The 57,671-nt window shown below is 73.9% G+C and carries 40 protein-coding genes (2 of these 40 only partly in view); 11 read left to right on the forward strand and 29 right to left on the reverse strand.

Annotated features, from left to right (window positions below):
- The 5 genes in view from J421_RS25965 to J421_RS25985 are tightly spaced (at most 60 nt apart) and all read right to left on the reverse strand, a layout consistent with a single transcriptional unit that may run on beyond the window.
- On the reverse strand, window positions 1-819 hold the beginning of the coding sequence (locus J421_RS25965; protein WP_025414039.1) for a substrate-binding domain-containing protein. Its footprint begins 1,308 nt before the window's first position; 819 of the gene's 2,127 nt are visible here — the first part of the coding sequence; the start codon lies at window positions 817-819; its stop codon lies off the left edge, out of view.
- On the reverse strand, window positions 779-1,750 hold the full coding sequence (locus J421_RS25970; RefSeq protein WP_025414040.1) for an ABC transporter permease: 972 nt from the start codon (window positions 1,748-1,750) through the stop codon (window positions 779-781). Before J421_RS25970 ends, J421_RS25965 begins: the two co-directional genes overlap by 41 nt.
- Window positions 1,747-3,261 (reverse strand): sugar ABC transporter ATP-binding protein, encoded by a 1,515-nt coding sequence (locus J421_RS25975; RefSeq protein WP_025414041.1) that lies wholly within the window; start codon window positions 3,259-3,261, stop codon window positions 1,747-1,749. Before J421_RS25975 ends, J421_RS25970 begins: the two co-directional genes overlap by 4 nt.
- Window positions 3,262-3,321: 60 nt before the next feature.
- Window positions 3,322-5,619 (reverse strand): beta-glucosidase family protein, encoded by a 2,298-nt coding sequence (locus J421_RS25980; RefSeq protein ID WP_025414042.1) that lies wholly within the window; start codon window positions 5,617-5,619, stop codon window positions 3,322-3,324.
- The gene (locus J421_RS25985; RefSeq protein WP_025414043.1) at window positions 5,616-5,996 is read right to left on the reverse strand and encodes a hypothetical protein; all 381 of its coding nucleotides are present in this window, start codon (window positions 5,994-5,996) and stop codon (window positions 5,616-5,618) included. The genes J421_RS25980 and J421_RS25985 overlap by 4 nt, the downstream gene beginning before the upstream one ends.
- 84 nt (window positions 5,997-6,080) lie before the next feature.
- On the opposite strand from J421_RS25985, the gene J421_RS25990 reads away from it, so the two are divergent.
- The 4 genes from J421_RS25990 to J421_RS26005 all read left to right on the forward strand — a co-directional run bounded on the left by J421_RS25990 (window position 6,081) and on the right by J421_RS26005 (window position 9,408).
- Entirely contained in the window at window positions 6,081-6,707 is a 627-nt protein-coding gene (locus tag J421_RS25990; protein ID WP_025414044.1) for a TetR/AcrR family transcriptional regulator, read from the forward strand.
- 98 nt (window positions 6,708-6,805) lie between these two features.
- Window positions 6,806-7,633 (forward strand): GNAT family N-acetyltransferase, encoded by an 828-nt coding sequence (locus tag J421_RS25995; protein ID WP_025414045.1) that lies wholly within the window; start codon window positions 6,806-6,808, stop codon window positions 7,631-7,633.
- A 33-nt stretch (window positions 7,634-7,666) separates the two neighbouring features.
- Window positions 7,667-8,188: a DinB family protein gene (locus tag J421_RS26000; RefSeq protein ID WP_025414046.1), complete on the forward strand. Its 522-nt coding sequence runs from the start codon at window positions 7,667-7,669 to the stop codon at window positions 8,186-8,188.
- A 65-nt stretch (window positions 8,189-8,253) separates the two neighbouring features.
- The gene (locus J421_RS26005; RefSeq protein ID WP_025414047.1) at window positions 8,254-9,408 is read left to right on the forward strand and encodes an LIC_10091 family protein; all 1,155 of its coding nucleotides are present in this window, start codon (window positions 8,254-8,256) and stop codon (window positions 9,406-9,408) included.
- A 114-nt stretch (window positions 9,409-9,522) separates the two neighbouring features.
- Here the strand turns inward: J421_RS26005 and lepB are convergent, their stop codons facing one another.
- Genes lepB through J421_RS26020 form a run of 3 tightly spaced genes read right to left on the reverse strand, consistent with a single transcriptional unit; the run spans window position 9,523 to window position 12,368 of the window.
- On the reverse strand, window positions 9,523-10,233 hold the full coding sequence (lepB, locus tag J421_RS26010; RefSeq protein WP_104023305.1) for a signal peptidase I: 711 nt from the start codon (window positions 10,231-10,233) through the stop codon (window positions 9,523-9,525).
- A gap of 54 nt (window positions 10,234-10,287) precedes the next feature.
- Window positions 10,288-10,896, reverse strand: a complete 609-nt coding sequence (locus J421_RS26015) for an LbetaH domain-containing protein (protein WP_425485857.1) — start codon at window positions 10,894-10,896, stop codon at window positions 10,288-10,290.
- A gap of 5 nt (window positions 10,897-10,901) precedes the next feature.
- Entirely contained in the window at window positions 10,902-12,368 is a 1,467-nt protein-coding gene (locus J421_RS26020; protein WP_025414050.1) for an N-acyl-D-amino-acid deacylase family protein, read from the reverse strand.
- 27 nt (window positions 12,369-12,395) lie between these two features.
- On the opposite strand from J421_RS26020, the gene J421_RS26025 reads away from it, so the two are divergent.
- Window positions 12,396-13,733 (forward strand): GntT/GntP/DsdX family permease, encoded by a 1,338-nt coding sequence (locus J421_RS26025; protein WP_025414051.1) that lies wholly within the window; start codon window positions 12,396-12,398, stop codon window positions 13,731-13,733.
- A gap of 154 nt (window positions 13,734-13,887) precedes the next feature.
- Here the strand turns inward: J421_RS26025 and J421_RS26030 are convergent, their stop codons facing one another.
- From J421_RS26030 to J421_RS26075, 10 genes are all read right to left on the reverse strand, one after another.
- A complete protein-coding gene (locus J421_RS26030; protein ID WP_025414052.1) occupies window positions 13,888-14,163 on the reverse strand; it encodes a hypothetical protein in 276 nt (91 codons plus the stop codon).
- A gap of 80 nt (window positions 14,164-14,243) precedes the next feature.
- Window positions 14,244-16,010, reverse strand: coding sequence for a hypothetical protein (locus J421_RS26035; RefSeq protein ID WP_025414053.1), 1,767 nt, complete (start codon window positions 16,008-16,010; stop codon window positions 14,244-14,246).
- A 4-nt stretch (window positions 16,011-16,014) separates the two neighbouring features.
- The gene (locus J421_RS33110; protein WP_025414054.1) at window positions 16,015-20,796 is read right to left on the reverse strand and encodes a hypothetical protein; all 4,782 of its coding nucleotides are present in this window, start codon (window positions 20,794-20,796) and stop codon (window positions 16,015-16,017) included.
- Window positions 20,793-22,808, reverse strand: a complete 2,016-nt coding sequence (locus tag J421_RS26045; protein ID WP_148306544.1) for a hypothetical protein — start codon at window positions 22,806-22,808, stop codon at window positions 20,793-20,795. The genes J421_RS33110 and J421_RS26045 overlap by 4 nt, the downstream gene beginning before the upstream one ends.
- Window positions 22,787-24,085 (reverse strand): hypothetical protein, encoded by a 1,299-nt coding sequence (locus J421_RS26050; RefSeq protein WP_025414056.1) that lies wholly within the window; start codon window positions 24,083-24,085, stop codon window positions 22,787-22,789. Before J421_RS26050 ends, J421_RS26045 begins: the two co-directional genes overlap by 22 nt.
- Window positions 24,082-27,480, reverse strand: a complete 3,399-nt coding sequence (locus J421_RS26055; protein ID WP_025414057.1) for a DUF6603 domain-containing protein — start codon at window positions 27,478-27,480, stop codon at window positions 24,082-24,084. Before J421_RS26055 ends, J421_RS26050 begins: the two co-directional genes overlap by 4 nt.
- Window positions 27,477-29,240, reverse strand: coding sequence for a chymotrypsin family serine protease (locus J421_RS26060; RefSeq protein ID WP_025414058.1), 1,764 nt, complete (start codon window positions 29,238-29,240; stop codon window positions 27,477-27,479). Before J421_RS26060 ends, J421_RS26055 begins: the two co-directional genes overlap by 4 nt.
- A 7-nt stretch (window positions 29,241-29,247) precedes the next feature.
- The gene (locus J421_RS26065; protein WP_025414059.1) at window positions 29,248-30,762 is read right to left on the reverse strand and encodes a hypothetical protein; all 1,515 of its coding nucleotides are present in this window, start codon (window positions 30,760-30,762) and stop codon (window positions 29,248-29,250) included.
- A gap of 9 nt (window positions 30,763-30,771) precedes the next feature.
- Complete coding sequence (locus J421_RS26070; RefSeq protein ID WP_025414060.1) at window positions 30,772-31,443, reverse strand: hypothetical protein; 672 nt, start codon at window positions 31,441-31,443, stop codon at window positions 30,772-30,774.
- 88 nt (window positions 31,444-31,531) lie between these two features.
- Window positions 31,532-32,611: a DUF2911 domain-containing protein gene (locus tag J421_RS26075; RefSeq protein WP_025414061.1), complete on the reverse strand. Its 1,080-nt coding sequence runs from the start codon at window positions 32,609-32,611 to the stop codon at window positions 31,532-31,534.
- A 132-nt stretch (window positions 32,612-32,743) separates the two neighbouring features.
- Between J421_RS26075 and J421_RS26080 the strand changes: the two genes are divergently transcribed.
- Genes J421_RS26080 through J421_RS34400 form a run of 3 tightly spaced genes read left to right on the forward strand, consistent with a single transcriptional unit; the run spans window position 32,744 to window position 35,113 of the window.
- Window positions 32,744-33,928, forward strand: coding sequence for a sensor histidine kinase (locus J421_RS26080; RefSeq protein WP_158508908.1), 1,185 nt, complete (start codon window positions 32,744-32,746; stop codon window positions 33,926-33,928).
- Entirely contained in the window at window positions 33,925-34,728 is an 804-nt protein-coding gene (locus J421_RS26085) for a LytR/AlgR family response regulator transcription factor (RefSeq protein WP_025414063.1), read from the forward strand. The genes J421_RS26080 and J421_RS26085 overlap by 4 nt, the downstream gene beginning before the upstream one ends.
- Entirely contained in the window at window positions 34,697-35,113 is a 417-nt protein-coding gene (locus J421_RS34400) for a nuclear transport factor 2 family protein (protein WP_104023308.1), read from the forward strand. The genes J421_RS26085 and J421_RS34400 overlap by 32 nt, the downstream gene beginning before the upstream one ends.
- A 9-nt stretch (window positions 35,114-35,122) precedes the next feature.
- On the opposite strand, the gene J421_RS26095 is transcribed toward J421_RS34400, so the two are convergent.
- The gene (locus J421_RS26095) at window positions 35,123-35,608 is read right to left on the reverse strand and encodes a YybH family protein (RefSeq protein ID WP_025414065.1); all 486 of its coding nucleotides are present in this window, start codon (window positions 35,606-35,608) and stop codon (window positions 35,123-35,125) included.
- Window positions 35,609-35,839: 231 nt separating this feature from the next.
- Between J421_RS26095 and J421_RS26100 the strand changes: the two genes are divergently transcribed.
- From J421_RS26100 to J421_RS26110, 3 genes are all read left to right on the forward strand, one after another.
- A complete protein-coding gene (locus J421_RS26100) occupies window positions 35,840-37,627 on the forward strand; it encodes a Clp protease N-terminal domain-containing protein (RefSeq protein WP_025414066.1) in 1,788 nt (595 codons plus the stop codon).
- A 71-nt stretch (window positions 37,628-37,698) separates the two neighbouring features.
- The gene (locus J421_RS26105) at window positions 37,699-38,835 is read left to right on the forward strand and encodes a PQQ-dependent sugar dehydrogenase (protein WP_104023309.1); all 1,137 of its coding nucleotides are present in this window, start codon (window positions 37,699-37,701) and stop codon (window positions 38,833-38,835) included.
- Window positions 38,760-40,331, forward strand: coding sequence for a PKD domain-containing protein (locus J421_RS26110; RefSeq protein ID WP_104023310.1), 1,572 nt, complete (start codon window positions 38,760-38,762; stop codon window positions 40,329-40,331). The genes J421_RS26105 and J421_RS26110 overlap by 76 nt, the downstream gene beginning before the upstream one ends.
- 92 nt (window positions 40,332-40,423) lie before the next feature.
- On the opposite strand, the gene J421_RS26115 is transcribed toward J421_RS26110, so the two are convergent.
- The 10 genes from J421_RS26115 to J421_RS26160 form a co-directional block, all read right to left on the reverse strand.
- Window positions 40,424-43,108 (reverse strand): ABC transporter permease, encoded by a 2,685-nt coding sequence (locus J421_RS26115; protein WP_025414067.1) that lies wholly within the window; start codon window positions 43,106-43,108, stop codon window positions 40,424-40,426.
- 73 nt (window positions 43,109-43,181) lie between these two features.
- Window positions 43,182-43,523 carry a cupin domain-containing protein gene (locus tag J421_RS26120; protein ID WP_425485847.1) on the reverse strand — a complete coding sequence of 114 codons (342 nt, stop codon included), beginning with the start codon at window positions 43,521-43,523 and terminating at the stop codon, window positions 43,182-43,184.
- Between the two features lie 2 nt (window positions 43,524-43,525).
- Window positions 43,526-44,347 carry a hypothetical protein gene (locus J421_RS26125; protein ID WP_025414069.1) on the reverse strand — a complete coding sequence of 274 codons (822 nt, stop codon included), beginning with the start codon at window positions 44,345-44,347 and terminating at the stop codon, window positions 43,526-43,528.
- A gap of 52 nt (window positions 44,348-44,399) precedes the next feature.
- Window positions 44,400-46,799 carry an ABC transporter permease gene (locus tag J421_RS26130; protein WP_025414070.1) on the reverse strand — a complete coding sequence of 800 codons (2,400 nt, stop codon included), beginning with the start codon at window positions 46,797-46,799 and terminating at the stop codon, window positions 44,400-44,402.
- A gap of 86 nt (window positions 46,800-46,885) precedes the next feature.
- A complete protein-coding gene (locus J421_RS26135; protein WP_025414071.1) occupies window positions 46,886-47,245 on the reverse strand; it encodes a LytR/AlgR family response regulator transcription factor in 360 nt (119 codons plus the stop codon).
- 112 nt (window positions 47,246-47,357) lie between these two features.
- Window positions 47,358-50,039 (reverse strand): ABC transporter permease, encoded by a 2,682-nt coding sequence (locus J421_RS26140; RefSeq protein ID WP_104023311.1) that lies wholly within the window; start codon window positions 50,037-50,039, stop codon window positions 47,358-47,360.
- 74 nt (window positions 50,040-50,113) lie between these two features.
- Entirely contained in the window at window positions 50,114-53,920 is a 3,807-nt protein-coding gene (locus J421_RS26145) for a coiled-coil domain-containing protein (RefSeq protein WP_025414073.1), read from the reverse strand.
- Between the two features lie 22 nt (window positions 53,921-53,942).
- Complete coding sequence (locus tag J421_RS26150; protein ID WP_025414074.1) at window positions 53,943-55,994, reverse strand: BatA domain-containing protein; 2,052 nt, start codon at window positions 55,992-55,994, stop codon at window positions 53,943-53,945.
- 172 nt (window positions 55,995-56,166) lie between these two features.
- A complete protein-coding gene (locus J421_RS26155; protein ID WP_025414075.1) occupies window positions 56,167-57,096 on the reverse strand; it encodes a DUF58 domain-containing protein in 930 nt (309 codons plus the stop codon).
- 115 nt (window positions 57,097-57,211) lie between these two features.
- Window positions 57,212-57,671, reverse strand: partial view of an AAA family ATPase gene (locus tag J421_RS26160; protein ID WP_236646376.1) — the final stretch only. The gene runs 572 nt beyond the window's last position; only the last 460 of its 1,032 coding nucleotides appear in the window; its start codon lies off the right edge, out of view; the stop codon is at window positions 57,212-57,214.

Below are 57,671 nucleotides of genomic sequence, written 5' to 3' on the forward strand. Positions count from 1 at the left end.
GACGGCGGTGATCGCCGTCAGCTCGTAGCCGGTGCCGGCGTCCGACTTCGCCTGCCCGAGGTGCGCGACGTACACCACCGCGGCGAGGCTCGATGCCGCGCCGGAGAGCACGTACGCGAGCGCGAGGCGGCGGCGCACGGGTACGCCCGCGTAGCGCGCGCCGTCCGCCGAGTAGCCGATCGCGTAGAGCGTGCGCCCGTACGCGGTGCGCTGCAGCCACCACCAGCACGCGAGCGCCGCGACGACGAGGATCGCGAGCTGCGCCGGCACCACGCCGCCGAGGTAGCCCTGGCCGAGAAACAGGAACGACGACGGGAACCCCGAGTAGTTCGCGATCCCGCGGGTGAGCCCTTCCGCCGCGCCGCGGAACAGCGAGAACGTGCCGAGCGTCACGATGAGCGGCGGGAAGCCGAGCCGCGTGATCATCGCCGCGTTCAGCGCGCCGCCGAGGGTGCCTAACAGCAGCGTGAGCGCGGCGGCCAGCGGCAGCGGCACGCCCGCGTCGCGCCACAGCGCGCCGAGCGCCACGGCGGAGAGGCCCATCATGGAGCCGACCGAGAGGTCGATGCCGCCGGTGACGATGATCGGCGTGAGCGCGAGCGCGAGCAGCCCGATCTCCACCGCGAGCCGCGTGATCTCGAACGCGTTCGCCGTGCTCGTGAAGTTGTGCCCCGTGACGCCGAACACGACGCACTCCAGCGCGAGCACGGCGAGGAGCACCCACTCGCCGTTCGGGAAGAGCCGCTCGCGGAGCGGCGCCTCCGTCTCGAGCGGCGGCTCAGCCGACAGCGGGACGCGCGCGGCCGAAGTGGCGGACATGATGCTCCAGGCGTCCGATCGCGACGTCCGAGACGAGCGCGGCGAGGATGATGCCGCCCTGGATCGCCTTCTCCCAGAACGGATTGATGCCGAGGAACGTGAGCGCCGTGCCGATGGTGCCAAGCAGCACGACGCCGAGCAGCGTGCCGCCGAGGCGTCCGCGCCCGCCGGTGATCGCCGTGCCGCCGACGACGACGGCGGCGATCGCCTTCATCTCGAGCCCCACGCCGGCATTGCTCGGCACGGACGTGAAGCGCACCGCGTTCAGCGTCGCCGCGAGGCCGACGAGCGCGCCCATGACGACGAACACGCCGAGCACCGTCGCCGGCGGCTCGATGCCGGCGAGCCGCGCCGCCTCCGCGTCGGAGCCGACGGCGTAGAGCGAGCGACCGACGCCGAGGTTGCGGAGTCCCCACGCGAACACCGCGAGCACGCCCAACGCGACGAGCACGATGAGCCATTGCGCGGCGGCGGGGCTCAGGCCGAGCCACTGGAAGTCGGCCGGCAGGTCCTGCACCCACGCGCCCTCCGTCGCCCACCGCAGCGCGTCGCGCCACGCCACGAACATGGCGAGCGTGACGATGATCGACGGCAGCCCGAGCAGCCCGACGAGCGCCCCGTTCACGGCGCCCATCGCCGCGCCGACGACGATCACCGCCGGTGCGAGCAGCGGCACCGGCACGCCGGCCTTCGCGAGCACGCCGGCCGCCACGCTGCACACCGCGAACTGCGACGCGACGGAGATGTCGATCTCGCCGACGAGGATGACGAGCGTCATGCCGACGGCGACGAGCAGCGCGCCGGCGTTCGCGAGCGCGAGGTCGCGCAGGTTGCCCCCGTCGAAGAACGACGGCGCCGCGACCGCGACGACGAGCAGCAGCAGCGCGAGCGCGACGGCCGGCGGCAGCTCCCGCTTGTACGCGCCGATCATGCGGCGGCCGCCGCGTGATCGCCGAGCGCCGCGGCGAGCACGCGCTCCTGCGTCGCGTCGGCGCGGTCGAGAATCTCGACGACCGTGCCCTCGCGCATCACGGCGACGCGGTCGCTCATGCCGAGGATCTCGGGCAGCTCCGACGAGATCATGAGGATCGCGACGCCCTGCTCGGCCAGCGACACCATGAGCGAGTGGATCTCCGACTTCGCGCCGACGTCGATCCCCTGCGTCGGCTCGTCCAGGATGAGCACCGCGGGGCTCGTGAGCAGCCAGCGCGAGAGCGCCACCTTCTGCTGGTTGCCGCCCGACAACGCGCCGACGCTCGTGAAGATCGACGGGGTCTTCACGCCGAGGCGGCGCACGTAGTCGGCGGCGACCGAGCGCTCGCGCTCGAAGTCGAGCGCGCCGAGCGGGCGGCCGCGCGTGAGGTCGTCGAGCGCGGCGAGCGTCACGTTCGCGCTCACCGGCATCTCCAGCACCACGCCGTGCCGACGCCGGTCCTCCGGGCAGTACGCGATGCCTAACGCGATCGCCTCGGCCGGCGCGGCGATGCGCGCCGTGCGGCCGCGCACCCGGATCTCTCCGACGTCGGCGGGCGTGAGGCCGAACACGATGCGCGCGAGCTCCGTGCGCCCCGCGCCGACGAGCCCCGCGAGCCCCACGATCTCGCCCGCGCGCACCGCGAGCGTGACGTCGCGCACGCCGCACGCCGCGCACCCGACGCCGCGCAGCTCGAGCACCGTGTCGCCGATCGGCACCGCGCGCTTCGGGAACACCGCCGAGAGCTCGCGGCCGACCATCATGGCGATGAGCTGCTCGCGCGTGACGTCGCGCATGTCGCGCGTGCCGATCGTCTGGCCATCGCGCAGCACCGTCACGCGGTCGGCGATCGCCGGCAGCTCGTCGAGGCGGTGCGAGATGTAGATCATGCCGACGCCGCGCGCCTTCAGCTCGCCGATGACGCGGAACAGGTTGCGCGCGTCGTCCTCCGACAACGACGCCGTCGGCTCGTCGAACACGAGCACCTTCGCGTCGGCGCCGAGCGCGCGCGCGATCTCCACGAGCTGCTGCTCGGGCATGCTGAGATCGCCCGCGTCGGCGTCGGGGTCGATGCGCGCACCAACGCGGGCGAGCAGCTCCACCGCGCGTGCGCGGCGCGCCCTCCAGTCGACACGTCCCCAGGCGCCGCGCCGCTCCACGCCGATCGCGAGGTTCTCGGCCACGCTCAGCTCCGGGAACAGCGCGGGCTGCTGGTAGATCGCGGCGATGCCGAGCGCCTTCGCGGCGCGCGGCGAGTGGTGCGCCACCGGCCGCCCCTCGACGACGATCGCGCCGCCATCGTGGCGCACGGCGCCGGTGAGGATCTTGATGAGCGTCGACTTCCCCGCCCCGTTCTCGCCGACGAGCGCGTGCACCTCGCCGGCGCGCAGCTCGAACGACGCCCCGCGCAGCGCGCGCACGCCGGCGTACGTCTTCGTGAGGTCGGAGGCGGTGAGGAGAATCGTCATGGCTGCGTGCCGCGGGCAGATGATGCCAGTCGGAACACGCAACCGCCAGCCCTCGTGCCGTCAGCGACGCGCCGTCGTCACCGTCACCGTGTCGGCGAGCACGACCTCCGCGGCCGAGCGGGCGACCTGCACGCGGAAGGCGCCGCTCGGGATCCGCCACGTCTGGGTCGCGGCGTCCCACACGCCTAACGGATGGCTCGCCGCGGCGGGGTCGATCGTGATGCGCACGCGCCGCCGCTCGCCCGGGTCGAGCCACACCTTCTCGAAGCCGACGAGGCGCTTCGGCGGCTCGCCGGCCGACGCCGGGAGGCTCACGTACACCTGCGGCACCTCGGCGCCGCGACGCGTCCCGGTGTTGCGCACCGTCAGCTCCACGGTGATCGGGCGCGTGCCGTCGCTCGCGCGCGGGCGCACGGCGAGGTCGGACATCGCGAACGTCGTGTACGACAGGCCGTGGCCGAACGGGAAGAGCGGCGCGATGCCGCGCGCGTCGAACCAGCGGTAGCCGATCGCGAGGCCCTCGGAGTACTCCACCGTGTACGGCCCACCCGCCGCCATGCCGAAGCCCGCGGCGCCGACCTTCGCCGGCGTGCCCGCCGAGTCGACGCCGGGCCACTGGCGCGGCGTCGTGACCGGAAGGTCCGCCGCGCGGCGCGCGAACGTGACCGGCAGCCGCCCCGACGGCGTGGCGAGGCCGAACAGCAGTCGCGCGACGACGTCGCCGTCCGCCTGCCCGGGGAACCACGCCTCGAGCACCGCCGGCACCGCGTCGATCCACGGCAGCAGCGCGGACGCGTTGTCCTTCAGCACGACGACCGTGCGCGGGTTCGCGGCGGCGACGGCGGCGACGATCGCGTCCTGACCGTTAGGCAGCGCCACGCCCGGCAGGTCGCGGCCCTCTTCCGAGATGGTGCCGGCGAGGACGATCGCGACGTCGGCCGAGCGCGCGGCAGCGACCGCGTCGGCGAGGTTCGCGGCGTCGTTCGCGACGACGGTGAGCGTCGCGGTGGCGGAGCTGCCTAACGTGGCGAGGGCGCGGCGCACGCCGTCGAGCGGCATGACCGTGGCGAACGGGATGACGTCGGAGCTGCCGCCGCAGCAGCCGGCCACCGCCTTCGTCGCGTAGTCCGCCTGGCCGATGAGCGCCACCGAGCGGATGGCCCGCGAGTTCAGCGGCAGCAGGCTGCCCGCGTTCTTCAGCAGCACGGCGGACTGCTCACCGATCTCGCGGGCGAGCCGCGCGTGGCGCGCGGTGTCGATCGGCGCGAGCGCGACGGGTCGGTCGAAGACGCCGAGCCGGAACATCTGCCGATAGCGGCGGGCGAGCGCGGTGTCGACGTCGGCCATCGTCAGCTCGCCCCTGTCGATCGCGGCGGCGAGGTTCGCCGGCGTGAACCAGGTGCGGATCGGCGCGTTGGCCGGCGCGTTCGGGATCACGACGCCGGGCATCTCGTGGTCCATGCCCGCCTTCAGCGCGGAGGCCGCGCCGTGGGTGGCGAAGAAGTCCGACTGCACGTAGCCGGCGAACTTCCACTGACCACGCAGCACGTCGGTGAGGTGGTGCCGGTCCTCGCACGCGTGCGGGCCGTTCACCGCGTTGTACGAGCACATCACGCTCGCGACGTCGCCGTCGCGCACCGCCATCTCGAACGGCAGCAGATAGAGCTCGTGCAGCACGCGGTCGTCGATGATCTCGTTCACCGAGGTGCGCGCGGTCTCCTGCTCGTTCGCGACGAAGTGCTTCGCCATCGCGATGACGCCGTGCGCCTGGATCGCGCGGATCTCGGCCACGGCCATCGTGCCGGTGAGGAACGGGTCCTCGCCGAAGTACTCGAAGTTGCGGCCGCCCTGCGGCACGCGGGCGAGGTTGAGCCCCGGTCCCTCGAGCACGTGCAGCGCGAGGTCGCGCGTCTCCTGGCCGATCACGTCGCCGAAGCGGGTCGCGACGGCGCGGTCGAACGACGCGGCGACGGCCATCCCGGACGGGAGCGCGGTCGCCTTCGGCGCGTCGCGCGTCATGAGCGCGCCGGTCGGAGCGTTCGACCCGGTCGCCGGCACGCAGTCGCTCTGCCCGACGCCGACGGGGCCGTTCGTGATGCGGAACGTCGGGATCTTCAGGCGCGGGATCCCGGGGACGTGGCGCGCGCCGTAGCACTGCGGCAGCTCGGCCACGACGCCGGGCGCGCCGACGAGCTGGGCGAACTTCTCGTCGCGCGTCATGGCGGCGAGGAGCAGCTCGGCCCGGCGCGCGGGCGGGAGCGCGGCGTTCGTCCACGGCGGCGATGACGACTGCGCGTGCGCGGCCGCGGCGGCGCCGAGTGAGAGCGCCGCCGCGGCGACGTGCCGGGCCAGCGTCACGGCTTCGCGGGAGCGGCGGCCGTTGCGGGAGCCGGCGCGGCGGTGAACGTGCCGGTGGCGTCGAACGGCTTCACGTCGACGGTCCCCTTCAGCTCCTTCGAGGCGAGCGTGCCGGTGTAGATGATGGTGAGCGCGGTGCCCTGGTAGTCGCCGCCGTGCTGGAACGTGACCTTGCCGTCCCTCGACTCGCCGGTGAGGTCGTAGGGGCCGCCGTTCGGGTTCGTGCAGCTGCCGGTGAGGATGGTGCCGGTCTGCTTGATGGTGCACACCTCGTCGAGCGGGTTGCCCGCGACGTCGCCCTTGATCTGCCACTTGCCGGGGAGGGAGTCGGTGGGGTCGGCGTGGAGCGCGGCGATGAGGGAGAGGGCGAGCAGCATGGGGAGCCTCGTGGTTGCGCGACGGGTGGGGGGCAGCTAGGATGGGCGAGCCCCATGAATGAACGATCATTCAGTCCGCGCCCAGTGTACCCGTCCTCCGTCGCGCTGTCAAGCAGACCCGCCGCCGACAAGGCCGACAAGGCCGACAAGCGCAGCGCGATCCTCGCTGCCGCGCTCCGGCTCATCGCGCGCTCCGGGCTCCACAACACCCCGATGGCCGCCATTGCCCGCGAGGCCGGCGTCGCCGCGGGGACGCTCTACCTCTACTTCCCGAGCAAGGAGGCGATGGTCAACGCCCTCTACCTGGACCTCATCCAGGACCGGGACCGGGCCTACCTCGCCGAGCTCGATGCGATCGACGACCCGACCGCGGGCCCCGCGGAATCGACGTGGCGCATCTGGCACGCGCTCGCCCGCTGGCACTTGGACCGCCCGGACGCGTCGAACCTCATCCACCAGTGCCGCGCCTCGGGGATCCTGACCGACGAGACCCGCGCCGCCGAGGCCCGCGACCAGGCCGCGCGCCTGCCCCTCTTCCGCGACGCGATCGCGCACGGCCAGCTGCGGGAGCTGTCGCAGCAGGTGTTCTGGGCGCTGTTCGCGGGGCCGATCCTCGCCCTGGTGCAGATGCGCGACGCGGGCGAGATCGACGTGGACGACGATGTGCTGCGCGCCACGTTCGACGGCGTGTGCCGGAGCGTGCTGCCCTAGAAGGAACGTCAACGGCAAAGAACTGGGGATGAAAGGATCTCGAGATCCTTGGAATCCTTTCATCCCCAGTTCTTTGCTTTGAAAGAGCCAATCCACCCGTGCACCTCGAGCGCGCGACCGATCCCGCCACCTTCGTCGACGACGTCTCGCTGACGCTCGTCGCGAACGAGGCCGGGCACGGCCTGCTCCTCGGCCTGCTGGGCGCCGGTCGCGCCGATCCGCCGCCGACGTGGGCGTACGCGGCGCTCGTGCGCGACGGACGCGACGTCGTCGCCGTCGCGCTGCGCACGGACGACAAGCTCGTGCTCTCGCGTGCCGCGCCCGACGCGATCGCGCTCATCGCCGCCGATGCGCTCGCGGGGAACAGTGCCGCGGAGGTCCGCGCACTCGTCGGGCCGCCGGAGTCGGTGCGCGCGTTCGCGGTCGCCTCGGGACGCGCGTGGCGCACGTCGATGCGACAGGGCGTGTACACCGCGCACGCCGTCGTGCCGCCGACCGACGTGCCCGGGCGGCGCCGCGTCGCGACCGCCGCCGACCGCGACACGCTCATCGCGTGGTCGCAGGCGTTCCACGCGGAGGCGCTCGGCGAGAGGCCGGCGGCGGACGTCGTCGCGCCGGGGATCGACGCGCGGGTCGCGGCCGGCGCGATGCACCTGTGGGACGTGGACGGCACGCCCGTCGCCGCCGCCGCCGCCGCGGGGCCGACGCCGAACGCGATCCGCGTGAACTTCGTGTACACGCCGCCCGACCGGCGCGGCCGCGGCTACGCGAGCGCGCTCGTCGCGTCGCTCACGCAGCGGCTGCTCGACGAGGGCCGCGCGTTCGTGTTCCTGCACACGGATCTCGCGAACCCCGTGTCCAATCGCGTGTACGAGCGCATCGGCTACCGGCGCGCGGCCGAGTTCGAGATGCTCGTGCCCGACTGAGGGCGTGACGTCAAACCGTTAGGCACCTCGCGCATGATCCGACTCATCGACTGGACCGCCCGCACGTGGACGTTCGACCTCCCGGTGGGCGCCTTCCCTGCCGTGGTCGAGCGTGTGCGGGGCACGCCGGCACGGGCCGCGGCGCTCGTCGACGGCGTGCCCGAGCACGCGCTCGGCGCGCGCGTCGACGGCGCGTGGTCGGCGAAGGACCACATCGGCCACCTCGACGACCTGCACGACCTCGACGACCGGCGCCTAACGGAGTTCCTCGACGGCGCGCGCACGCTGACCGCGGCCGACATGACGAACCGCCGCACCCACGACGCGAACCACGCCGACATGCCGATCGCCGTGATCCTCGCGCGGCTCGTCGCGCACCGCGCCGAGCTGGTGGCGCGGCTGGACGCGCTGACGGAAGCGGACGTGGCCGCGACGGCGATGCATCCGCGGCTGCAGCGCCCCATGCGGCTCGTCGACTGGCTGCAGTTCGTGGCCGAGCACGACGACCACCATCTCGTGCGTGCGCGCGAGGCGCTGCGCGCGGCGCGGCTTTGACAACGCGAGCTCCGCGCACGAGCTTGCGGCTCGGCCCTCGACCTTCCCTCGTGCGGCACTCGCCGATGCGCTCTCGCTCCTCACTGCTCCTCGCGCTGCTCGCGCTCGCGGCGTGCCGCTCCGCGCCGGCGCCGGTGCCGGCCGCGCCGCCGACGGCAGCCGCCGCGCCGGCGTCGCCGGACTTCGCGCGGCTCGTCACCGAGCTGTCGGAGCCGGGCGGCTACTTCGACTCCGACAACCTCGTCACGAACGAGACGTCGTACCTGCACGTCGTCGGCGCGCTGAAGCGGCTCGGCGTGCAGGGCGGCGCGTACATCGGCGTCGGGCCGGACCAGAACTTCTCGTACGTCGCGGCGATCCGACCGAGCGTGGCGTTCATGCTCGACATCCGGCGCGACAACATGCTCGAGCACCTGCTGTTCAAGGCGCTCTTCGCGCGCGCGCGCAACCGCGCCGAGTATCTCGCGCTGCTCACCGGGCGCCCCGTGCCGACCGACGTCGAGCGGTGGGCCGACCGTCCGCTCGCCGATCTCGTGGCGCACTTCGACACGGCGACGTCGACGCCGGCGAGCGAGGCATCGGCGCGGGAGCTGGTGATGGACGGCGTGCGCCGCACCGGCGTGCCGCTCGACTCGTCGGACCTCGCGACGATCCGCCGCTTCCACGGCGCGTTCATCGCCGACGGCATGCAGATCCGCTACGAGAGCCGCGGCCGTCCGGGGCGCGGCTTCTTCCCATCGCTGCACGACCTGCTGCTCGCGCGCGACGTCGACGGCTCGGAGGCGGGCTATCTCGCGCGCGAGGCGGACTACCAGTTCGTGAAGGACCTCGAGGCGCGCGACCGGGTGATCCCCGTGACGGGCAACCTCGCCGGTCCCAAGGCGGTCGCCGCGGTCGGCGCGTGGGTGCGCGCGCAGGGCGAGCACGTCTCGGCGCTGTACACGTCGAACGCCGAGGACTACATCATGCGCGACGGCAGCTTCCCGGCGTTCGAGCGCAACGTCGCGGGTCTGCCGCGCGACGCGAAGAGCGTCATCATCCGCAGCTACTTCGGCGGCTTCCGCGGGCAGCACCCGTTCAACGTGCCCGGCTTCCGGTCGACGCAGCTCCTGCAGCCGATCGACGCGTTCGCGGCGACGGTCGCGAAGGGCGGCTACGGGGATTACTACCTGCTCGTGACCGACGGGGCGATCGATCCGCGGCCGCCGGTGAATCGTTAGGCACTTCGGAAGGCATTCGACCGCAGAGGACGCAGAGGGCCGCAGAGGAAACCAATAGCAACTGCTTCTCCTCTGCGGCCCTCTGCGTCCTCTGCGGTTCCAGAACTGAAAGGCTTATCGGATCCACGTCCCGAGCCGCCGCCAGCGGATCTCGGTCACGGCGCGGAACCAGTCGAGGCCCGCTTCGGTGTCGTAGGAGTAGTAGACGACCGTCGGCGTGCCGCGGAGGTTCGCGCGCGGGACGGGGCCGTAGAAGCGACTGTCGACCGAGTCGTCGCGGTTGTCGCCCATCATGAAGTACATGTCGCGCGGGACGACGAGCGGCCCCCAGTCGTGCAGCGTGGGGCGCGTCGACGCCGACGACGTCTCGAGCTGGTGCTGCCAGGCGAAGATGGGCAACGGCTCGCGTGTGAAGTCGCTCGCCGGCGTGGCGCCGCGTGACTCGGCGACTCCGTTCACGTAGAGCCGGCCGGCGCGCATCGCGAGCGTGTCGCCGCCCACGCCGACGATGCGCTTCACGAGCACCGGCGTGATCTCGTCGGGCGCCATGCGGATCGACGGGTCCTGCGGCGGCGAGACGAACACCGCGATGTCGCCGCGCCGCGGCTCGGCGTAGCCCGGAAGGCTCACGTGGGTGAGCGGGACGTGCGGGCCGTAGCGGAGCTTGTTCACGAACAGCCAGTCGCCGACGAGCAGCGTCGGCTCCATGGAGCCGCTCGGGATGTGATAGGGCTCGGCGAGCGCGACGCGCGTGCCGAGCGTGACGGCGACGACGGGGAGGACGTTGCGCGCGAGCTCGCGCACGGTGTGGCGGAAACGGGACATGACGGCTCAGGTCGAGGGAAGTGCACGCCCTACGCGCCGATCGCGTCGGCGGTGTCAACCGCCGCCCTGATCGACGAGGCCGAGCCGCGGCACCACGAGCCGCGGCCGCAGCAGCGCGCCGGGCGCGATCACCGCGTTCGCCCCGATGCGCGCGCCGTCACCGATCACCGCGCCGAACTTGCGCGCGCCGGTATCGAAGCGCCGCCCGTCCGCGTGGATCGCGATCGGCGCGTCGGGACGCTCGTTGCGGAAGTTCGCGACGATCGCGCCCGCCTCGAGGTTCACGTCCGACCCGACGACGCTGTCGCCGACGAAGTTGAAGTGCGCGAGTCGCGTGGACGCGAACAGGAACGCCGACTTCAGCTCCACGCCGGGTCCCAGCGTGCACCGCGCATCGAGCCAGCACCCGCCGCGCACGTACGCGCCCGCGGCGATCGTGCAGTGCGGCCCGACGATCGCCGGTCCCTTGAGCGTCGCGCCGCGCTCGACGCGCGCCGTCGCGTGCACCGCCACCTCGTCGGCGATCGCGTAACCGTCGCCGAGCGCGGCGAGCAGCCGGCGGACGACGTCTGCCGAGCGTGCCGTCAGGTCCCACGGCGCGAGTCCCGGGAACGTGGCGAGCGGCGAGGCGTCGAACGCCGCGACGTACTCGCCGATCGACATGCGCATCAGTAGCCGGCGCCGTCGATCGGGCCGCGCTCGACGAAGCGGCCACCGCGCGCGCCGGTCGGCTGCTGGTCGCGGCTCGAGAGCACGCCGTTCACCCACACGGCCGCGATCCCCTCGGCGGCGCGCTGCGGATCGTCGAACGTCGCGACGTCGCGCACCGTCGCGGGGTCGAACAGCACGAGGTCGGCCCAGTGGCCCTCGCGCACCACGCCGCGCTCGGCGAGGCCGAAGCGGCGCGCCGGCAGCGCGGTCATGCGGTGCACGGCATCCTCGAGCGAGAACAGCCGCTCGTCGCGGCAGTAGCGGCCGAGCACCCGCGGGAACGTGCCCCACAGGCGCGGGTGCGGGCGCGGATCGTTAGGCAGCCCGTCCGACCCGACGACCGTCGCGGGGTGGCGCAGGATGCGCCGCATGTCGTGCTCCGCGATGGAGTGGTAGATCGCGCCCGCGGGCTGCAGCCTGTGCGCCGCGTCGACGAGCGTCGTACCCCACCCCGCGGCGACGTGGGCGAGCGACCGACCGCTCGCCTCCGGGTGCGGCTCGGACCAGGTGATCGTGATCTCGACGCGCGGGTCCACCTGGCCGACGTCCAGCGTCGACGAGCCCGCGGCGTACGGGTAGCAGTCCCACCCCACGGGATGCGACGCGCGCGCGGCGTCGAGCGTCGCGAGCACCTCCTCGCTGCGCCCCCAGTTGTCGGGGCCCGCGCACTTCAGGTGCGACACGGCGACCGGCACGCGCGCGTGCCGTCCGATGCGCACGGCCTCGTCGAGCGCGTCGAGGATCTCGGCGAACTCGCTGCGCAGGTGCGTGGCGTAGAGCGCGCCCGCCGCGGCGAGCGGCTCGGCGAGCGCGACGACCTCCTCGGTCGGCGCGGCGCGCGCGTTCGCGTAGGCGAGCCCCGTGCTGAGGCCTAACGCGCCGCGGGCGAGCGCGTCGCGCAGCTCGTCGCGCATGGCCGAGATCTCGGCGGACGTCGCGGGGCGATCGAGCCGGTCGAGGTGGTTCGCGCGCAGCGCCGTGTGCCCGACGAGCGCGGCGACGTTCACCGCGGGCCGCGCGCGCGTCACGGCGTCGCGGTACGACGCGAACGTCGGGTAGCGGAAGTCCCCGGCACGGCCGAGGAGGTTCATCGGGTCGGGCGGGTCGCCGCGCAGGCGCACGGGGGCCGCGCTGATGCCGCAGTTGCCGACGACCACCGTGGTGACGCCCTGCGAGAGCTTCGGCCACATCTCCGGCGCGCGGATCACCGTCGTGTCGTCGTGCGTGTGCACGTCGACGAAGCCCGGGGCGAGCACGAGACCGGCCGCGTCGTGCACCGTCTCGGCGCGCCACGCGTCGAGGGCCCCGGGCGGGCGCACCGCGGCGATGCGGCCGGCGACGAGCGACACGTCGGCGGGGGTCGCGGGGGCGCCGGTGCCGTCGATCACGGTGGCGCCGCGTATGAGCGTGTCGCATCGTTCCACCCCTTCAACTTCCACCGAGACCCCAGCGTGGTCCAGGGCAACCTGCTGCTCGCGTACGCCGCCGCGTCGATCGTGGCGCTCGTGCTGCTCATCGCGCGGCTCAAGCTGAATCCGTTCGTCGCGCTCGTCGTCGTCTCGCTCGCCCTCGGCGTCGCGGTCGGCATGCCGATGGGGAACATCGTGAAGGCGTTCGAGACCGGCGCCGGCGGCGCGCTCGGTCACATCGCCATCGTCATCGCGCTCGGCACGATGCTCGGGAAGATGATGGCGGAGTCGGGGGGCGCGGAGCGGATCGCGCACACGGTCATCGACGCGTTCGGGGAGCGCAACGTCCACTGGGCGATGGGGTGCATCGCGTTCCTCGTCGGCATCCCGGTGTTCTTCGACGTCGGCTTCGTGCTGCTCGTGCCGATCGCGTTCAACGTCGCGCGCCGCACCGGCGCGTCGATGGTGCTGGTGGGGCTGCCGATGGTGGCGGGGCTCAGCGTGGTGCACGGCCTCGTGCCGCCGCACCCGGCGGCGCTCATCGCCGTGCAGGCGTATCACGCGGACATCGGCCGCACGATGCTCTACGCGCTCGTCGTCGGGCTGCCGACGATGGCGCTCGCGGGTCCGCTGTTCGCGCGGCTCATGGCGCCGCGCGTCGTGCCCGCCGGCAACCCGATGCTGCAGGCGGAGCTCACCGAGGAGGCGCCGGCGGCGCAGCGCGCGCTCCCCGGCTTCGGCGTGACGGTGGCGACGATCCTGCTGCCGGTCGCGCTCATGCTCGTCGGCAACTGGGCCGACGCGCTCGCGCCGGCCGGCTCGGTGCCTAACGATCTGCTGCGGCTCGCGGGCACACCGGTCGCCGCACTGCTCATCGCGCTGCTCGTGAGCTTCGTCACGCTCGGCCGCGCGTTCTCCCGCGAGGCGATCCTCCGCTTCACGAACGAGTGCCTCGGGCCGATCGCCGGCGTGACGCTCGTCATCGGCGCCGGCGCGGGGTTCGGGCGGATCCTCATGGACGGCGGCGTGTCGGCGGCGGTCGTCGATCTCGCGACGCGCGCGAGCGTGCCGCCGCTGCTGCTCGGCTGGCTGGTCGCGGCGCTGATCCGCGTCGCAACGGGCTCCGCGACGGTGGCGATGACGACGGCGTGCGGCATTGTCGCGCCGATCGCCGCGCAGCGCGTGTCGCCGGAGCTGATGGTGCTCGCGACGGGCGCCGGGTCGCTCATCCTCTCGCACGTGAACGACGGCGGGTTCTGGCTCGTGAAGGAGTACTTCGGCCTCACGGTGCCGCAGACGCTCGCGACGTGGACGGTGTGCGAGACGGTGATCTCCGTCGTGGCGCTCGGGCTGACGATGGCGCTCGCGGCTGTGGTGTAGCGGCCGGGCTCCACGTACGAGTTTGTATGGGACTGAAGAAGGACTGAAGGAGGACTGAAGAAGGAACCTTTCAAGTGTCCTTCTTCAGTCCTTTGAAGTCCTTCTTCAGTCCCACGAACACACGTACGTGGAGCCCTGCCGGGCGCACCACGCCTCACCCGTGCTCCGCGCCCACGCCGTGCATCGCGAGCCCGACCGCCGTCTGCTCCTCCACGGGGAAGAACTCGTTGCGGCTCACGTGCCCCACCGCCGCGTCCACGATCTCGCGCACCCGCTCCACCGACTCCGCCTGCCACAGACAGACGCCGTGTCGCCCGTCGATGCTCGGCAGCACCTGGAGGAGCCGCACGTCGTCGGGGAGCGGTGCCTGGGCCGCGGTGGGCCAGAAGACGGCGGGGTCGGTGACGGCGTGCTGCGCGACGATCAGCATGGAGGCCTCCGAGCGGAGGTTGGACTGCCTGGGGATAGCCAAAGTGCCGCGCGCGGCTCGCGACGGCAACACGCCGCGAATCACCGCGTGACCGGCTCGATCTGGTCGAACCGCAGGTCGCTGCTCCCGACCCCGCGCCCCGTCTCGCGCCGCCGCCCGATCCACACGAACGTGCGGCCGTCGTACCAGCGCGCGCGCTGGTAGCTTCGCGTCACGATCGTCCCCGAGAACGGGATCTCCTCCTCGTTCACGAACCACGGCAGCGCGGGCTCGGTCAACAGCACGCCCTTCGCGCGCACGACGTCGCGCGGCGGGGTGCCCATCTGCGGCATCGCTGCGCGCTGGAACGCGATGTCCTGGCCGCCGACGTCGCGGCGCGCGGGGAGGAACGGGATCCAGTTCTCGGGCACCGTGGTGCCTAACAGATAGCGGATCGCGGCCGGCGAGTCGTGCACCGGCGTGGGCTCGACGCCGGTGCGGTCGGCCGCCTGGTGGCCGTCGATGCCGCGCCCCGTCGCGTCGGGGATCACGTCCTCCACCGCCCACACCATGTTCGCCATCTCGTCGCGCAGGAACTGCACGCGCTCCAGCGGGTCACTCTCGAGCGTGGCGCCGAGCGTCGCGGGGAGGAAGAGCCGCCGGGGTCCCGTCGTCGCCGCGCTCAGGTCGAAGAGGCTCCACCGCTGCCACCCCTGGTCGGGACGCTCGTTCGCCGCGCGGACGAGCGTGCGCTGCCCGAAGACGTCGGTCACCACGAGGCCGAGCACCTCGCACACCGTGTTCACCGGGAGCCGGTAGGGGACGACGTACCAGTCGTTCCCGTACACGAGCCCGAGCTCCGCGAAGACCAGCATGAGCTGGTCGGTCGTCTGCGCGTCGAGCGCGCCGAGGTTCACGAGGCGCTCCTCCATCTCCCAGAAGCGCGCGTTAGGCATCCCCTTGAACGTCACCGTCGTCGGCAGGAACGACAGCACCTCCTCGGTCGGCGCGCGCGGCGCGGGCGTACCATCGGACGGCGGCACGGGCAGCCCACCGTCCGCGGTCTGGAACGCGTCCCAGTCCAGCCGCCCGTCGGCGTAGCGCGGCGCATCGAGCCTGAGCACGCCCTCGGGCGCCGGCGCGGCGATCGACAGCGAGTAGCACAGCCGCGCGACGTCCCACACGGGAGGCGCGTCGGGCGGCGGCTGCGTGTACTGCCGGTCGAGCCACGCGACGAACGCGTCGACGTAGCCCTGGATGTCGCCCGCGTCCGTGCCGTCGACCGGCACGTCGGCGGCGAACGTGCCCGCGCGGATGGCGTCGAGCGCGCGACCGCCGTCGAACGCGAGCCGCCGAGTCGCGAGATAGAGGTTCAATCCGTCCACCTGGCCGCGGAAGTCGGCCTCGGCGTCCTGCGCGAACGCGAACGCCGCCCGGTAGCGCGGCCGGTACTTCGCGCGCAGCGCCGGCGAGTGCAGCCGCAGGAAGTACTGCGCCGCCTGCACACGCAGCGCGTGCGTGAACGGCACGCGCTCCCGCTCCACGGTCGCCTCGAGCGGCGTGGCGTCGTCGTACGGCTGCGCGGGGCCGGCGCCTAACGACACGCGGTCGGGCGTGAGCTGGCGCGTGACGAGCCGCGCGTCGATGGGCGAGCCGGCGTCCTGCGCCTCCAGCTCGCCGAGCTGCCACTGCCGCGTGAGCAGCCACATCGCGTCGCGCACCTCGGCCCGGAGACTGCGCGTGAAGTCGTGCGCGCGCGGCCGCGCCTCCAGCCGGTTGTACGCGGTGACCGCCGGCTCGCGGAACACGTCGAGCAGGAGCGTGGGGTCCGCGCGCATCACGGCACCGAGCTGCGTCAGGGGCGGCATCGTCTCACCCTCCCGGCGTGGTCGACGCGCTGGTCATGAGCGCCAGCGCCCGCGCGCGAACGTCGGACAGCACGAACGAGTAGTCGAGCGACACGCTGCCGCGGCTCGTGCTGAACTCCGCCATGACCGCCGGCAGCAGCGTGCCGATCCCGCCCAGGTCCTGGAGGCGGTCGGGCTCCACGGCGCGCAGCCGCGCGCGGCGGAACGTGTCGAGCACCGTCTCCACGAGGTCGTCCCACGCCCATCGTCCCGTCTCGTCGGGCGAGACGGCGAGCAGCAGCGCCTGCGGCGGCGCGCTGTCCGGAGCGTCGAAGTTGAACGCGAGCCCGGTCACCTCCGCGCGCGTCGGCACCGATTCGGTCCACTCGTCGAGCAGGAGCCCGCACTGCGGCAGGGACGCGTCGACGACGAAGCCGGGCGGCAGATGCCTGACGATCGACACGGTGTCGTGCACGACCTCCATCGTCGGTGGGTACTCGGCGCCGAGCCACCGGTCGCCGGCGCGGAACGGGAGCTGGATCGCGGACAGCGCGAGCGGCTCGTCGCGTGCGGCGTCGGCCATCGCGCGCGCCATCTCGAAGTCGTGCGCGAGCGGGCGCACGCACGCCACGCCGTGCAGCCACTCCTCGAGCGGCAGCGGCACACCCACCGTGTCGCGCACGTGGGCGAGCAGCTCGTCGCGCGCGGCCTCGGCCTGCGCGAGCGCGACCGGATCGTGATACGCGAAGCGCGGCAGCAGCAGCACGTCGGCGCCCATCCACGCCTTCACCGCGTCGGCGAGCAGCGCCACGGCCTCCGCCGCCGGCGCGGCCACTGCCGCCGCGAGCTGGTCGTCGGTCGCGGGACCCAACGCGTCGGCGCGCGCGAGCACGGCGTCGGCCTGACGCGCGAGCAGGTCCAGCTCGGCCGCGGCGACGCCCGTCGCGGAGAGCGGCAGCGCGTACGAGAACCCCGTGTCGGCGACGGCGCGCAGCGCATCACGGATCGCCTCGACGTCGGTGCCGGAGGCGGCGGCGCGGAGCGTCGGGAACAGCGCGCGCACGGCGGCGATGCGCGTGCCCACGCGCGTGCGCAGCTCGGCGAGATCCACGCGTCCGGGATTGTCGGGCGGCGGCGGGGCGTCCTTCGACGCGCTCTGGAAGTGTCGAGCGTCGAGCGGGCGCGCGGTGCCCAACAGACGTCGCAGCCGGTCGGCGAGCGGCAGCACCTCGGCGAACGACCGCGCCGCGGGATCACCGCCGGCGTCGGCGAACGCGATGCGCACGACGACGTCGTCGCCTAACGAATTGTCGCGTGCGAAGCGGTCGCGCACCCGCGCCTCCAGCTCCGCCGCGCCGCTCGGCTCCGCCTGGCTGCGCACGAGATACACGACGTCGATCGGCTGCACGCCGAGGTCCGCGAGCGTGATCGTCGTCTCCAGCACCGGCTGCTCGTCCGCGTCGAGCGCGGCGACGCGGCAGCGGATCCCGTCGGGCGCGCCGAGCAGGTCGCCGAGCCACGCGTTCAGCGACGGCTCGAGGCGCGCGCGCTCGGTGAGCGGGATCGCGGGCCACGGGTTCGGCGCGGCGCCCGCCGCGAGCGAGACCGCGAGGCGCTGGGTGAACGCGATCCCCGTCCCGCGCGGCGTGGCGAGCACCTCGACGTCCGGCGGCACCGTGCCGCTGCCCGCGGATTGCAGCACCGCCGCCGCACGATCGAAGTTGCCTAACGCGAGCTGGTACGCCGCCTCCGACGTGAGCACGTCGCGGAGCGCGTCGAGCGTGTTCGCGACGCCGTCGCGCTCCGTGCGGAGCGCGGCCCGCTGCGCGGCGTCGAGCGCGGGGAGCCCGGGCACGCCATCGGGGAAGCTCGCCGCCGCCGCGGCGTCCATCGAGGCGAGCGTGAGCCCGTTCGTGACCTGGTGGTCCTCCTTCACCTCCGCCGCGCCCGCGCCGCCCGACGCGTCGTCGGCCTGCGGTACGCGCGTGCGCAGGATGGGGAACGCGGCGCGGAACGCGGGCTTCAGATGGTCGAGGATCACGGCACCGGGCGTACGCGTCGTCCAGTCGTGGAGCCCGCGCTCGAACTGGATGCCCAACAGCACCTCGAGCGACTGTCCGTTGCGCACGCCCTCGAGCAGGTAGCGCGCGCGCCGCACGCGCTCCGACGTGAGGTTCACGGCGAGCGCGTCGGGCTCGGACGGGGTGGCGTGCGTGAGGTAGCCGCTCCGGAGCAGCGCCGCCGCGGTCGCGTGGTTGAGCGACGGCGTGTGCACGTAGCCGCCGTTGCCCGGTGCCTCCGACACGTTCTCGACGCCGAGCCGCAGCTGCGCGGGGAGCGTGCGCTCGGGCACCGGCGTGCGTCGACCGGGCACGGGCCGCACGTGCTCGAGGTACCCGTACGCGCCGAGGTACACGCCCGTGCGCCGTTCCTTCACCGGCGCGTCGAGCCGCCGCTGGCGATGCAGCCGGCGCGCGACGAGCGACGTCTGCCACGCGTCGAGCCGGTAGCTCAGCGTGTCGACGTGCTCGACGAGCGCGCGCTCGAGCCGCGCCGTCGGCAGCGCGCGCAGCACGGCGATCGCGTCGCGCTGCTCCCGCACCCCCTGCCCCGCGTCGCCCGCGAGCTGCGGCGCGTGCAGCACCTCGAGCAGCGGCCGGTCCGATGCCTCGGTCTTCACGATGCGGTTCGCCGGCGCGCGCAGCACCTCCCACACCGACGGCGACGCTTCGGGCCCGATGTTGAGGAACTTCCGCGAGCGAACCAGCTCGTCGCCGATCACGCCGCGGTCGCCGAGCCAGCGATGCGCGCCGCGACCCGCCTCCATGACGAGCGAGAAGTGCAGCATGAGATACAGCAGCGCGCCGGGCCGCGGCACGCCCGTGCCGAAGTCCTGCGCCTCCAGCGCCGCCGCGTCGGCGGCGTGCTCGAACAGCCAGTCGAGGTACGTCGCGCCCGTCGCCGCGTCGTACGGCTTCACGAGCGCGCGCTCCGACAGCGGCTGTCCGTCGATGAGCTGCAGCGGGTCGAGCCGCGTCTGGTAGTGGCGCCAGATGAGATGGAGCAGCAGCGGCAATGGCTTCTCGGTGCCGTCCGCGCGCTGCACCGCGTAGCCGAGCTGCGTCAGCAGCGTGCGCGTGACCGAGCCCTCGATCATCAGTCGCAGCACGTCGCTGAAGCTGGCGCCGCCCCACGCGAGCCCCTCGAGGTTCTGCAGGTAGTCGTAGCTGTAGCCCACGCGCTGGTAGAACTCCGCGGACGTCGGATGCAGCGCGAGCACGTCGAGCAGCCCGGCCGCGCCCGGCGCGGAGTCGGAGACGAGCGTCGACCACGCGGCGTCGAAGCTCGCGAGCACGCGCACGAGCGTCGGCTCGAACGGGTCGCGTCCATCTGTCGCGGTCGGCCGCCATCGCGGGAGCGCGCTCGTGGGGAGCACGCCGTACGGCTGGGCGCCGACGCGGATCGCGGCGATCGGGCCGCGGCCGGTGACGAGATCCGTGAAGTGGCGACGCAGACTGCCTGACGAACCTTCGTCGATCACCTCGTTGAGCATCTGGTCGACGTAGTAGCCGAGCGTCCCCGCGTACAGCGCGCGGTTCATCCCCACCGCCTCGGCGTGGTCGGCGCGCTCAGCGCCGGCGGCGTGCAGCAGCGGCGCGTACCCGATGCCGAGGAAGTCGGCGAGGCGCTGGCCGTCGGTGGCCACGGCGCGGTCGTCGGTGGGCACGAAGCGCGGCGGGTCGGCGCCGGGGACCGTCGCGTCGCCATCGGCGCGGTCGCCGCCGGTGAAGCCGGAGTCGCCGTCGTCGGTGTTGTTCGTCGGCGTGCCCTGGCGCAGCACCTCGAACCCCTCGCGCGCGTATCGGTGGCCGTCGATGAGCTCCTCGACGAGCGCGCGCGCGTCCTCCTCGTCGGCCGAGTGCTTGAGACCGAGGACGAGCAGCCGGTCGAAGCCCTGCGCGACGTCGTCCGCGGCGACGGGCACGCGGAACGCCATCCCCCGCTCGATCGCCTGCGCGAAGTCGCGCACCCAGGCGTACGACGTGCCTAACGTCAGCGTGCCGTCGGCCGGGTCGCGCGCGATCGACGGGTCGTCGTCGTCCGTCTCCAGCGGCGCGGGGCCGACGACCACCACGTCGTCGAGCCGGCGCCCCACCTCGTTCACGCGCAGCGTCTCGCCGCGCCACGCGAGGAGCACGAAGCGGTCGGGGAGCACGCGGGAGTGCGGCGCCTCGGTCCACGCGTCGGGCTTCGTGAGCGGCACGTCGGGGAACTCGAGCGCGACCGACGCGTCGCTCGCCGCGAGGTCCCAGTTCGTGGGACGCGTCTCGAGCGCGACCCACGACGCGCGGTTCGCGCCGAAGCGGTCCGCGAGCGCGCGCCACGCGGCGGCCCGGCCGTCGTCGGTGCGCGCCGCGCGGTACGCGGTCCAGTACGCGCGGCCGTGCGTCACCTCGGCGTCGGTGAGCAGCCTCTCGTGCGTCGTGATCGCGACGTCGTCGGGGTAGACGCGCACCCACAGCTCCGACGCGTCCACGCTCCACCGCGTCTCCACGCGCAGCGGCAGCAGGAGGATCGGCAGACCGTCGTCCCACGCCTCGATGAGGCGTTGCGGCGGACGGTCCGCGAGCAGCCCATCGAGCGCGGCGCGCACGTCCGCCTCGCGGCCCGCGACGAGTCGACGCTGCTCCGCGAGATCGCCGTCGCTCGCGCGGCGAAGCCGCAGCGCGTGGAGCAGCGACCGCGCGTCGTCGCGTGCACGGCGTGCCGCGCGCACCGCGGCGAGCGCGTCGCGGAGTTCCGTCATGGCTCGCCGGCGAGCATCTCGCGCGCGTGCACGGCGATCATCACCGGCGACTGGAACAGGATGGTCGCCATGCGCGCGGAGTCGCTGCCCCACTGCGACAGGCTCTCGCCGGGCCCCGCCGGTACGAAGCCCTGCGGCAGCACCGTCGTGTCGACGAAGCGGTGCCCGTCGGGGAACAGCGTCCACGCGAGGTCGTTCCACGTGAGCGGCGTCGCCGGATCGTCGTCGGGCGTGAACGTGACGTCCATGCCGAAGCGCGGCTCGCCCGGCAGCTGCTGAATGATGAAGAAGTAGCCCCAGTCGTCCGCATCGGTCCGCGGATCGTCCGCGCCGCGCGCCTGCTCCACGGTGAGGTCGAAGCCGAAGAAGCGGATGTCGGGATCGACCGATGCCTTGAACACCGGGAAGCGGATCTCGCGCGCGACGTCGGCGTCGCTCGCCACCGGCACGATCACCGCGTCGAGCACCGGATCGCCTGTGAGCGTCGCCGGCGACGGCGCGGGGTGTGCCTTCTGCGCGTAGATGAGCGTGTTCGGGTACTTCTTCAGCAGATCGCCGCGCACCGTGAGCACGAGCTGCTCGCCCGGCGGCCGCCGCGGGTTGCGGTGGGAGCCGAGCGCGGAGTCGGGGAGCCACGTGTCGAGCGGCGCGATGTCCTTGCCGCGCTCCGACGCGCTCGCCGCGCTCTCGCCCGCCGGCTCGGCCAGGATCCCGCGCACGTCCCAGAACTGGCGGAAGTAGCTGCCGCGCCGATCGGTCGGGTACTCGCGCCAGAGCAGCTCCTTGCCGAACTCGTAGTTGAGCCCCGCGAGATACGCCTCGATGAACGGCGGGTTCGTCTCGAGCAGCGTGATGCTGTTCGGCGGGATGAGCTCGAGGTTCGGCAGCAGCAGCTCCGACGACAGATCGCGCAGCTTCTCGTACATCGGGTCGTCGAAGTCCGGATACGCCATCGCCGGCACGAGGTGCTCGGCCTGCAGCAGCCACGCGGGGTCGAACACCAGCCGAACGCCGGCGGCGACGCGCCGCGGGAACGCGCGCAGCGGCTCGACGGCCGCGCGCAGCTTGTCGCGCGCGACCGCGAGGTCGAACGTCGGCCGCGCGACCTCCGGGATCGTGGCGATCGCGAGCCGCCGCTCCAGCGCCGTCGCCGCGGTGCGGAACGCGCGCGCCTCGACCGTGTCGACGCCGGCGCGCGTCGCGGTCACCGTGGTCACGCGCGTGAAGCGGACCGCGTTAGGCGAGGTCGAAGTCGCGTCGACGTCGGTGACGACCTCCGTGCCCGGGCGTGCGTCGGGCGGCACGACGGGGTCGCGCTCGACGAAGCGGAACGCGTCGCGCGCAGGCGCCAGCCGTACGGCCTCGGCAACGTCGGCCGGGCGCACGATGGCGGCCGGCGCCGTCGCCGCCGTCGCGGCCTCCTCGGCCGTCGCGATCTCCGCGAGCCGGCGCCGCGCCAGCGCGCCTAACGCGAGCACGACGGCGGTGCCCGCCACCGCGAGCAGCAGCGCGAGCATCCACAGGCCGGTGAGGAGACCGAGCACCACGAGCGCGGCGAGAAGGAGCGCGATGACGAGCCAGGCGTGCGCGAGCAGCCACGCGAGGCCCGGCGGCATCGTCGGCACGGGCGGCGGTGGTGGGAGCTGCTGCACGGCGCCCGCGTCCGTCGGCAGGCCGGTGCCCGGCCGCTTCGGTGGCGCGGCGGTGAGCGTGCCCGCGGCGAGCCCGCGCACGAGCGTCGCGTGCGGGGCAGCGACGTCGGCGCGCCGCACCACGGGGCCGCGCGGCCGCAGCATCCGCCGCAGCGCGCCGCTCACCGCCGCGCGCGGCAGCGTGCTCGCGCCCAGCAGATGCTGCAACGTCGTCGGTGAGCCGCGCACCTTGCGCAGCACCGGCGCGAGGAACGCGATCGTGCGCGCCTCGTCGAGCCGGCCCGCGAAGTTGACGTACACCGCCTGGCTCGCGCGCATCGCGTACGCGGCGAGCCGGATCAACCGGTTCGCGGCGAGCACCTGCTGCACCTGCGTCCACGCGCGCGCGCGACGTAGCTCTCCTGGTGCTCGCGCACCACGCGCACGCCGAAGCCGGCCGACACGCGCGTCCGCGGGTCGCGGTTCAGCGCGTCGAGCCAGTCGCCGCGCGTCGTGTCCACCGTGTGGCGCAACGCGTGGTGCTCGCCGTAGATCGGCGGCGTGACGACCGGCAGCGTCTCGGTGGCCGGCGCGGTTCGGCGCTCCTCGGCGAAGTTGAGCGCGGCCTGCAATTGCGCGAAGAACGGACGCGTCACGTCCACCACCTCGGGGCTCGGCGTCGTGGTCGGCGCCTTCAGCGCACCCTCGAGCCCCACCACGGTCTGCTTCGCGTCGGCGGGGAGGATCTGCCCGATGTCGGTGCCTTCCGTGAGGCCCCACCCGGGCTGCTCGCCGTCCATGCCGCGCACGCCGACGCGCGGATCGGCGGCGCGCGGCACGAGGCGCTTCACCATCGACTCGAAGTCCTCGTTCTCGCCGGTGCGGAAGCGCCACTCGTAGAGCACCGGCAGCTCCACCGCGCCGGCCGCGGCGGTCCACGCCGGCTGCTGCGCGTCGACGGCCGACGGATCCTGGCCGAGCCCCGCGAGCCGCCCGGTCTCGAACACGGGGACGACGAACGCGCCGTACGCCGTGTTGGGCAGCAGCCGACGCGGCGACGTCAGTCGGCAGACGATGCGGTCCGCGTTCGGGTGATCGGGCACGCCGAGCGACTCGAGGAACCGCTCGAACTCCGTCGCGTCGGCGAACGTCTCGTTCGTGTGCACGTGCGCCCACGCCCACGTCTGGGTGTGCGGCGGCAGCGACGCGGTCGAGCGGACGGTGATCGACGGCAAGGGATCGCGCCGCGCCGTGCGCGCGAACTCGCCCTCGTGCTCCGCGGTGTCCTCCTCCAGCACGGCGAGCGCGAGCCACGGCCGCAGCCGGTCGCCCGCGGCGCGCGCCGGCGTGTACCGCCACAGGAAGTCCTCGTCGTAGAACTCGACGAACGCGAGGTAGTTCGGCTCGAAGTCGGTGACCCAGTGGCGCGGCTCGGTGCGCACGATCGTCGCCGGGTTGATGCCGAGCACGTCGCCGGGGCCGAGCAGCGCGAACTCCTTGTGCACCGGCAGCGTGTTCACGCGCAGATCGACCGGCACCACCGCGCGCTCCGTCGCCGCGCCGCCGCTCGCGCCTAACGTATCGGTCTCGACGATCGAGCCCGCGATCCCCTTCCGGAGCCACGACGAGAACGTGTACCGCCCGACCGTCAGGCTCATGCCGCACTCTCCGCGAGCTCGTGCGCCGCGACGACCTGCAGCGTGCCGGCGAGCGTGGGATCGGCGCGCACGAGCGCGTCGCGCAGCGCGTACGCCTCGGCCTGGGTGCGCGCGGTGGCCCCCGATGCGGCCGGCGAGAGATCGACGACGCTCACGACGTGGAACTCGTCGGCCGCCACGGCGACCCCGGCGGGCCCGTTGCCGCCGCCCCGGCGCGACGCGACCGAGAGCGGGCTCTCGGCGACCGCGCCGCCGCGGCTGAACGTGTCGAACAGCGACTTGAGGATGGACACGCGTCCGCCGCGCTCGGGATGCTGGTGGCGCAGATAGCTCATCTCGTACGTGACGTCGCGCGCCACGCTCGCGCCGCTCGCCGCGCCGTCGCCGGCGCTGAGCCGCAGCCCCGCCTTCATCTCCTCGAACGAGCGGCGCGCGAGCTTCTCGCTGTCGGTCAGGCGCACGAAGCTCGCGATCGCGAACTGCTCGCGCGCCGGCTCCGCCGCGCCGCCGTCGTCGCGCGTCACGGTGAACGTCGTCTCGCCGATCGGCCGCTTCTCGCCGAAGCGGTCGATCGCGATCTCGAGCGGCGCGATCTTCTGGGTCACCGCGAGCACGCCGAACGGGTGCAGCAGCACCACGCCGACGGGAAGCTGCGCGCGCCGCAGCGTCACGCTCTGCGACGTGTTCCTCGGCAGCTCCGCGCGCCAGTTGCGCGCATCGTCGATCGCGGCCGCGACGAGCGGCAGCACCTCCACGGTGTCGTCGGGAAGCGCCGGCGCGTCGTCGCCCCACGTGACGTCGAACCCGACGTGGACGCTGAAGAAGAAGAAGCTGATGCTCGCGTCGCCGTGCGCGCGCCACGGCGTGGGCCCCGTCAGCTCGGCCGACACGTGGATGCCGCAGATCACGTCGTCGCCGCGCCGCAGCGCGAGCCCGGCCTCGAGATCGGCCACGAAGTGCAGCGGCCGCACCTGCACGAGCAGGTCGTAGCCGAGGAACCCGTAGATGTTGAAGCCCCCGCCCGACGCGTACAGCTCCACGCGCGCGCCCGACTGCACGGTGTTCGACGTGACCGCGAAGTACGTCGTCGCGACGAGGCGCGGGTTGCTGCCGGAGAGGAGCGCGATCGTCAGTCGGCGGAGCCCCGTGAGGTCCGACGGCACCTCGTGGAACGCGGGATGGAACCCGCCCACGCTGACGACGAACACCGGCTCGTCGCCCCACCCCACGCGCACCGCCATGTCGCCGGTGAGCGTGAACGTCAGCAGGCTCGAGTCGAACAGCGACGCGTCGAACCAGATCGTGCCGCGCGCGAAGTCGATGCCGCCCGCGAAGTTCACCTGCAGCTTCAGGATCGGCGCGGCCGCCTCGGGGAGGATGCACCGCAGCACGCCCAACACGACGAGCTGCGGCGACGGGATGTCGAGCACGATCGCGAGCTCGAGCGAGATCAGCGTCGGCGTGCCCCAGCCGAGCTTCCCCATCGGCGCGACGACGAAGTGCCCGCGCGCGATGGGGAAGAACGCCTTCAGGTCGCTCACGATGCGGGTGATGTTCCCGATGACGTCGGGCGGGAACAGCACGCTCGTCACCGCGCCGGTGCGCACGCCGAGCTTGAGCGCCTCCGTGTCGAGCGAGCGCTCGAGCCCCAGCAGCCCGCCGACGCCGAGCAGCGTGAAGCCGAAGCCGAGCTGGATCGGGACGAACTCGGTGGTGACGAGGATGAGCAGCGCGAACCCGGGCCGCCCGTCGGGCATCTTCGTGGTGACGATGCCGACCGCCTTCAGCGAGAAGATCCCCTCGAACGACAGCTCGAGCGCGCCGACGTACTCGCCCTTCGCGTCGTCGAACGCGAGGAAGCCCCCGCCGGTGATCGGCCCCGCGTCGACGCGGAGGCCCACGCCGTCGGGCGGCTTGAAGCCGATGTCGACCTGCAGCGGTCCGAGGTTCCCCGCGTCGTGCGGCGGGAACGACAGCGTCGCCGTCACGCCGACGTTCTGCACGACGGCCTCGATGGGCCCGAGCTGCGCCTTCACGTCGGCGCCCAGGCTGAGCGGCACGCGCCCTTCGTCGAGCGCCGCGCCGATCGTCAGCCCCTCGATCGACACCGGTCCGAGCGCGATGTGCGCCGGCAGCCGCACCTCGAGTGCGCTGCTGCCGCTGAAGTAGAAGCCGCGCTCCGTCGACACGCCGGCGAGCAGCGAGAACGCGGCCTCGATGTGCGTCGTCGGAAGGATCTTGCCGAGGAAGCCGTCGCCGTCGCGCACGTCGATGACGACCTTGCCGTCGTCGAGCGCGGCGCTGACCTCGAGCGCGCCGTGCGACGTTCCGGCCCCCGCCTCGAGCTGCGCCGTCGCGCCGACGACGAGCTGGCGGAACTCGACGCGGCTGCCGCCCGCCTGGCCGAACAGGATGAACGGATCCGGCGGCGTATCGCGCGCGACGACGAGCCGGGCGCCCAACGTGCCGGCGAGCGTGACCGGCGTGGGCGGGGTGAGCGAGACCGTGCCGTCGGTGGCGATCGTGATCGCCGTGTCGACCGGCGCGCCGACGTCCGCCCGCAGCTCCAGGCGCGCCTCGCCGCCTAACGGGATGACGACCGTGCCGCTCGTCGCCGGCAGCTCCGTCCGCAGCGCGACGACGAGACCGGCCGGCCCCGACGCCGTCGGCGTCAGCTCCAGGAACACGACGTCGAGCCGCTCGGCTCCGGGCGTCGCGTCGTGGATCACGGGCAATCCGCTCAGCGCGAGCAGCCGCTCGAGGCGTGGGAACAGCAGGTGGCCGTCGAAGCTCGGTCCCCAGCCGTAGAGCGCCGCCGCCTTCCCCGCCGGGTCGCGCAGCCACTCCGCGATCGCCTCGAGGTGGTAGGTGTGGATCGTGAACGGCGGCTGCGCGGGATCGGTGGAGTCCTCGCGGAAGTCCTCCCGGTCGAGCAGGCCGGCGAACTCCATGACGTCGTTCACCTGGTCGGCGCCGTCGAGATAGCGCGCGAGCAGCAGGTCGACGATGCGCTCGGCCAGCGCGGCCGGCGGTGGCGTCGGGAGCGCCAGTGACTCGACGGCGGTGGCGAGCGCGCCGAGCGCGTCGATCACCTGGCCCACCTTCAGCGTCGCGGCGAGCGCCTGCTGCACCGCGGCCGCGCTGTCGTCCCCCTCGAGCGCGGCGACGAGCGGCGGCACGAGATCGACCAGCTCTCCGGCGCGGGCCGCCGCGGTGCCTAACGGCGCCGCGATCGCCGCCACGTCGGCGTCGGCGAGATCGAGCCCCAGCTCGGCGAAGAACGCCTTCGCGGCGGGCGCGGCCAGCTCGTCGCGCAGCGGCTCGACCAGCTTCGCGAGCTCGATGGCGACCTGACCGAGCGTGTCGTCGAACTGCGTGGGGGCGGGGGCCGTCACACGAGCACCTCGTCGGCCGCCCCGCGCGACTTCTCCCACCGCCGCAGCCGCGCGAGCGCATCGTCCATCGTGTCGGCGTCGCGCAGCACGTCGAGCAGCACCGCGGCGTGGGTCGCGATGGCCTCGCGCAGCGGGATGCTGCCGTGGGCGCGCAGCACGTCGCCCATGCGCAGGAGCATCGTCTCGCGCGTCACGCCCGCGATCTCGTGCGGCACCGCGTCGACGTCGCCGCGCAGGTGGTTCAGCACGTGGGCGAGGAACGCGGGCCCCTGCGTGCGGTGCCACGCGACCTTCACCGGACGGCAGTTGCGCGCGAGGTAGCCGAGCTCGCGCCGCACGACGCCGAACGTGTGGTACAGCGTGCGGCCGAGCGCCGTCTCCAGCAGCGCGTCGCGTCGCGCGAGCAGCTCCGCGAGGCGCGCGTCGTCGAACTCCGCGAGCGGCAGCGCCGCGGGCCGGCGCGGTGTCGTGGCGTGCGTGAAGTGGAACGCGCCGGTCGGCGATTCGACGTCGACCGCCGCGGCGTGGCGCACGGTCGTGAGCCCGCTGCCGTCGGTCGCGGCGCAGCTCCCGTGCGACGTGCCGCCGTCGGTCGGGATGCAGATGCCGAGCGCGTCGAGCACGGGTACGATGTGCGACGCGTAGGCCAGGATGGTGCCGTGTTGGTCCGTGTCGATCGCGTACAGCAGCCCGATCGCGCGCCGCTGGTCGTCGACGACGATCGATCCGGAGTCGCCCTTCTCGGCGAACGACGCGCGCCCCTTGCAGTTCAGTCCCGTCGGCTCGGACGACGCGTCGAACTCGATCTCGATCACGTTGTCCGCGACGTCGAACACGGGGTGCGGATCGCCCGGGTTCCGCAGGACGGTCATCTGCGCGTTCACGTTGCGCACGATGCCGACCGTCCGGCCGGTCGTGCGCCCCGACTTGAACACGCGCGGCGACGTCGCCGTCGGCGGGCCGGCGGGCGTCACGATCGCCGAATCACGCGCCACGCTGCGCACGTCGGCCAGCGTGTCGGCGCCGTTCACCTGGAGGCCGAGGATCTCCGTCCTGTACTTGATGTCGTCGTGCGTGCAGGTGGTGATCCAGCACTTGCAGTCGATGTGCACGAGCGCGAACGCGCAGTCGAGATAGAAGCCGGTGGGGTCCGTCTCCCCGGGCAGGACCCGGTTCACCATCTTCTGGACGTGCGGGTCCTGGATCGTTCCGAGCGACTCGCCGTGCGACACCGGGTGCTGCCGCTCCACGAACGGGTGGTACACGTAGTTCCCCGCGTGCGCCTGGTTCGCGAACAGCACGTGCGCGTTGCTGAGGATGTGCACGTTCTCGCGCCCCGGATCGCCGCGCCGGCGCACGATGCAGCCGAGCGTGCCGGCCGATTCGTCCTCCGGCGTCATCGCCGTACCCTGCGCCTGGATCTGGATGCCGCCGCGGATCGGCGAGTAGTGCTGCCGGTCGTCGCAGCGCAGCGGCGTCCCGCGCCGTACCTCGCGCACGTCGGTGCGATAGCCCTCGAACGAGCGCGGGATGCGCTGCTCCGGCGCGAGCTCCGATTCCGGACGCTTCTCGCCGACGTACACGGTGATCCCGACGTCGTCGCTGAAACGGCCACCCACCTGCTTGTGCCCGAAGCCGACGCCCGCCACGCCCGGGATGCGGCGCAGCGTCTCGCGCGCGCGCACGTACGCGGCCATGAACGCGTCCGGGTCGGCCCGCACGTGCGCGTTGTCCTTCGTGGGCTCGCGTGGATCGCTCATGTGCCGCTCATGTGACGCCCGCGTCGCGCGCGCGGCCCATCGCGATCTTCCCGAGCACCTCGTCGAGCGTCGCGCTGTCGCGGACGGCGGCGAGCAGCCCCTCGCGATGCGCGTCGATCGCGTCGCGCAGCGCCGCGCTCCCGTGCGCGTGCAGCGCGGCGCCGATGCGCGCGAGCGCCGACTCGAGCGTCGTGCCGTCGGCGGGCACGGGGAGCGTCTCGCCGCCGTCGCGCAGCGTCTCCATCCCCTGCGCGAACAGCGCCGGCCCACCGGCGCGGTGCCACGCCAGCTTCACCGCCCGGTGCGTCGTCACGAGCTGCACGATCTCCTCGTAGTGCGTCTCGCCCAGCTCCCAGAGCCACGCGCCGGCGGCGTCACCCAACAGCCGCGCGCGCGCCGCGTCGTACGCCTCGATCCCGCCCCACGTCTCGGGGCGCGGGAGGAGCTGTGCACCCGCGGTCGGCGTGGTGCCGGGCGTGAGGTTGATCGTGATGCCGAGCTCCGCGCACACGTCCGCGATGTGGTTCGCGACCGATCGACCGTCCTGTCCCGGCAGGTCGTTCGCGGCGAACAGCAGGCCGACGATGAAACCGTCCTCGTCGATGATCGCCGCGCCGGAGTCCCCCTCGGTCGAGAACGCGAACAGGTCGTCGCTCGTGATGTAGATCTGCTGCTTGAACGTGTGCGTCTTGATCGTCAGATCCGGCCCCGTGGGATCGACGACGCGGCCCTGCTGACGGCCGCTCGCGGCGCCCACCATGTAGACCGTCTGGTCCCACGTGGCCTGGCGCATGCCGAGGATCTTGTCGCTCGGCGGCGAGCCGTTCTCGCTCAGGCCGGCGATCTCGTTGCGGAAGTCGATGCCGCAGCAGCGGCAACACGACGAGACGTCGAGGCGCGCGATCGCGCCGTCGACCTTCTCGCTGATCGCGAACTTCGCGATCTTCGCGATGGCGTCGTGCTTGTCGTGCGGGCGCACCGGCGCGTCCGCGAGGGGCACCTGGTCGAAGAACTGCGGCGGTGGCTGGTACACGCGGTTGCCCTTCTCGCCGCCGCCCGCGGAGAGGACGTGCCAGTTCGTGAGCAGCACCGGCGCGCGGTCGGACGTGCGCGTGGCCACGCAGCCGAACGTGCCCGCCTGAATGACCACCTCCGTCCCTTTGTCGTTCGCGAAGAGAATGCGGTTGCTGATCAGGATGCCGCCCTTCACCGGGCGGTAGCGCCCGAAGTCGGTCGTGAAGCGGCCCGGCCGCACGATGTTGACGTCGGTGGGCACACCGCCCACGGCGGTCGGGATCCGCTCCGCAGGCGGCACCGTGTCGAGCGGCCGCTTCTCGCGGACGTACACGCGGATGCACCGCTCGTCGGTCACGACGTTCGCGCGCTCCTTCAGCCCGACGCTCACGTGCACCACGCCGGGGATGGCGCGCAGCTCGGCCTCGGCCCCCGCGGCCAGCAGCGCGCGGACGGCCCGCTCGGCGGCCACCAGCTCGTCGTACGTCGGTCGCGCGCGGCTCGCCATCGCGGGTGCCTAACGGAGGGAGACGGGCCGCGCGTGCAGCACGTGCAGCACCGGCGCGATGGGGCTCGCGACGCCGTCGCCGCGGGGTGCGACGCCCCACAGCAGCCCGACGATGGCGCCGTCCGCGTCGCGCAGCACGGCGCCGGAGTCGCCCGGCGCGCAGAACGGCACGCCGCGGCGGTCCGCGCGCACCAGGATCTGCGCGGGTGCCGGGCCGATGCGTCCGTCGATCAGCGCCGGCGCCGAGTACGCCACATCGACCACGACGCCCGCGGTCGTGCCCGTCGCGCCGCCCGTCTTCGTCACGCGCTGGCCGGGCACGACGCGCGCCACGAGAGCCTCGTCGCCACGCGTGGCCTCGTCCGGCAGCCACGCCTCGTCGATCGACGCGACCGCGCAGTCGACGTGGATGGCCGCGCCGTCGTACGGCACGGTGCCTAACCGGCCGTGCCGCGCGCGGCCGATCGCCGGTCCGTGCGCGAGCCGCACGGGCTGCCGCGATCGCGCGCCGGCGCCGAACAGCACGTGATGGCTGGTCAGCAGCACGAGGCGCCCGTCGTGGAGCGTGCGGGCGAGAGAGCCGAGCGTTCCCGGCACGCCGCGCGCGTTCACGATGCGCGCGTTCATCATGCGCGCGATCGTGAATCGCACGCCCGACACACTCGGCAGCTGCACGGGCACGGCCGCTCCGGCGAAGATCAGCGGCCAATCTCCGCCCGACCCCCGCCTCCCGCAAGGCGGTCCGGCCGTTCTCCGCGCGCGGCGCGGCCTAACGATTGATGTCGACGCGCTGCTCGAGCTCGGCGACGAGATCCGTGATCGACGCCTTCATTCCGGGTGGGGCCGCGGCGGCGGCATGCTTCACCTCCGCGATCGCCGCGTCGAAGTCGCGCCGCGCCGTCGCGAGACGCGCGGCCTCCAGGTGTGCGACCCAGCTGTTCGGGTCACGCTCGATGTCGCGCCGGTAGATCTCGAGCGCGGCCTCCTGCTGTCCCAGCCGCTGCAGCCCGCGGCCGAAGTTGTAGACCTGCCACTGGCTTCCCATCGCGAGCGCCTTCGCCTGGACGGCGGGCGCGTCGGGGCGACCGAGCGCCGCGAGCGCGCGCGAACGCGTGATCTCGTTCTCGAACCGGTCCTCGATCTGGATCGACCGGTCGGCGTAGCCCAGCGCCTCCTCAGCGGACAGCCGGTGCTCGAGCAGGTAGTTCGCGGCTTCCTCCCACGCCTGCCACTCCGTCTGCACACGGCCGCGCAGCTGGTCGCGCAGCCGCTGGGCGACGAGGTGCGGCACGTCGACGTCGATGCGGACGGGGACCGCCACGCGCTCCCATCGCATCGTCATCGCGACGGAGCTGGGCGTGGGGTCGTCGAAGCCGTAGGTGAGGACCTCCTGCGGCTCGATGCGCTGCGGCCTAACGGTGACGCGGAGCGCGTCCTCGGTGGAGTCGTAGGTGAAGCTCCCCCACGACGTCGCGTTCCGCGAGAAGATCACGACCCACGACGTCTCGCCCGGGATCATGTGCAGCCCGTAGATCCCCTTCGCGAGCGGACGTCCCTCGACCGTGACCGGATCGGTGACCTCGAACGTGGTGTTGTAGTTCGCCCCGGCACGCCACACGCGCCCGTACGGCTCCACGCCGCCGAAGATCCGGCGTCCGGCGACGAGAGGCCGATGGTAGGCGACGGTGATGTCGGTGAGACCGACGCGTTGCGTGACACGCGCGCCCTGGCTCACGTCGGGCAGCACGAGCAGCGCGGACTGCGCCGCGGCGTCCGGTGTCCACGCGGCGACGCCGACGGCCGCCAGCGTGCGGAGGATCGCGGCGCGCGGGATCGAATCGTTTCGCATGGCACCAACATCGACGCCGGAATCGCGCGAGACAGCGTCGATGTGTCCACCGCTCCGCGCGGCGGGACGACCGCGCCGCGCGCGGGGACGGGCGTGTTTGCCGACGTGCGCGCACGCTCGTACGTTCGTTCGATGACGACTCTCGACGTGATCTCGCTCGCCGTGCCGCCTAACGCGGTTCGCGCGACGGGCGAGCCCGATGCCGCGGCGGGCGGCTGGGACACGCCGGGCGAGTGGCTGCGGCTGTGGGGGTACGCGTTCGTCGCGTACACCGCGCTCACCATCCTCGCCACGACGTCCAGCGCGCTGAACGAGCTCCGACTCGGCGCCCCGATCGACCTGCCGCGGCTCGTCGGCCATCGCGCGCTCGAGGAGTACACGTGCGCGGTGTTCGTACCGCCGCTGTTCTGGCTCGTGCACCGCTTCCCGATCGACCGCCGGCGGTGGCGGCGCAGCGCGCCGATCCTGCTCGCGGCCAGCCTGCTGTGCGTCGTCGTGAAGTACGTCGCGGTATACCTGCCGCTCGCGCGCCTCGCCTTCCCGAGCGACCGGCCGACGCTGTCCGCGGTGCTCACGCTCTACGCCGTCGAGGTGCTGTCCGACTTCCTCGGCGTGATCGGCGTCGCGCACGCGATCGAGTACTACCGGCGCGCGCAGAGTCGCGAGCGGCTCGCGGCGGAGCTGCGCGCGCGGCTGTCGGAGGCGCAGCTCCAGTCGCTCCGGTCGCAGCTGCATCCGCACTTCCTGTTCAACGCGCTGAACGGCGTCGCCACTCTCATGCACCAGGACGTGCACGCCGCCGACCGGATGGTCACGAACCTGGCCGGCCTGCTCCGCGCCGCGCTCGACCACGCGGATGCGCACGAGATCCCGCTCGCCGAGGAGCTCGGGCTGCTCGAGCGCTACCTGGCGATCGTCTCGGCACGCTTCCACGACCGCCTGACGGTCGCCTACCGGATCGCGCCCGACGTCTATGACGCGCTCGTGCCGCAGTTCCTGCTGCAGCCGCTGGCCGAGAACGCGGTGGAGCACGGGATCGCGCGGCGCGCCGGACCGGGCACGATCACGATCGGCGCCGAGCGGGCGGGCGACGCGGTCGTGCTCACCGTCGGCGACGACGGGCCGGGCGGGCGCGGCGATCGCCCGCGCGGCGAGCGTCCGCGCGCCGGTGGCATCGGCCTCGCCAACACGCGCGCCCGCCTCCGCGAGCTGTACGGCCCCGACTGCGCGCTCGACCTCGAGACCGCGGCCGGCCGTGGTGCGTGCGTCACGATCCGCGTGCCGTATCGCCGCGCCGGTGCGCAGGAAGCGGTATGACGAACGCCCGCGTGCGCGTCGTGGTCGCCGACGACGAGCCGCTCGCGCGCGACCGCGTGCGCATGATGCTGGCCTCGCGGCCGGGCTACGAGATCGTCGCCGAGGCGGGCGACGGCCCGGCGGCCGTGCAGGCCATCGTCTCCCACGCGCCGGACGTCGTGTTCCTCGACATCAAGATGCCGGAGCTGGACGGCTTCGAGGTCATCGCGGCGCTGCGCCATCTCGCGACGCCGCCCGCGATCGTGTTCACCACGGCGTTCCGCTCGTACGCGCTGCAGGCGTTCGAGGTCGGCGCGATCGACTACCTGCTGAAACCGTTCGACGCGGATCGGTTCGCGCAGGCGCTCGCGCGCGCCGAGGCGCGGCGTCCTCGCGACGCGGGCACGTCGCTCGACCCCGCTCTGGTCGCGCTGCTCGAGTCGCTGCGCGACGCCCAGCTCGCGCGCGCCGAGCAGGCGCGCGCCGAGCACGCGTATCCCGAGCGGTTCCTCGTGCGCGGCGCGAAGCGGCTGTACTTCGTGCGCACGGGCGACATCGAGTGGGCCGACGCGCAGGGCAACTACGTGCGGCTCCACGCCCTCGGCCGCAAGCACATGGTGCGCGACACGATGGCGGCGTTCGTGGCGAAGCTGCCCGCCGACCGCTTCGTCCGCGTGCACCGCTCCATCGTCGTCAGCGTCGACCACATCCAGCACCTCGAGCCGCACGTCCGCGGCGAGTACGTCATCACCCTGCGCGACGGCACCCGCGTGACGTCGAGCCGCGCGTATGCCGAGACGCTCCGCGCGCTGCTGCGATAGCGCAGCCCCTTCATCCCTGAGAACCACGCATGACGACACGCGCGGCGATCGACGAGTACTTCGAGCGGCTCCAGCGACGCGACGGCTGGGAGGCGTGCCTGGCGGACGACGTCGTGTTCACGCGCCTGACGAGCCCCCGAAGACGGTGGCCGGCAAGGCGCCGTTCCTCCAGGTGACGAGCCGCTTCTACGCGAGCATCGCGAGCGTCGAGGTGCGCGACCTTCTCGTCGACGGCGACCGCGCGTGCGCGTTCACCCGCTACACCATCGCGCCGCCGACGGGTGCGCCCGCGTTCGAGAGCGACGTGGCCGAGCTGTTCACGGTGCGCGACGGCCGGATCGTGAGCTTCACGATCTGCTTCGACACCGCGCCGTACCCGAAGTGACCGCCGCGCCTAACGGGTCGGGGCCGCGCGCGTCGAGTCGGAGAAGCCGAAGAAGCGGTCCATGCGCCACGCGCCGTCGCCGCCCCGCACGAGGTAGGTGACGTACCGGCCGTACTCCGTCTGGCGCGCGCCGCTCGAGTCGCGGTACGACTGCTCGAACGCGCCCCACTCCGTGGCGTGGTCCGCGGCGAGGCGGCGCGACGCCACGACGAGGCGCAGGTCCATGTCGCTCAGCCCCTTCCAGTTGCCGCGCGCCATCTCGGCCATGCCGGACGGACCGCGCACGGTGGTGAACGCTGGCCACTCGAACGTCGCGCTGTCGGTCCATAGCGCGGCGTACGCCTGCGGGTCCTCCCGCCGGTAGGCCTGCACCAGGCGCGCGTTCAGCGAGTCGATGCCGGCGCTCGCGTCGCCGGTCGACGGCGCGGCGGGGCGGGCGCACGCGAGAGCCGCGGCCCAGAGCGCGGCGAGGACGACGTCGTGGAGTCGGGACATGGCCGGGGAAGGTGCGGCATGCAGCGCGCGCCGGCAACCCGCGGCGAGTGCCTAACGCGACGCCCGCTTGACGGCGCGCGCGCGCCGCGCGAGTCTTTCGGGGCGCCGTCGGAGCGCGCCCGGTCCGCGGAAAGGGATGGTCCCGTCCGACGCAGTCGCGGCACCCGCTCGATCACATCACCTCTTTTCGGGCCCAACACGCGGACACGGGCCACAACGAAAGGAGGCGTCATGTCCGTACCCCGCCCGCTCCCCGCGCGCCCCAGTCTCGAGTACGAGCGCAAGGAAGCCAAGGCGCTCCTCCGCCGGCTCCGCGCCGCCGACCCCCGCGCGCGGCTCGCCGATGCGCAGCTCGCAATCGCGCGCGAGTACGGCTTCGCGAGCTGGCCGCGGCTCGTGCGCTACTTCACCGACGCGGAGCGTGAGCGCGGCCCCGGGCACGACGTCCGACCGCGCGATCACTACGAGAGCTTCGTCCGCAGCCTGCTCGTCGAGCACGCGCAGCGTCGGCAGCTCGCCGCCCGTACCCTCGCCGCGTACGTGCCGCGCCTCTACCGGCGGCCGGCGTCGGAGGTGTTCGCGGCCACGGTGACCGAGGAGGAGGCACGGCTCGCGACCGCGCGCCGGCACGGCTTCCCGAGCTGGGACGTGCTGATCGAGCAGGCGTCGCGACCGCCTCGCCGCCGCCCCGACTGGGAGCGCGAACCGATCGAGCACGCGGGCCAGGCCATCGCCGCGGCCGACCTGCCGGCGCTGCAGCGCGTGGTCGAGGCGCACCCCGAGCTGCTGCACCCGTCGGATGCCGACGTGGCGATGGGACGCTCGCTGCTCCGATCCGCGCTCGCCCACGAGATGCGCGGCGCGCCCGTGCGCCACATCGTGGAATGGCTCGCCACGCAGGGCTTCGACGTCCGGCGCGATCTGAACGCGCAGCTCTGCGGCTCCATGTACATGCAGCCCGAGCACGTGCGCCGGCTGCTCGACCGCGGCGCCGACCCGGACGCGGTGATGCCTAACGGATCCACGGTGCTGGAGCACGCGCTCATCCTCTACTGGAACGGCGCGGCCGTGGACGTGCTCGTCGGGCGCGCGAGGCCGCGCGAGGCGCTGTGGATCGCCGCCGGCCTCGGCGACGTGCCGGCCGTGCGCCGCTTCCTCGACCCGGCGGGCAAGCCGACGGCGGCGGCGCGCCGCGTCGCGCCGCCGGTGGGGCTGAAGCGCAGTCTGCCGACGCATCCGGACCCAGGCGACGAGGAGCTCCTGCTCGAGGCGTTCTTCGTCGCGATGCTCAATGGCCGCACCGCGGTGACGGAGTACCTCGCGTCGCGCGGCCTCGACGTGAACACGCGCCTCTGGGACTCGCCAGTGCTCAACATCGCGGCGGGCAACGCATGGCCACCGGTCGTGGCGTGCCTGCTGCGCTGCGGCGCGGACCCCGATCTGAAGGGCTACCACCCGACGCAATCGGCGCGCGAGATCGCGCGCTGGCGGCTCGTCAACAACGACCGCGACCCGGGCGTGCGGGAGGTCGCCGCGCTGTTAGGCATCGACGCCGACGCGGTGCTCGCCGAGCACGACGCGCGGCGCGCGCCACCCACCATCGACCCGGCGCTGCAGGACGCGCTCGCGCTCGCGGCCGACGACGCGCGCCGACTGGGCCAGACCGACGTGCGCCCCGACAACCTGCTCTTCGGCCTCCTCCGCGCCGGCGGCATCGCGCTCGCCTTCTTCACGCGGGCGAGCCGCATGGACGTCGAGCGCTTCCACGCCGACGTGGCGGAGCGCGTGCGCCCGGCGACGGAGCGGCTCGACGGCCCCGCGCTGCCGCTGCACGCGGACGCGCAGGCGCTGGTCGATGCCGCGGTCGCCACCGCGGTCGCGCGGCGGCGCGAGCAGGTGCAGGGTCTCCATCTCCTCCATGCGCTCACGCGTGCCGAGCGGAGCACGGCCGCGGAGCTGCTCGCGCGCTACGGATCGAGCGCGGAGAAGCTGCGCGAGGAGCTGGAGAAAGGGATGTAACGACTAACGAGCGGCTGGCGGGTCTGCGGGCCGGCCTCCACCTTCCCGCAGACCCCCCATCGCGCCTCGCAATGCGTCCAATCGTCCCCAGCGTGCTCGCGCTCCTCGCCGCGGCCGCCGCGCCGCTGCGCGCCCAGCCCGAGGCGAACCGCTTCGAGCAGCAGGTCCTGCTCCAGGGCGTGTTCGACGAGCCCACGGAGATCGCGGTCGCGCGCGACGGCCGCGTGTTCATCGTCGAGCGCAAGGGCACCGTGCGGCTCTACGATCCACGGACCCAGGCGTCGCGCGTCGTGGCGCGCCTCGACGTCTTCCACGAGGACGAGAACGGGTTGATCGGCGTCGCGCTCGACCCGCGGTTCGACGCGAACCACTTCGTGTACCTCGCGCGCACCGTCGGCGACTCCACCCGCCCGCGCCACCGGCTCGCGCGCTTCACGTTCACGGGGGACGCGCTCCGCGACGAGCGAGTGCTGGTCGAGGTGCCGATCAACCCCGGCTGCTGCCACACCGCCGGGTCGATCACGTTCGACGGGCGCGGCAACCTTTTCGTCTCGTTCGGCGACAATACCAACCCGTTCGCCACGCCGCACGCGCCGATCGACGACGCGCCTGGGCGGCAGCTGTGGGACGCGCGGCGGTCGGCAGCGAACACGCAGGACCTGCGCGGCAAGATCCTCCGCATCACGCCGACCGCCGACGGGCGCTACACGATCCCCGCCGGCAACCTGTTCACCGACGCGCGCGAGGGGCGCCCCGAGATCTACACCATGGGGCACCGCAACCCGTACCGCATCAGCGTCGACAGGCACACGGGGTTCCTGTACTGGGGCGAGGTCGGCCCCGACGCGCGCGAGGACAGCTCCGCGGGGCCGAAGGGCTACGACGAGATCAACCAGGCGCGGCGCGCCGGCAACTTCGGCTGGCCGCTGTTCATCGCCGACAACAAGCCGTACCGCGACCGCGACATCGCGACCGGTGTGCAGCGCGCGCCGTTCGATCCCGCGCACCCGGTGAACGACTCGCACAACAACACCGGCGCGAAGGTGCTGCCCCCGCGCAGCCGGCGTTCATCTGGTACCCGTACGACCGGAGCGCGGAGTTCCCGCTCGTCGGCGAGGGCGGCCGCACGGCGATGGCGGGGCCGGTGTACCACGCGGCCGACTTCCCCGCCGGCGTGCGGCTCCCGGCGTACTACGACGGGAAGCTGATCATCTACGAGTGGATGCGCGGCTGGATGCGCGCCGTGACGATGAACGCGCAGGGCGACTACGTGCGCATGGAGCCGTTCCTCGGCCACCTCACGTTCGACCACCCGATGGACGTCGAGCTCGGACCGGACGGCTCGCTCTACGTCCTGGAGTACGGGACGTACTGGTTCGCGAAGAACCCGAACGCGCGATTGAGCCGCATCGTCTACCACGCCGGCAACCGTCCGCCGATCGCGCGCATCTCGGCCAGCCGCACCGTCGGCGCGGCGCCGCTCACCGTGCGTCTCTCCGCGGCTGGCTCGACGGACTACGATCCCGGCGACACGCTGCGCTACGCGTGGTCGATCGACGGGCGCGCAGTCGCGACGGGCGCCGAGGTCACGCGCACGCTCTCGGCGCCGGGCGCGCATACCGTGCGGCTCACCGTGCGCGATCCCGCCGGCGCGACGGGGACGGCCGAGCAGCGGCTGCTCGTCGGCAACACGCCTCCGCAGGTGAGCATCCGGCTCGACGGCAACCGCTCGTTCTACTGGGACTCGGCCTCGGTTCCCTACCGCGTGGAGGCGAGCGACGCGGAGGATGGATCGTTGGGCCGCGGCATCGCGCCGTCGCGCGTGCGCGTCACGCTCGACTACCAGGCCACCGGCGTGTCGCGTGCGCCCGCGGCCGGCCACCAGGCGGAGGCGCCGGGGCTCGCGCTCATCCGGCGCAGCGACTGCCTCGCCTGCCACGGCGTCGATCAGGCGTCGTTAGGCCCGAGCTTCCGAATGGTCGCGCAGCGCTACGCGGGCCGCGACAGCGCGCTCGACCGGCTCGTGAGCAAGGTGATCGCCGGCGGCAGCGGCAACTGGGGCAACCGCGTGATGGCCGCGCACCCGACGCTGTCGCGCGACGTCGCGCGGCAGATGGTGAGCTACGTGCTCTCGCTCGCGAGCCCGGGGACCGTGCTGCCCACGTCCGGCGCGCTCCGTCTCGACCGCCACCGCGGCGACGGCGCGGGCGCGTACGTCCTCACCGCGCGCTACGTCGATCAGGCGCGCGCCGGCGTCGGACCGTTGGAGGCCGTGGCCGAGGTGGTGCTCCGCTCGCCGCTGCTGCACGCCGGCGACGTGACCGACGTGAAGGGGATCGGCGTGTCGCCGGGCCGCGGTGCCGACGCGCAGGAGCGCCCCATCGCGACGGCCTACGACCCCGGCGCCTGGCTGCACCTCGGCCCCACCGACCTCACCGGCGTCGGCGGCGTGAGCGTCGGGCTCCAGACGTTAGGCCACGCCGTGACCGTCGAGCTGCGCGCCGACAGCGCGGGTGGAGCGGTGCTCGGCACCAGCTCTGTTGCGCCAGCCGCGAACGAAGCATGGACGACGGCGCGCGTGCCGCTCGACCTGTCGGGTGAGCGGGACCTCTACGTCGTGCTCCGCTCCGACGCGCCGGACCTCGGCCAGTTCAACCCGATGGCGCGCGTGGACGTCGTTCGCTTCGAGAAGAGAGCTCCGTAACGACATTGAACCGCGGAGGACGCAGAGGACGCAGAGGAAACCGGCAAGAATTGGTTCTCCTCTGCGGCCTCTGCGTCCTCTGCGGTTCAAATTCAAGAGGCCCGCAGCGCCTCCACCGGATCCGTGCTCGACGCGCGCCGCGCCGGCAGGTACCCCGCGAGCGCCGCGGTCGCGAGCAGCAGCGCGGCGGTGCCGACGAACGTGGGCACGTCGGCCGCGCCGACGCCGTAGAGGAGCGACCCGATGAGGCGCGCGCCCGCCGCGGCGACGGCGGAGCCGATGACGACGCCGGCCGCGGTGAGGGCGAGCGTGCGCGCGACGACGCGCCGGCGCACGCTCGCCGCGGATTCGCCGAGCGCCATGCGGATGCCGAGCTCGCGCACGCGCTGGCTCACCGTGTACGAGAGCACCGCGTACAGACCGAGCGCGGCGAGCAGCAGCGCCGTCGCGGCGAATGCGCCGAGGATCTGCAGCACGAACCGCCGCGGCGAGATCGCGCGGTCGACCACCGCGCCCAGCGGCTGGAAGTCGTCGGTCGGCATCGCCGGGTCGGCGGCGCGGATCGCGGCGGCCACGCCGGCGGCGAGCGACGTGGCGGGGAGCGGCGACCGCACCACCATCACGAGCGTGCCGAAGTCCGGCTTCTGCGCGAACGGGAGGTACATCTCCGATCCCGCGCCCTCCTCGAGCGTCTGATGCCGCACGTCGGCGACGACGCCGACCACGCGCCACGAATCGTGGTCGCCGAGCAGCACGCTCCGGCCTAACGCATCGCGCCCCGGGAACAACGTCTTCGCCGCCGTGCGGTTGAGGATGACGACGTGCGGCGCCGCCGCGCCGTCGGCCGCGGTGAAGTAGCGCCCGCCGACGAGCGGGATGCGCATCGCCTGCAGGTAGCGCGCGTCGACGAGGCGCGGGAACGCCTCCGGCCAGTCCTTGTCGTACGTCGCGCCCTCGGCGCGGATCGTCCAGCTGCGGTTGCGGCCGAGCGGCGGCGTGTCGGTGAGCCCCACCTCGCGCACGCCCGGCACCGCGCTCACGCGCGCGACGATGCTCTCGTAGAACGCGACGCGTGCCGAGTCGTTCGCGAACTCGCGGCTCGTGCCGAGCTGCCACGCCACCGCGCCGTCGGGCGCGAAACCGAGGTCCACGTGCATCACGCGGACGAAGCTGCGCGCGAGCAGACCGCCGCCGACGAGCAGCACGCAGGCGACCGCGACCTCCGCGACCACGAGCAGCTCGCGCGCCGCGCCGCGGCCTCTCCCCTCGCTCGAGCCGCGGGCCGCGTCGCGCAGCGTCGACGCCTCGCCGCCACGCGACACCTGCAGCGCGGGCACGATCCCGACGACGAGCCCCGTGAGCAGCGTGACCGCCACGGTGAACGCCGCCGCGCGCGCGTCGACCGCGACGCTGCCGAGCAGCGGGATGCGCACCGCGCTCGTGCCGGCCACCCACCGCGTGATCGCCACGGCGAGCAGCACGCCGAGCGCGCCGCCGGCCGTCGCGAGCACGATGCTCTCGACGAGGAGCTGTCCGAGCAGCCGCCGGCGCCCCGCGCCCAACGCGCTTCGCACCGCCATCTCGCGGTGGCGGAACTGCGCGCGGGCGAGCAGCAGGTTCGACAGGTTCGCGCACGCGACCAGCAGCACGAGCGCGGCGCCCGCGGCGAGCAGCAGCAGCGCCGGCCGGAAGTCGCCCGCGATGTGGTCCTGCAATCCCGTCACGGCAGCGGTGAGGCCCCAGCGCGCCGGGTCGGCCTGCTTCAGGCGCGTGTTGATGAGATCCAGCTCGGCCTGCGCGGTCCGCACGCTCGCGCCGGGCTTCAACCGCCCGATGATCGACAGCGTGTTCCCCCACCGGTCCGTCTCGGCCACGATCGGGAACGGGCGCAGGAAGTCCACGCGCGACGCCGGCGCGAACGTCGACGCGAAGTCGAACGAGCGCGGGAGCACGCCGACGACCGTCGTCGGCACGTTGTTCAGCGTGATCGCGCGCCCAACGATGTGCGGGTCGGCGGCGAAGCGACGCGTCCAGAAGCCGTGCGTGAGGATCACGGCGGGACGGCCGTTCCACACGCTCTCCTCCGCCACGAAGTTGCGCCCGAGTTGCGGGCGCACGCCGAGCACGTCGAGGAAGTCCTGCGCGACGCCGACGCCGACGAGCCGCTCCGGCGGGCCATTGCCGACGAGGTTGTCGCTGCCGTACTCGAAGAACGCGAAGTACGCGGTCATCGCCTCGAACGACCGCGCCTGCGCGCGCCAGTCGCGCAGGTTGAACACGCGCGACGTCGTGCCCGAGAGCCCGGGGCCGTTCACGCCGGCGATCCATACGAGCCGCTCCGGCTCGCGGAACGGGAGCGGCCGCAGGAGCAGCGGGCTCATGACGCTGAACACCGCCGTCGTCGCGGCGACGCCGAGAGCGACGATGAGCGTGGCGAACGTCGCGAAGCCCGGCTCGCCGCGCATGCGGCGCAGCGCGAAGCGGACGTCGTGGCGCGCGGTCTCGAGGCGTTCGCTGGCTCGCATGCGCTCCTCCCGGAGCTCGGCGGAGTGGTGGAGGCGGGCGCGGGCCTCGTCGAGCGTGGCGCCGCCCAGGCGCCGCAGGGCCTCGGCGCGCGCGTCGGCGGCGCTCATGCCGCGCGCGACGAGCTGCTCGACGCGCGCCTCCAGAAAGGCCTCGAGCTCCGCGTCGGCGTCCGCCCGCGCGCGCCTCCGGCCGCTCAGCGGCAGCCGGAAGAGGCGCCGCACGCCGTTAGGCAGCCGATCGGGGGACGACATGCGTGACGCCGGGGCTCTCGGGGTAGAGTCTACCCCTAGACGATACCCCCAGCGCCCGGGCTGTCAAGTGAGCTCAGCTCCGGCCGCGCGGCAGTTCGTCACCGTCCGCGGTGTACGCGGGAGGCACGTACACGTTCAGCGTCTTCAGCGGCGTGCGGCCCGTGTTGCGGATCTCGTGCGTGGTGCCCTTCTCGATGAGCACGAGCGAGCCGCCCTTGATCCGGTGCCGCCGACCGCCGAGGATCGCGACGCCGCTGCCCGAGAGGACGTACAGCCACTGGTCGGCGCCGCGGTGGCGGTTGTCCGGGCCGCCCTCGCAGTCGCCGGGCGCGATGACCATGGTCGCGGCCTGGCCGCGCGCGCTGCTCAGCGCGACCGAGAAGCCCTTGCCGAACCGGAGGTGCTTGATCGGCACGGTCACCCCGCGGTGCAGACGGGCGGTGCCTGCGTCGCCAGGTTGATCGTGCACCGCTCCGTCGAGCCACCGGTCGACATCGTGAGCGTCACCGTGCTCGTCCCGTTGAACGTCATCACGAGGTGCGTCGTCACCGCCGGCGCCGCCGTGCCGAACGACGACGTGCCGTCGATGGTGACCGTCCCCGAGGTCGGATAGCTCGGCGCGCCCGTGGTCGCCGCCGGGTAGACGACGTCCCGCATCGTCTGGGTCGTCGTCGCGTTCAGCGTCGTCACGCCGCTGCCCAACGTGAACGTGCCGTGTATCGTCGTCGTCGCGGTGCCGTTCAGCGTGTGCGTCGGGCCGAGGAGCCCGCTCAGCGTCATGTCCTGCTTGCCGGAGATCGTGAGCGGACCGGCGGCGGTCGTGCCGGTTCCAGGCGGCAGCGTGAGCGTGCCGGAGATCGTCGACACCGTGTGCATCGCCGCGGTCGTGCGGCGGTCGGCGCTCGCGTCCTGCGGCTTGCCTGCGGCGTCGAGCAGCTGGTACGACGTCGTGACCGTGAGCCCGTTCGACGTCACCGGCGCGCACACGAAGCTCTTCGACGCCGCGTCGTACGGGCAGGACGCGCCGATCGCGGCGCTCGTCGCCGGCAGCGACAGTCCCGAGGAGAGCAGCAGCGCGTTCGTCGCGCCGGGCGGCGCGAGCTCGCCGAACAGCTGCGCGACGTTCACCGGCTCCCCGGACTTCGGCGCCGTGGAACCGTCGTCGGATCCGGAGCAGGCGGCGAGCAGGGCGCCCACGACGACGAGGGCGAGCGGCGAGCGATGGAAGCGGGGCATCATGGGCGGGTCCTCGGAGTGTCCGCCCCAGTATGCGACCGCGTCCGCCCGCCGGCTACCTCGGCGACAGCGTCTCCAGCGGCTCGGCCCGCGCCGCGCTGCGCGCCGGCACCAGCATCGCCGCCGCGCCGATCGCCGCGAGACCGAGCGCGATGCCGGCGAACACCGGCGGGTCGGACGGGCTGACCTGGAACAGCAGGCTCGCGACGCCCTGCGCGAGCGCCGCGGCGAGCGCCGCGCCGACGCCGAGGCCTAACGCGAGCTGACCCGCGCCGCGCCGCAGCACGAGCCGCACGATGCTCCCCGGCGCGGCGCCGAGCGCGACGCGGATCCCGAACTCGCGCCGCCGCTGTCCCACCGAGAACGCCACCACGCCGTACACGCCGACCGCCGCGAACAGCAGCGCCGCCACGCCGCACACGCCGACGATGCCCGCACCGAGGCCGTAGAACCACGTGCCGTCCGCGACGACGCCGCGCATGTCGCGCACGTCGTAGATCGGCGCGTCGCGGTCCACGGCGAACACCGCCGCGCGCACCGCATCGGTGAGGGCGAGCGGCGAGCCGCCGCGCACGCGCGCCGCGACCGCGACGCCGGTGGGCGGTACCTGCGCGAGCGGCACGTACACGCCGGCGGGATTCCGGTCGGGCGACGCGTCGAACGCGCCCATCCACAGGTCGGGGACGACGCCGACGATCGTGCGCCACGCCGCCGTGTCGCCGCCGACGCGGATGCGCTGGCCCACCGGCTCGCCGCGCAGATAGCGGTGCGCGAACCGCGCGTTCACGACGGCCACCGGCGCGCCACGGGCCACGTCCTGCGCGACGAACGTGCGCCCGCTCACCGGCGCGACGCCTAACGCGTCGAACAGCGTCGCCGACGCCGACGCGACGCGCGCGACCGGCATCTCGTCGCGCGTGCGATACGCCGCGCCCTCCACCGCGACGCGGCCGCCCGGCGCGTGCGTGCCCGGCAGATCGCTCACGAGCCCCGCGCCGCGCACCGCGGGCAGCTGCCGCACGCGGCGCTCCAGCTCCTCGTAGAAGCGCGTGCGCGCGTCGGCCGAGGTGCCCTCGGGCGGCGCGACGCGCGCGGTGAACAGGTCGCGCGTCGGGAAGCCGACGTCGACGCGGCCCGAGTTCACGACGCTCCGCGTGAGCAGCGCCGCGGTTACGAGCAGCGCCATCGACAGCGCGAGCTCCACGACGACGAGCGACTGCATGACGCGTCCCACGCGCGTGCCGGTGGCGCCGCGCGTGTCGTCGCGCAGCACGCCGGCGGGGTCGGCGCGCGTGGCGCGGAGCGCGGGAAGCAGCCCCGCGAGCACCGCCGCCGCGCCGCCCAACATCACCGCGAACGCCGCCACGCGCGCGTCGACCCTCGGCTCCGCCCAGTACGGGAGCCGCCCGGCGAACGCGCGCGCGAGGAGCGTGACGCCGCCCCACGCCACGCCGACGCCGAGCGCGACGCCGGCCGCGGCGAGCAGCGTCGATTCCAGCAGCACGTCGCCGACGACGCGCGCGCGGCTCGCGCCGAGCGCCACGCCGACGACGATCTCGCGCGCGCGGTGCACGGCGCGCACGAGCAGCAGGCTCGCGACGTTCGTGCACGCGACCACGAGCACGAGGAGCACCATGCCGAGCATCACGTACAGCGTGGCCGTCGCCGTCTCGCCGATGAACCGCTCGGTGAACGGCTTCACCGTGACCTCGACGCCGCGGTTCGTCGCGGGGTACGCCTGCGCGACGCGCCGCGCCACGACGGCCAGCTCGGCGCGCGCGGCGTCGCGCGTCACGCCGCGGCGCAGCAGGCCGAACACGTCCATCGGCTCGCCGTCGGCCAGGCCGGCCGGAAGGACGAGCGGGATCCACAGCTCCTCGTCGGTCGGGAAGCGGAAGCTCGGCGGCATCACGCCGATGACGGTGCGCGGCGCGCCCTCCACCCACAGGGTGCGGCCGACGAGCGCCGGGTCGGCGCCGTAGCGGTCGCGCCAGACGCGATGCCCGAGCACGACGACCGTCGCGAGCGCCGCCGGCGTGTCGCTCGGGCCGAACGCGCGGCCCAGCGCCGGCGCGACGCCGAGGACGCGGAACCCGTTAGGCGTCACGTACGCCGCGCGAAATCGGTCCGCGCCGTCGGTGCCGCGCACGGTCACGGTGGCCGTGCGGAACGCGGCGAGCGACTCGAACGACCGCGCCTGAGCGGACCACTCCGCATAGTCGCGCGGCGCGGCGCCGAACCCTTCCCCGCTCGCGCCGATGCGGCGCCGCTCGAGGTGCATGAGTCGGCCGCGCTCGGGGATCGGCAGGCCGCGCAGCACCGCCGCGTCGACGAGGCTGAACACCGCCGTCGGCAGCCCGACGCCGAAGCCGAGCGCGAGGACGGCGAGCAGCGAGATGCCCGGCCGCCGGCGGAGTCCACGGGCGGCGCGGCGAAGGCTCAGCGAAAGCGACATGGGCGGGCGGGTCGGAGGGACGGTCGCGTGGACCGCTCTACGTCACCCCGCCCGCCCCGGGTTTCGGCGCGGCCCGCCGGCCGTCGTCAGCCGGTGCGCTGGAGCAGTCGCGCCGAGTACTGGCGGCCCACCCGCAGCCGGGTGCCGTCGCGCAGCACCACCATGCGGTCGCCCGAGCGCCGCGGCACCACCGCCTTCACGACGGCGAGGTTCACGATCGCCGAGCGGTGCACGCGGACGAACCCCGCCGCCGCGAGCCGCTCCTCGAGCGCGCACATCGTCTCGCGAATCATGTACTTCCCGCTCGGCGTGTAGAGCAGCGCGTAGTTGCCGCGCGCTTCGATCAGCCGGATGTCCTCCGCGGGGATCGTGATCGTCCCGGTCCGCTCGCGCACGAGGAACCCGTCGGACGGGAGGGGGGCGGTCGGCGGCTCGTCGTGGGACATGTGCTCCGCGCTCGGGACGATGGACGCTCATGAGACACGCGGAGTCTCGGGGAAGGTTGCGCCACCGGCAACGCGGTAGGGACGAGCCGTTCGTGGGCGCCGCGAGCCGCGCTCATTCCGCCCGCAGGGTGACGGCCGGATCGACCCGCGTCGCGCGCCACGCCGGCACCGCGCAGGCGAGCGCCGAGGTGGCCAGGAGCAGCAGGACGACCCCCACGTAGGTGAGCGGGTCGAGGCGGGAGACGCCGAACAGCAGCGTGACCAGCGCGTCGCTGGCGAGCATCGCGGCACCCACGCCGATGGCCGCGCCGGCGGCGGTGAGCGCCGTACCGCGCCCGAGCACGAGCCCCAGGAGGTCGGTGCGAGACGCGCCGAGCGCGGCACGCACGCCGATCTCGCGCACGCGCTCCCCCACGCTCGCCGAGAGCACGCCGTAGATGCCGATCGCCGCGAGCACCAGCGCGACGACCCCGAACGCCTCGAACAACGTGAGCGCGAACCGCCGCTGCGCCGCCGATGCCGTGATCAGCGCATCCATCGTCGCGACGCGCACGATCGGCTGATCGCGGTCCGCCGACCACACCGCGCGCTTCACCGCCGCCGCCGCCGCGGCCGGGTCGCCCCGCGTGCGGACGACGAGCGACAGCACGCGGTCGGTGAACCAGCTCTGCTCCGTGGTGATGTAGACCGCGTGCGCCTGCCCCGCGGCGAGCGAGAGCTGCTTCACGTCGCCGACGACGCCGACGATCGTGTACCACGGTCCGGCGTCGGGGCCGACGCGCAGGTGGCGCCCGATCGGATCCTGTCCCGGGAACTTCTGCCGGGCGAACGACTCGTTGATGACGAGCGCGCGCGGCGCGGCGGCGCGGTCGGACGGGGCGAGGTAGCGGCCGCGCACGAGCGGGATCCCCATCGTCTCGAAGTAGCCCGGCGTGACGGCGTAGCGGAACACGTCGCCCTCGTTGCGACCGGTGGGGCTGTCCTCGAAGTGCGCGCCGTACTGGTCGCCGTCGCCGCTCAACGGCAGCTCGCTCGTCCACGCCGCCGCGGTGACGCCGGGGACGTCGCGCACCGCGTCGAGCGCCTGCGTGAAGAAGCGGGTGACGCGCGCGTCGTCGTCGTACACGCGGCCGGCCGTCTGCACCTGCATCGTGAGCAGCCGGGCCGGCGCGAAGCCCGGCGCGACGGAGAGCAGGCGCTCCATGCTGCGGAGCAGCAGTCCCGCGCTCACGAGCAGCACGAGCGCGAGCGCCACCTCCGCGACGACGAGCGCGCCGCGGGTGACGTCGCGACGACCGGCGGTGCGGCGCGACGCCTCGCGCAGCCCGCTCTGCGCGTCGCCGCGCGAGACCTGCAGCGCCGGCACGAGACCGACGGCGAGGCCGACGAGCGTCGTGGTGCCTAACGCGAACGCGAGCGCCGCGCCGTCGAGCCCGATCGCGTCCACGCGCGGCAGGCCGGCGGGGGCGAGCGCGACGAGCACGCGCGCCCCGGCCGCCGCGACGGCGACACCGAGCACGCCCGCGACGCCCCCGAGCAGCAGGCTCTCGGTGAGGAGCTGCCGCACGAGGCGCCCGCGCCCGGCACCGATCGCCGCGCGCATCGCGAGCTCGCCGCGCCGCTGCGCGCCGCGCGCGAGCAGCAGGCTCGTGACGTTCACGCACGCGATCATGAGCACGAGCAGCACCGCGCCGAGCACGGCGAGCAGCGCGGGCCGCACGCCGCGCGTGAGGTCGTCCTGGAGCGACGCCGTCGTGAGCCCGCGCCGCAGCGCGGCCCACGGCGGACGCGTGAACTCCGGCACCGGGCTCGCCGCGATCGCGCCGAGCTCGCGCCGCGCGTCGTCGAGCGACGCGCCGTCGCGCACGCGGCCGACGAGGCGGATGTTGTGTCCCCATCCCGGCCCCTCGAGATCCATCGCCGCCGGATACTGGAACGGCGTCCACAGCTCGGCGTCGGGCGCGAGCACGTTCTCCATCGCGCGCGGCATGACGCCGACGACGGTGACCGGCTCGCCGTCGAGCGTGATCTGGCGGCCGACGATCGCCGGGTCGGCGCCGAAGCGGCGGCGCCACAGACGATCGGCAAGCAGCACGACGGCGGGCGCGTTCTCCGCCTCGTCGGCCGCGGCGAGGTCCCTGCCTAACGCGGGACGCACGCCGAGGGTGCGGAAGTAGTTCGCGGTGACGTACTGCCCGTCGAGCCGGGTGGGCTCGTCGCGGCCGGTGAGCGTGGGCTGGACGGCGCGGAGCGCGGCGAGCGCGGAGAGCGTGCGGCTGCGCGCGACGAGCTCGCGGTAGGTGCCGAACGTCGGCTCGAGGCGCGAGCCGTCGACGCCCTGGTCCCAGATGGTGAGGAGCTGTGCGGCGCGCGGGTACGGGAGCGGCGCGAAGAGGATCGGGTTGACGGCGCTGAAGATCGCGGTGCTGGCGCCGATGCCCAACGCGAGCGTGAGCGCGGCGAGGGTGGTGAAGCCGGGGGCGCGCCGGAGCTGGCGGGCGGCGAAGTGGACGTCCTGCCGGAGGCGGAGCAGGCCTTCGCGGAATCGCATGCGATCCTCCCGCCGGGTGGCGGAGTGGTGGAGTCGCTCGCGCACCTCGTCGACGGAGGCGCCGCCGAGCCGCCGCAGCGCCTCGGCCCGCGCGGCGCCCGGCTCGGCGCCGCGCGCGACGAGGGCGTCGGTGCGCGCCTCGACGAAGGCGTCGAGCTCCTCGTCGGTGTCGGCGCGGATCTGCGCGGGGGTGCGCAGCGGGAGGCGGAGGAGCCGGCGGACGCCGGCCCGGATCTCTCGCATCGGGTGCGGAGCGGGTCCAGGGGTAGTTTCTACCCCTAGACTCTACCCCTTGGACTCGGACGCCGCAAGACGGCTCACGGTTGGCGGCCGCGGGCGAGCGCCTTGAAGTACTCGTCGACGAGCGCGCGATAGCCGGGCGGCACCTCGTCGCCGCGGCCGGCGCGCGGGCCGTCGGCGGCCGCACCGGCGAGCTTGCGCCTGAGCCCGAACTCGAACGTCTTCAGCCCCTCGGCCACGGACTGCTGCGCGGCGAGGAGGTTGTCGGTGATGTCGCCGAAACCCTGGGCCTCGAGGGCACGCATGCGCTCGAGCAGGGCGTCGAGCTCGCGCGGGTCGAGCCCCTGCGCGGCGAGGTCGCGCCGCAGCGCCTCGGCCTCGGTGCGCCGCTCGCGCAGCTCGCGACCGAGCTGACGGGCGTCCTCGGGATCGAGCCGACTGCCGTACGCCGGCGGCGCGAGCGGCCCGATGCCTAACGCGCGATCGCCGCGCGGGCTGCCCTCGATGCGCCCGCCGCCGGGCTGCCCACCGCCCTGCCGCTGCCCGCCCTGCTGCTGCCCGCCCTGCTGCTGCCCGCCGTTAGGCGTCCCGCCGTTAGGCGTCCCGCCGTTAGGCGTCTCGTTGTTAGACGTCCCGTTGTTAGGCGTCCCGCCGTTCCCCATCGCCCCCTCCTCCCGCCGCTGCCGCAGCCGATCCGCCAGCGACGACATCCCCTGCGCCAGCGCGCGCGCCCGCTCCAGCGCGTCCTGCGTGCGCTGCCCCGCCGACGGCGTGCGCGCCGACGCCACCGCCTCCGCGACGCGGTCCCGCACGTCGTCGAGGTTCTGCTGGATCTGCTCCTCCACGTTGTGCACGTACTCCGCGGAGCCGCTCCGCACGACCATCTTCGACGCGCGCAGCTTGTCCACGACGCGGCTGTCGCGGATCGCCGCCGCGCCCTCGCGCAGCCGTCGCGACGCCTCGGGACGGTCGGTCGCCGTCTCGCGCCCCGCGCGCTCGAGGTCGCGCTCCAGCGCGCCGACGCCGGCGGCCAGCGAGTCCTTCTGCTGCTGCAGCTGCGCCTCGGCCTCGGTGCCGCGTCCGTTGCGCGTCACGCGCTCGGCCTCCGCGCCGGCGTCGCGCTGCGCCTCGGCGAGCGCGTCGGCGCGCCGCTGCAGCCCGCGCAGCCGCTCCTCCGACTGCGCGGCGCGTCCAGCCTCGAGCGCGCGGCGCGCGGCGTCCAGCGCGCGCTGTGCGGCGGCCGCGCTCCCCGCCGCGGCATCGCCCTGCGCGGCGGCGGCGCGTCGCATCGCGTCGGCGGCCTCCTGCAGCTGCTTCGTGCTCTGCTGCAGCTCGGGCGACGGATTGTCGCGCGTCAGCCGCTCGAGCTGGCGGGCGAGCTGCTCCACCTCCTGCGCGAGCTGCCGCTGCGCCTCGCCGCCGCCGGACATGCCGCCGTTAGGCGCGCTGCTCGTCTGCGAGCCGCCGGACTGCGAGCCGCTGCCCTGCGATCCGCCGGACTGCGACCCACCGGACTGCGACCTGCCCGACTGCGAGCCGCCGCTCTGCTGGCCGCCGCCGCTGCTCTGCGTACCGCCCGACTGCTGGCCGCCCGACTGCTGGCCGCCCGACTGCTGGCCGCCCGACTGCTGGCCGCCCGACTGTTGGCCGCTCGACTGCTGCCCGCCCTGCGAGCCACTCGGCGGGATGCGATTGCGCAGCGCCTCGGCCTCGCGGCGCAGCCGCTCCGACTCGCGCTGCTGCCGCTGCGCGAGCTCGCGGAGCCGCTCCGCCGTGCGGTCCACCTCGGCCGACGTCTGCTCGCGCTCGGCCTCGGAGCGCTGCACGGACTCGTACTGGTTGCGCAGACGGTCGGTCTGCAGGCCGAACAGGTCCGCGAGATCCTCGGGACGCTGGCCACCGCCGCCACCACCCCCGCCCCCACCCCCGCCGAAGCTCACCTGCATCTCGCGGAACGCGGCCTCGGCCCGCTGCAGCTGCTGCAGCGCGACCTGTTCCGGCGACATCGCATCCTTCGGCGCGCGACGGCCCAACGATTCCTCCGCGCCCTTCATCGCCTGCGCGGCGAGCGGCAGCGCCTCGGCGATCTGTCGCGTCGTCGAGTCGCTCGCGTTGCCGCGCTGGCGCACGCGCTGCGAGAGCTCCTCCACCTGCTGCCGCAGCCGACCCTGCGCGAGCGCGAGCGTCGCGAGGTCCTCGCGCCGCTGCTTCTGCTGCGCGGCGGTCTTCGCGAGCGCGCTGTCGCGCACGAGCTTGTAGGTCGCGGCGACGATCTCCTTCTGCTGCTCCGCGAGCTCGGTGGCCGAGCCCCCGCCGCCCCCGCCGCCACCACCGCCGCCCGACTCCGCCTGCTTGTACGCGCGGTCGAACGGCCGGATGCGCAGGAAGTAGATGTCGGTCTCCGCCGACTGCGCGCCGTCGATCGCGTCGTTGTCGAGCGCGCGCGCGTGGTACGAGATGACGTCGCCCGGCTTCAGCGGCAGCTCCTCGAGGAAGAACGTGTGCCCCGCCGTCACCTGCTCCACGCGCTTCGCGCCGTCGTGCAGCACGACGGTCTGCTCCGGGCCGCCGTTCACCGCGTACGACAGCTCCACGCGCGCCACGCCGAAGTCGTCGTCCGCCTCGATCGACGTGAAGATCTCCTCGAGCCGAGTCGCCTGGATGTCGCGGCCCGGCTTCGCGATGGAGATCGTCGGCGGCCGATCCGGGAGCACGTCGAGCACGTAGTCCAGCGAGCCGCGCTCCACCACGCCGTCGAGCTCCTCGAGCTCCACGTGGTAGAAGCCCGGCTTGTCGACGCGCAGCGCGCCGACGAGCGCGCCGGCACTGTCCATCGCGAGGCGCACGGTGTCGCCGCCCTCGACGATCAGCCGCCCGCCGCGCACGCGCTTCGTCGGCGTCGCCTTCACGCGGACGACGGTGCCGCGCACCGCCGCGACGTCGCCGCCGTCGGGGACGCGCTCCACCTCGCGCCCGGTGTAGGCGGGATAGCGGATCTCGAGCGCGAGCGTGCGCACCGTCGCGCGGTCGGTCACGGCGATCGCGTACACGGGCGACCGCACGCCGTCGGCCTCCACGCGATACTCGGCCGCGGAGTCGACGTCGAAGATGCGCGCGTGGAACGTCGCGGGATGCCCCGTCGCGGCCATCGGCACGCGCTCCCACTCGGTCGCCTTGCCGCGGCGCACGAACAGCTCGGCGACGTCGCCGATGAAGTTCTGCGGCGTGGCGGTGATCGCCACGTCGGCACCGCGGGCGATCGTCACGTTCCCGGGCTGCACCATCACGGTCATCACCGGCACCGGCTCGGACGCTGCGCTCCACGGCCAGAACACGAGCCGCGCCGCGGTGCGCACCGGCAGGGGCGACGCCACGAGCAGCACGCTCGCCAGCGCGGCGATGCCCAACAGGGTCAGGCTCTCGCGCCTGAGCGCGGGCCGCTCGACGCGCGCGCCGTACTCCACCGCCCGCGCGCGCTCCGCGGCCTGCAGCACGACCTGCCGGCCCATCGGATCGGCGGCGCGTCCCGCTTCCAGTGCGCTCACGAGCGCCGCGTCGAGCGACGGCTCGTGGCGCTCCACGTACAGCGCGACACGGTCGTCGGGAAGCTTGCGGGCGAGCGGGCGCACGAGCCATCCCGCGAGCGTGACGGCCGCGACGAGCCACACGCCGAGCCGCGCGCCGGTGATGGCGCCGTCGGCGTATTGCAGCCGCTGCATGACCCACGCGGCGACGAGCAGCGCCGCGACGGTCGCGCCGACCGCGACGGCGAGGCCGCGCAGCGCGACGCGCAGGCGCCACCGGCGGCGCGCGCGGGAGATCGTGGTCGCGAGCGTCTGCGACGCGTGCGCGGCCTGGGCGGCGAGGGCGGCGGTCGGTTCCATGGAGCGTCCTCCCTGAATGCTCTCAGCGCGCGAGGCGAGGCCGCCGGCTGGCGACCACGGTCTCGGCGACGAGCAGGGCGAGCATCGCGATCAACAGATAACGCCACAGCGACTGCCGCGCCTCGCGCTCGGCGCGGGTCTCGGCGGGCGCGGCGGCCACGGGCGCGTTGGATCCATCGCCCACGGCCGCGGCGATCTCCGCCGGCGGCACGCGGGTCGGGTCGGCCTCGGCGGGATCGACGTTCGCGGCGAGCAGCACCCCGGCGTCGTTGCGGCTGCCGTTAGGCCGCACGCGGTAGACGCCAGGCTCCGCGAGCGTCGCGAGCCCCGGGATGCCGTCCGCGCCCACGTGCTGCCGACGCCCGCTCGGCGACTCGACGACCCACTCGGGCGCCGCGTCGTCGGAGACCGACGACGGGTCGATCGTCTGGCCGACGAGGTACGCCGGCGCGGCGGGGAGCACGCGCGCGGTGTGCGTCGCGAGCTGCCGCACGAGCGGCACGTACACGGGGTCGAGCGGCAGGTCGGTCCACCAGTTGTCGAGCGTCGACGCCCACAGCAGCACGCGCCCCTTCCCCGCCGGCCGCTCGACGAGCGCCGGCGCGCCGTCCTCGAAGCGCGCGAGCACCTGCGCGTCGGAGGCGAGCGTGAGCGCACGCCGTCGCAGCACCCGCGGCAGCGCGAGGTCGCCGCTGTGCGGCGCGGCGAACGCGGCGAGCGCGGGATGCGTGCGCTCGTACGACGCGAGGTGCGCGCCGCCGACGTCGCTGCGATCCACCACGGCGCCGGGCCGCCCGGGGAGCAGCTCGGCGAGCGCCGGCTCCCACGCCTCGGGCGCGCTCGTCTCGCCGAGCGCGACGAGCAGCCCGCCGCCACGCCGCACCCAGTCGGCGAGCACGCGTCCGCCGGCGCCGCGCACCGGCGCGTCGTGCAGGATGACGAGCGCGTGCCCGGCGAGCGTCCCAGCGCCTAACGCCGACGGCGACGCGACGTCGACGCCGATCGGGGGCGTGTCGCCGACGCCCAACGCGCGCCGCAGGTACAGCTCGGCGTCGCCGTCGTGTCCCTCGCCACGCACCAGCAGCACGCGCAGCGTCTGCCCGCGCGCGAACGTGAAGTGGAAGCGGTCGTCGGCCGGCAGCGAGTCGGTGGGCAGCATCACCGTGCCGCTCGACCAGCCCGGCGGCACGGGGATCGGGTCGAACGTGACGCTCGCCGCGCCGCCCGGTGCGACGCGCGCGGCGATGGTCTGCGTGGGGCGGCCGTTCACGGCGAGCGACACGGGCACCGTGCGCGGCGCACCGCCGTTAGGCAGCACGACCCGCGCGACCGGGCGCACGCGCTCCCCTTCCGGCGTCGTCTCGCGCCGCAGGTCGACGCCGGCCACCGCGACGTCGCTCGGCGCCGCGCCGCCGACGTCCGCCCACGTGAGCCGCGCGCCGTCGGGGAGCCGCGCCGCGGCGCTCGCGTGCCACCCCGCGCGCTGGAAGTCGCTCACGAGCAGCGCCTCGCGGCGGGGCAGCGGCGACGCGGCGAGGATCTGCGCGGCGCGGGCGAGCGCGGGCGCGTAGCGCGTGGGCCCGTTCCCCACGTGCGCGCTGTCGACGGCCGCACGCGCGGCGGCGGCGCCGACGTGCTCCGCCGCGACCGCCGGACCGGCGTCGAACAGCACCACGCTCGCGCGGTCGGCCGGGCCGAGCGTCGCGAGCGCGCGGCGCGCGGCGTCCTGCGCGCGATCCCAGCGGCCGGGCGTGCCCATGCTGTAGGAGCGGTCGAGCAGCACGACGAGCTCGCGTCCGCCGGCGCCCGGGAGCACGCCGCGCCGCGCGCGGTCGAGCAGCGGGCGCGCGAACGCGAACGCGAGCAGCGCGAGCGCGAGCACGCGCAGCAGCAGCAGCAGCGGGTCGCGCAGGCGGCGCCGCTTCGTCGTCGGCTGCGGCAGCCGCCGCACGAACATCAGCGACGGGAACGCCGTCGGCGTCGCGCGGTCGCGGCGCGTGAGGTGCACGAGCACCGGCACCGCGATGAGCGCGAGGCCGGCGAGGAAGAAGGGGGCGAGGAAGCCTAACGGCATCGGTGCCTCTTCATCGAACCGCAGAGGACGCAGAGGGCCGCGGAGGACTGCTCTCTTCTCTTTTCTCGAACCACAGAGGACACAGAGGACACGGAGGAGAACGACGCTTGTTGGTTTCCTCTGCGTCCTCTGTGTCCTCTGCGGTTCAAACGAAGAGCCATCTGCATGCGCGTCACCTCACCGGCCCGAGCCGCTCGCGCGCGGCGAGCACGCGGGCGAGCGCGTCGCCCGGGGGCGCGGTGGTCTCGCACAGCGCGTACGTCACGCCGCGCGTCGTGGCGAGCCGCTCGAGCTCCGCGACGTGCTCGGCCACCATGGCGCGGTACTCGTCGCGCATGGCGCGCGCGACGACGGGGAGCGTCTCGCCGGTCTCGAGGTCCTGCAGCCCGGTGAGATCGCCCGCCGGAAACTCGCGCTCCGCGGGGTCGAGCACGTGGAGCAGCAGCAGCTCGCTGCCGCGGTTGCGAAGCTGCAGCACGGCGTCGATCGCGGCCGACGGCTCGTGGTACAGGTCGGAGATGACGATGAGGATCCCGCGCCGCCGGAAGTGCTCCGCGGCCGCCTTCAGCGGCGCGCCGAGCTCCCCCTCGCCGCTCGGCTTCGTCTGCTCCAGCACGTGCAGCGCCATCGGCAGGTGCTTGCCGCTCGGCGCCACGTAGTCGCGGATCTTCGCGTCGAACGTGACGAGCCCCACGCGGTCGCGTTGCTGCCGCGCGAGCCACAGGATCGACGCGGCGAGGATGCGCGCGTAGTCGATCTTGCGGATCCGCTCGCGCGCGCCGCTGTAGTCCATCGACCGCGACACGTCGAGGAGGACGGCGACGCTCGCGTTCGAGTCGGCCTCGTACTCCTTCACGTGCAGCCGGTCGCTGCGCCCGAACAGCCGCCAGTCGACGCGGCGCGGGTCGTCGCCGGGCATGTAGCCGCGGTGCTCGGCGAAGTCCGTCGTCGAGCCGAACGTCGGGGCCTTGTGCATGCCGCCGAGGAACCCGTCCACCACCGAGCGCGCGACGAACTCCAGCCCGCCGATCCGCGACAGGACGTTCGGATCGAGCAGCTCGAGGCCGGCCTTCGTGTTGCGCTGCGGTCGTTGCGTCGGCATGAGGCGGCTGTGGTTTCGCTTGTCGATTCTCACGCGGAGACGCGGAGAACGCGGAAAGAACGAACGACAGTGTCCTTGAAGTTCTCCGCGTCCTCCGCGTCTCCGCGTGAGACCACTACATCGAGCCCGCAGGCACCGGCACGGCCTTCAGCAGCCGCTCGATGACGCTGTCGGTGGTGACGCGCTCGGACTGCGCGTGGAAGTTCATGATGATGCGGTGCCGCAGCACCGGCCGGGCGAGCGCGCGGATGTCCTCGAAGCCGACGTGGTAGCGCCCGTGCATGAGCGCGCGCGCCTTGCCCGCGAGCACGAGCTGCTGCGGCGCGCGGACGCTCGCGCCGAACGCGACGTAGCGCTTCACCTCGTCCGGCGCCGACGCCTCGGCGGGGCGACTCGCGCGCGTGAGGTTCACGGCGTAGCGCGCCACGGCGTCCGACACGGTCACGCGGCGCACGAGCTGGTGGAACGCGAGCAGCTCGTCGCCGGTGACGACGGGACGCAGCCGGCCCGCCGCGGGCGCCGTCGTCGAGCGCACCACCTGCACCTCGTCGTCCTCCGACAGGTAGTCGACGACG

Source organism: Gemmatirosa kalamazoonensis, assembly GCF_000522985.1.
In the GTDB taxonomy this organism is placed as follows: Bacteria; Gemmatimonadota; Gemmatimonadetes; order Gemmatimonadales; family Gemmatimonadaceae; genus Gemmatirosa; species Gemmatirosa kalamazoonensis.

Bases quoted from the DNA above. Each gene is read 5' to 3' on its own strand.
- J421_RS26155 (WP_025414075.1), bottom strand. From the start codon at position 57,096: ATGCCGACGCAACGACCGCAGCGCAACACGAAGGCCGGCCTCGAGCTG.
- J421_RS26095 (WP_025414065.1), bottom strand. From the start codon at position 35,608: ATGTCCCGACTCCACGACGTCGTCCTCGCCGCGCTCTGGGCCGCGGCT.
- J421_RS25985 (WP_025414043.1), bottom strand. From the start codon at position 5,996: ATGCTGCTCGCCCTCTCCCTCATCGCCGCGCTCCACGCCGACCCCACC.
- J421_RS26000 (WP_025414046.1), top strand. From the start codon at position 7,667: ATGATCCGACTCATCGACTGGACCGCCCGCACGTGGACGTTCGACCTC.
- J421_RS26050 (WP_025414056.1), bottom strand. From the start codon at position 24,085: ATGAGCCTGACGGTCGGGCGGTACACGTTCTCGTCGTGGCTCCGGAAG.
- J421_RS26125 (WP_025414069.1), bottom strand. From the start codon at position 44,347: ATGATGCCCCGCTTCCATCGCTCGCCGCTCGCCCTCGTCGTCGTGGGC.
- J421_RS33110 (WP_025414054.1), bottom strand. From the start codon at position 20,796: ATGACGGAACTCCGCGACGCGCTCGCCGCGGTGCGCGCGGCACGCCGT.
- J421_RS26145 (WP_025414073.1), bottom strand. From the start codon at position 53,920: ATGGAACCGACCGCCGCCCTCGCCGCCCAGGCCGCGCACGCGTCGCAG.
- J421_RS34400 (WP_104023308.1), top strand. From the start codon at position 34,697: ATGCCGAGACGCTCCGCGCGCTGCTGCGATAGCGCAGCCCCTTCATCC.
- J421_RS26130 (WP_025414070.1), bottom strand. From the start codon at position 46,799: ATGTCGCTTTCGCTGAGCCTTCGCCGCGCCGCCCGTGGACTCCGCCGG.
- J421_RS26140 (WP_104023311.1), bottom strand. From the start codon at position 50,039: ATGCGAGAGATCCGGGCCGGCGTCCGCCGGCTCCTCCGCCTCCCGCTG.
- J421_RS26100 (WP_025414066.1), top strand. From the start codon at position 35,840: ATGTCCGTACCCCGCCCGCTCCCCGCGCGCCCCAGTCTCGAGTACGAG.
- J421_RS26030 (WP_025414052.1), bottom strand. From the start codon at position 14,163: ATGCTGATCGTCGCGCAGCACGCCGTCACCGACCCCGCCGTCTTCTGG.
- J421_RS26115 (WP_025414067.1), bottom strand. From the start codon at position 43,108: ATGTCGTCCCCCGATCGGCTGCCTAACGGCGTGCGGCGCCTCTTCCGG.
- J421_RS26060 (WP_025414058.1), bottom strand. From the start codon at position 29,240: ATGAGCGATCCACGCGAGCCCACGAAGGACAACGCGCACGTGCGGGCC.
- J421_RS25970 (WP_025414040.1), bottom strand. From the start codon at position 1,750: ATGATCGGCGCGTACAAGCGGGAGCTGCCGCCGGCCGTCGCGCTCGCG.
- J421_RS26065 (WP_025414059.1), bottom strand. From the start codon at position 30,762: ATGGCGAGCCGCGCGCGACCGACGTACGACGAGCTGGTGGCCGCCGAG.
- lepB (WP_104023305.1), bottom strand. From the start codon at position 10,233: ATGTCCCGTTTCCGCCACACCGTGCGCGAGCTCGCGCGCAACGTCCTC.
- J421_RS26110 (WP_104023310.1), top strand. From the start codon at position 38,760: ATGGCGGGGCCGGTGTACCACGCGGCCGACTTCCCCGCCGGCGTGCGG.
- J421_RS25975 (WP_025414041.1), bottom strand. From the start codon at position 3,261: ATGACGATTCTCCTCACCGCCTCCGACCTCACGAAGACGTACGCCGGC.
- J421_RS26105 (WP_104023309.1), top strand. From the start codon at position 37,699: ATGCGTCCAATCGTCCCCAGCGTGCTCGCGCTCCTCGCCGCGGCCGCC.
- J421_RS26015 (WP_425485857.1), bottom strand. From the start codon at position 10,896: ATGTCGATCGGCGAGTACGTCGCGGCGTTCGACGCCTCGCCGCTCGCC.
- J421_RS26075 (WP_025414061.1), bottom strand. From the start codon at position 32,611: ATGCGAAACGATTCGATCCCGCGCGCCGCGATCCTCCGCACGCTGGCG.
- J421_RS26135 (WP_025414071.1), bottom strand. From the start codon at position 47,245: ATGTCCCACGACGAGCCGCCGACCGCCCCCCTCCCGTCCGACGGGTTC.
- J421_RS26035 (WP_025414053.1), bottom strand. From the start codon at position 16,010: ATGCCGCCCCTGACGCAGCTCGGTGCCGTGATGCGCGCGGACCCCACG.
- J421_RS26150 (WP_025414074.1), bottom strand. From the start codon at position 55,994: ATGCCGTTAGGCTTCCTCGCCCCCTTCTTCCTCGCCGGCCTCGCGCTC.
- J421_RS26085 (WP_025414063.1), top strand. From the start codon at position 33,925: ATGACGAACGCCCGCGTGCGCGTCGTGGTCGCCGACGACGAGCCGCTC.
- J421_RS26005 (WP_025414047.1), top strand. From the start codon at position 8,254: ATGCGCTCTCGCTCCTCACTGCTCCTCGCGCTGCTCGCGCTCGCGGCG.
- J421_RS26080 (WP_158508908.1), top strand. From the start codon at position 32,744: ATGACGACTCTCGACGTGATCTCGCTCGCCGTGCCGCCTAACGCGGTT.